43 protein-coding genes and 1 tRNA gene (2 of these 44 running past the window's edge) are annotated in these 57,671 nt (G+C 39.0%); 8 read left to right on the forward strand and 36 right to left on the reverse strand.

The window, feature by feature from the left end; all coding sequences use genetic code 11:
- From J1905_RS12730 to J1905_RS12840, 23 genes are all read right to left on the reverse strand, one after another.
- Positions 1-1,985 carry the 5' portion of a SusC/RagA family TonB-linked outer membrane protein gene (locus tag J1905_RS12730; protein ID WP_214227643.1) on the reverse strand. The gene continues 1,084 nt to the left of window position 1, outside the view, so 1,985 of the gene's 3,069 nt are visible here — the first part of the coding sequence; it begins with the start codon at positions 1,983-1,985; its stop codon lies beyond the left edge, outside the window.
- A 247-nt stretch (positions 1,986-2,232) separates the two neighbouring features.
- Positions 2,233-2,397, reverse strand: coding sequence for a hypothetical protein (locus J1905_RS12735; RefSeq protein WP_214227644.1), 165 nt, complete (start codon positions 2,395-2,397; stop codon positions 2,233-2,235).
- A gap of 132 nt (positions 2,398-2,529) precedes the next feature.
- Entirely contained in the window at positions 2,530-3,969 is a 1,440-nt protein-coding gene (locus J1905_RS12740) for an ATP-binding protein (protein ID WP_214227645.1), read from the reverse strand.
- A gap of 65 nt (positions 3,970-4,034) precedes the next feature.
- Positions 4,035-5,432 (reverse strand): eCIS core domain-containing protein, encoded by a 1,398-nt coding sequence (locus J1905_RS12745; RefSeq protein ID WP_214227647.1) that lies wholly within the window; start codon positions 5,430-5,432, stop codon positions 4,035-4,037.
- Positions 5,433-5,456: 24 nt separating this feature from the next.
- The gene (locus tag J1905_RS12750; RefSeq protein ID WP_214227649.1) at positions 5,457-6,818 is read right to left on the reverse strand and encodes a vanadium-dependent haloperoxidase; all 1,362 of its coding nucleotides are present in this window, start codon (positions 6,816-6,818) and stop codon (positions 5,457-5,459) included.
- A gap of 20 nt (positions 6,819-6,838) precedes the next feature.
- Positions 6,839-10,942 carry an eCIS core domain-containing protein gene (locus tag J1905_RS12755; protein WP_214227651.1) on the reverse strand — a complete coding sequence of 1,368 codons (4,104 nt, stop codon included), beginning with the start codon at positions 10,940-10,942 and terminating at the stop codon, positions 6,839-6,841.
- A 33-nt stretch (positions 10,943-10,975) separates the two neighbouring features.
- The gene (locus J1905_RS12760) at positions 10,976-12,310 is read right to left on the reverse strand and encodes a contractile injection system tape measure protein (protein WP_214227653.1); all 1,335 of its coding nucleotides are present in this window, start codon (positions 12,308-12,310) and stop codon (positions 10,976-10,978) included.
- 1 nt (position 12,311) lies between these two features.
- Positions 12,312-18,749, reverse strand: a complete 6,438-nt coding sequence (locus tag J1905_RS12765; RefSeq protein ID WP_214227654.1) for a hypothetical protein — start codon at positions 18,747-18,749, stop codon at positions 12,312-12,314.
- 26 nt (positions 18,750-18,775) lie between these two features.
- Positions 18,776-23,527, reverse strand: a complete 4,752-nt coding sequence (locus tag J1905_RS12770; RefSeq protein ID WP_214227655.1) for a baseplate J/gp47 family protein — start codon at positions 23,525-23,527, stop codon at positions 18,776-18,778.
- Positions 23,528-23,953: a GPW/gp25 family protein gene (locus J1905_RS12775; RefSeq protein ID WP_214227656.1), complete on the reverse strand. Its 426-nt coding sequence runs from the start codon at positions 23,951-23,953 to the stop codon at positions 23,528-23,530.
- Positions 23,954-23,969: 16 nt separating this feature from the next.
- The gene (locus J1905_RS12780; protein WP_214227657.1) at positions 23,970-24,260 is read right to left on the reverse strand and encodes a PAAR domain-containing protein; all 291 of its coding nucleotides are present in this window, start codon (positions 24,258-24,260) and stop codon (positions 23,970-23,972) included.
- Between the two features lie 18 nt (positions 24,261-24,278).
- Complete coding sequence (vgrG, locus tag J1905_RS12785; protein WP_214227659.1) at positions 24,279-26,054, reverse strand: type VI secretion system tip protein VgrG; 1,776 nt, start codon at positions 26,052-26,054, stop codon at positions 24,279-24,281.
- Positions 26,054-26,776 carry a CIS tube protein gene (locus tag J1905_RS12790; protein ID WP_214227660.1) on the reverse strand — a complete coding sequence of 241 codons (723 nt, stop codon included), beginning with the start codon at positions 26,774-26,776 and terminating at the stop codon, positions 26,054-26,056. Before J1905_RS12790 ends, vgrG begins: the two co-directional genes overlap by 1 nt.
- Positions 26,766-26,939, reverse strand: coding sequence for a DUF5908 family protein (locus J1905_RS12795; protein WP_214227662.1), 174 nt, complete (start codon positions 26,937-26,939; stop codon positions 26,766-26,768). The genes J1905_RS12790 and J1905_RS12795 overlap by 11 nt, the downstream gene beginning before the upstream one ends.
- 2 nt (positions 26,940-26,941) lie before the next feature.
- A complete protein-coding gene (locus J1905_RS12800) occupies positions 26,942-27,400 on the reverse strand; it encodes a phage tail protein (RefSeq protein WP_214227664.1) in 459 nt (152 codons plus the stop codon).
- 11 nt (positions 27,401-27,411) lie between these two features.
- Complete coding sequence (locus J1905_RS12805) at positions 27,412-27,876, reverse strand: phage tail protein (protein ID WP_214227666.1); 465 nt, start codon at positions 27,874-27,876, stop codon at positions 27,412-27,414.
- A gap of 26 nt (positions 27,877-27,902) precedes the next feature.
- Positions 27,903-28,829 (reverse strand): hypothetical protein, encoded by a 927-nt coding sequence (locus J1905_RS12810; RefSeq protein ID WP_214227667.1) that lies wholly within the window; start codon positions 28,827-28,829, stop codon positions 27,903-27,905.
- 48 nt (positions 28,830-28,877) lie between these two features.
- Positions 28,878-29,906, reverse strand: coding sequence for a hypothetical protein (locus tag J1905_RS12815; protein WP_214227668.1), 1,029 nt, complete (start codon positions 29,904-29,906; stop codon positions 28,878-28,880).
- Positions 29,907-29,945: 39 nt separating this feature from the next.
- Positions 29,946-31,376 (reverse strand): phage tail sheath family protein, encoded by a 1,431-nt coding sequence (locus tag J1905_RS12820; protein ID WP_250318090.1) that lies wholly within the window; start codon positions 31,374-31,376, stop codon positions 29,946-29,948.
- 43 nt (positions 31,377-31,419) lie between these two features.
- Positions 31,420-32,736: a hypothetical protein gene (locus tag J1905_RS12825; protein ID WP_214227669.1), complete on the reverse strand. Its 1,317-nt coding sequence runs from the start codon at positions 32,734-32,736 to the stop codon at positions 31,420-31,422.
- Between the two features lie 5 nt (positions 32,737-32,741).
- Positions 32,742-33,347: a Pvc16 family protein gene (locus tag J1905_RS12830; protein WP_214227670.1), complete on the reverse strand. Its 606-nt coding sequence runs from the start codon at positions 33,345-33,347 to the stop codon at positions 32,742-32,744.
- 153 nt (positions 33,348-33,500) lie between these two features.
- Positions 33,501-34,214: a response regulator transcription factor gene (locus tag J1905_RS12835; protein WP_214227671.1), complete on the reverse strand. Its 714-nt coding sequence runs from the start codon at positions 34,212-34,214 to the stop codon at positions 33,501-33,503.
- A 231-nt stretch (positions 34,215-34,445) separates the two neighbouring features.
- Positions 34,446-34,519: transfer RNA gene (locus J1905_RS12840), tRNA-Arg, on the reverse strand.
- 223 nt (positions 34,520-34,742) lie between these two features.
- On the opposite strand from J1905_RS12840, the gene J1905_RS12845 reads away from it, so the two are divergent.
- The 4 genes from J1905_RS12845 to J1905_RS12860 are packed head-to-tail and all read left to right on the forward strand — an operon-like array spanning position 34,743 to position 39,541.
- On the forward strand, positions 34,743-35,168 hold the full coding sequence (locus tag J1905_RS12845) for a lipocalin family protein (protein WP_214227672.1): 426 nt from the start codon (positions 34,743-34,745) through the stop codon (positions 35,166-35,168).
- Between the two features lie 41 nt (positions 35,169-35,209).
- Complete coding sequence (locus tag J1905_RS12850; RefSeq protein ID WP_214227673.1) at positions 35,210-35,905, forward strand: DUF8184 family protein; 696 nt, start codon at positions 35,210-35,212, stop codon at positions 35,903-35,905.
- Positions 35,906-35,923: 18 nt separating this feature from the next.
- Positions 35,924-37,846, forward strand: a complete 1,923-nt coding sequence (locus J1905_RS12855) for a response regulator (RefSeq protein ID WP_214227675.1) — start codon at positions 35,924-35,926, stop codon at positions 37,844-37,846.
- A 15-nt stretch (positions 37,847-37,861) separates the two neighbouring features.
- On the forward strand, positions 37,862-39,541 hold the full coding sequence (locus J1905_RS12860; RefSeq protein ID WP_214227676.1) for a PNGase F N-terminal domain-containing protein: 1,680 nt from the start codon (positions 37,862-37,864) through the stop codon (positions 39,539-39,541).
- 55 nt (positions 39,542-39,596) lie between these two features.
- On the opposite strand, the gene J1905_RS12865 is transcribed toward J1905_RS12860, so the two are convergent.
- The 9 genes from J1905_RS12865 to J1905_RS12905 form a co-directional block, all read right to left on the reverse strand.
- Complete coding sequence (locus J1905_RS12865) at positions 39,597-40,292, reverse strand: hypothetical protein (RefSeq protein ID WP_214227677.1); 696 nt, start codon at positions 40,290-40,292, stop codon at positions 39,597-39,599.
- Positions 40,293-40,477: 185 nt separating this feature from the next.
- Positions 40,478-40,936: a QcrA and Rieske domain-containing protein gene (locus tag J1905_RS12870; RefSeq protein ID WP_214227678.1), complete on the reverse strand. Its 459-nt coding sequence runs from the start codon at positions 40,934-40,936 to the stop codon at positions 40,478-40,480.
- A 17-nt stretch (positions 40,937-40,953) separates the two neighbouring features.
- On the reverse strand, positions 40,954-41,892 hold the full coding sequence (locus J1905_RS12875; protein ID WP_214227679.1) for a DUF5777 family beta-barrel protein: 939 nt from the start codon (positions 41,890-41,892) through the stop codon (positions 40,954-40,956).
- An 8-nt stretch (positions 41,893-41,900) separates the two neighbouring features.
- On the reverse strand, positions 41,901-42,455 hold the full coding sequence (locus J1905_RS12880) for a YceI family protein (protein ID WP_214227680.1): 555 nt from the start codon (positions 42,453-42,455) through the stop codon (positions 41,901-41,903).
- A gap of 170 nt (positions 42,456-42,625) precedes the next feature.
- Positions 42,626-42,802 carry a BF3379 family histone-like protein gene (locus J1905_RS12885; protein ID WP_108205690.1) on the reverse strand — a complete coding sequence of 59 codons (177 nt, stop codon included), beginning with the start codon at positions 42,800-42,802 and terminating at the stop codon, positions 42,626-42,628.
- Positions 42,803-42,938: 136 nt separating this feature from the next.
- Positions 42,939-44,021 (reverse strand): Gfo/Idh/MocA family protein, encoded by a 1,083-nt coding sequence (locus tag J1905_RS12890; RefSeq protein WP_214227681.1) that lies wholly within the window; start codon positions 44,019-44,021, stop codon positions 42,939-42,941.
- Positions 44,003-45,457, reverse strand: coding sequence for a Gfo/Idh/MocA family protein (locus J1905_RS12895; protein ID WP_214227682.1), 1,455 nt, complete (start codon positions 45,455-45,457; stop codon positions 44,003-44,005). Before J1905_RS12895 ends, J1905_RS12890 begins: the two co-directional genes overlap by 19 nt.
- 10 nt (positions 45,458-45,467) lie before the next feature.
- The gene (locus tag J1905_RS12900) at positions 45,468-48,917 is read right to left on the reverse strand and encodes a DUF1080 domain-containing protein (RefSeq protein WP_214227684.1); all 3,450 of its coding nucleotides are present in this window, start codon (positions 48,915-48,917) and stop codon (positions 45,468-45,470) included.
- 48 nt (positions 48,918-48,965) lie between these two features.
- The gene (locus J1905_RS12905; RefSeq protein ID WP_214227686.1) at positions 48,966-50,246 is read right to left on the reverse strand and encodes a Gfo/Idh/MocA family oxidoreductase; all 1,281 of its coding nucleotides are present in this window, start codon (positions 50,244-50,246) and stop codon (positions 48,966-48,968) included.
- A gap of 323 nt (positions 50,247-50,569) precedes the next feature.
- Here J1905_RS12905 and J1905_RS12910 point away from each other — a divergent pair, with 323 nt between their 5' ends.
- The 3 genes from J1905_RS12910 to J1905_RS12920 all read left to right on the forward strand — a co-directional run bounded on the left by J1905_RS12910 (position 50,570) and on the right by J1905_RS12920 (position 53,135).
- A complete protein-coding gene (locus J1905_RS12910; protein WP_214227688.1) occupies positions 50,570-51,706 on the forward strand; it encodes an ROK family protein in 1,137 nt (378 codons plus the stop codon).
- 146 nt (positions 51,707-51,852) lie between these two features.
- A complete protein-coding gene (locus J1905_RS12915) occupies positions 51,853-52,800 on the forward strand; it encodes a DnaJ C-terminal domain-containing protein (RefSeq protein ID WP_214227689.1) in 948 nt (315 codons plus the stop codon).
- A 47-nt stretch (positions 52,801-52,847) separates the two neighbouring features.
- The gene (locus J1905_RS12920) at positions 52,848-53,135 is read left to right on the forward strand and encodes a chaperone modulator CbpM (RefSeq protein WP_214227690.1); all 288 of its coding nucleotides are present in this window, start codon (positions 52,848-52,850) and stop codon (positions 53,133-53,135) included.
- 6 nt (positions 53,136-53,141) lie between these two features.
- On the opposite strand, the gene purU is transcribed toward J1905_RS12920, so the two are convergent.
- The gene (purU, locus tag J1905_RS12925; protein WP_214227692.1) at positions 53,142-53,969 is read right to left on the reverse strand and encodes a formyltetrahydrofolate deformylase; all 828 of its coding nucleotides are present in this window, start codon (positions 53,967-53,969) and stop codon (positions 53,142-53,144) included.
- Between the two features lie 80 nt (positions 53,970-54,049).
- Positions 54,050-55,375 (reverse strand): hypothetical protein, encoded by a 1,326-nt coding sequence (locus J1905_RS12930; RefSeq protein ID WP_214227694.1) that lies wholly within the window; start codon positions 55,373-55,375, stop codon positions 54,050-54,052.
- Positions 55,376-55,516: 141 nt separating this feature from the next.
- Here J1905_RS12930 and J1905_RS12935 point away from each other — a divergent pair, with 141 nt between their 5' ends.
- Complete coding sequence (locus J1905_RS12935; protein WP_214227695.1) at positions 55,517-56,158, forward strand: DUF47 domain-containing protein; 642 nt, start codon at positions 55,517-55,519, stop codon at positions 56,156-56,158.
- A gap of 54 nt (positions 56,159-56,212) precedes the next feature.
- Here J1905_RS12935 and J1905_RS12940 read toward each other — a convergent pair whose 3' ends face one another.
- Together J1905_RS12940 and J1905_RS12945 are read right to left on the reverse strand one after the other, a co-directional pair.
- The gene (locus J1905_RS12940) at positions 56,213-57,385 is read right to left on the reverse strand and encodes an aldose epimerase family protein (RefSeq protein WP_214227696.1); all 1,173 of its coding nucleotides are present in this window, start codon (positions 57,383-57,385) and stop codon (positions 56,213-56,215) included.
- 86 nt (positions 57,386-57,471) lie between these two features.
- Positions 57,472-57,671: the final stretch of an alpha/beta hydrolase family protein gene (locus tag J1905_RS12945; protein WP_214227697.1), read on the reverse strand. The gene runs 694 nt beyond the window's last position; 200 of the gene's 894 nt are visible here — the last part of the coding sequence; its start codon lies beyond the right edge, outside the window — the gene reads right to left on this strand; it ends in the stop codon at positions 57,472-57,474.

Here is a 57,671-nt window from a genome sequence, read left to right on the forward strand (position 1 = left end):
AAAACAGTTGTACTTGGTTGAATTTGTGCCAGAGAACGGCCTTGTCCAATTTCCTGATTACCTGAGGTTCCGTAACTGGCCCTTATTTTTAAATTGGAAATTGATTTGTTATCCTTTAAAAAATCTTCCTGAGAAATGCGCCATGCAGCACCTACAGATGGGAAGAAAGCGTATTTATTATTCTTTCCAAATCTTGAAGACCCATCATAACGGCCGGTTGCTGTAAACAAATACTTATCGTCTATATTATATGTTAAACGACCGTAGAAGGATGCAAGGGATGACTTATCGTCCTGAGATTCATTGGCGCTTTTAACCGAACCGGCCTGTTGATAATGCCATTGAAATATATCATCAATAAATGACTGTGTTTCAGAGCGAACTCTTTCGTATCCTGTTCTTTGAAATGAAACCCCAAGCAATGCAGTTAATTTTTGTCTGTCGTTTATCTGTTTGTTCCAGGTTAAATAATTTTCAGTTTGCCAGTAATAATTCATGAAAGAATTGATATTGGCTACTCCTCCCTGATCTTGTGATAAATGTGGTAAATTTAAAGAGGAATAGAAATTATTCTTCAATCCAGCCAAATTATAACCAAAGTCAGTTTTAAAATCCAGCTCTTTAGAAAGATGTAATACCGCATACACATTTCCGAGCGCTTGCAGCGTATTGTTAATTGTGTATCTCTCATTAGCAATATGAACTGGATTTGGAGCACCTTCTAATCCATCAATATCGAAATTTCCTGCCCATGTTCCATCCGGGTATTTAACCGGAACAATCGGCACTTCTTCTGTTACTGCACGCGGAACATTCAAACTACCATTTCCGTCAGTTACCAAACGTTGTGCACTTCTGATCAGATTTATGTTTCCACCTATTTTAAGCCAATCTTTCACGTCATTATCCATTGTCATTTTTACAGAATAACGTTTAAAGGCTGAGGTTGGAGCCAGACCGTTCTGATCCAGATAGCCTAACGACAAACTGTACACAGATTTTTCGTTACCTCCCTGTATATTCAACTGATGATTCTGTGAAAAAGCAGGTTTATAAGTTTCTTTCTCCCAATTAGTATCATAAATTGGCTTATCATTAGTATCAAAAAGCAGCGGAAAATTAGCATGATTTAAGGCTTTAGGCGGAGCCCAAACTCCCCCAGCCTGATCAAATTTTTGGCCATTTGCGAATGATTCATTGTACACTTTCACAAATTCAGCTGAATTCAGTGTAGGTAAATGTCTATACAGCTCACTTATGTTCATATTGTTTTCATATGATACTGTAGCATCGCCCTTTTTACCTCGTTTGGTGGTAATCATGATTACACCATTTGCACCTCTTGAGCCATAAATAGCCGTTGACGAAGCATCTTTTAACACTTCCAATGAAGCCACATCCAGAGGGTTAACTGTGTTTGGATCTACCCCAACCACTCCATCAATTACATACAAAGGATCTATGTTAGAGTTAATTGACCCAATACCCCTTATCCTTACCTTTGCCGCCGCACCAGGCGCAGTACTATTAATACTAACCTCCACACCAGCAACCTTACCCTGCAAAGCCTGGGATATATTTGCAACGGGCTTATCCATTAGCTGCTCGCCTTTAACGGTAACCACGGCACCTGTAAGGTCAGATTTTTTTGCAGTACCATAACCAATTACCACAACTTCCTCTAAGCCGCTTGAGGATTCCACCAATTGAATATTGATGGTTTTTCGACTGCCTACCTTAATTTCCTGTGTAGTGTAACCAGTATAAGAAAATATCAAAATATCATTTTCTCCCTTTACCTCGATGGCATAATTTCCGCTTGCATCAGCGGAAGTGGCAATTTTGGTTCCTTTTACCTGAATGCTTACGCCCGGTAAGGGAGCATTATCTTTTGCGTCACTAACTTTGCCCATAATTTTGAGCTGAGCCATCGCATGAAAGGACAGCAAAGAGAATATGACCGAATAAAATATTCTTTTCATCATAACATTAGTTTTAAAGTGTTTAGTTTGTAGAATAGCCAGGAAACCTGGAATAGTAGATTAGCTAAAACAATTTAGTTATGGGGGCAAATAAATGAAATCTACAAAGATCAACTTAGACTCAAAATGATTTAAGTAACAGCATAGCACACGCATAGTATAAAGATTTAGGTATATAAAATCATTTACCTGGCTTGAAGGCCAGGTAATACTTACTCGAGAAATGTTTTACCGTATTGACGATTGTCAGTTATTCACTTAAAGGCATTGAGCGCTTTAAGAATTCCATCGTCTTTGAGGGAATTGTTGGATTGCTATTATAAATAATTGATTTTCCTGAGAAGTTCTTTCTTAGTAGTTGAATATGTATACACAAACTCATGTCAGGCAAAATAGGGAAGATTGCTCGTTTCATAATAGGGAGTTAATATTGAACAGTTATATTTGGTTACAACACAATTAACGGATTGATTACTTCACTATAATTGTATCAACAATATAAAAAACATAATATTAAATTCCAAACATTTTAAAGATAAGCCACTTTTTAACTAAATGGTTTTCCTTCTTTAAATAACTCTTTCTTTATTCCATACAAAACATCTGTTAAATATATAGTTTTTTGAGAGGGCATCGCAATTTCACCATTTTCATGAGAAATTTGGTCTAATCCGTTATGCTCATGATATCTCTCCAGGGCTTTAATACTAGAATAATGAACTATATTAACTATGCAACCGCCTGAAATTGCGTAACTCTTTACTACTTCAGGGATATCAACAACCTCGTTTTGTCCATTACAGAATATGACATCCTGAGGAAAGGCTGACCTCCATATTTTTGCACGTTCATCGGCCTCTGGAACTGTGAATTTTAAAATAGAATTAAACCTGCGGATAAAAGCATCATCAATATTATTCTTCATATTGGTAGCCAGAATCACCATCCCATTATAATCTTCTATTCGTTGCAATAGGTAAGACACCTCCTGATTCGCATATTTATCATGGGCATCCCTAACATTCGTTCTCTTGCCAAATAAAGCATCAGCTTCGTCAAAAAACAAAATCCATCCTTTATCTTCAGCTCTGGCAAAAAGAAGCTCCAGGTTCTTTTCAGTTTCACCAATATATTTTGAAACCACCATGGACAGATCAATTTTGTAAACATCCTTTCCCACTTCTTTACCCAATAACCCTGCAGTAAAAGTTTTGCCAGTACCAGATGGGCCATAAAGTAAAGTACGATAACCTTTTCTTAAACGATCGCCCATGCCCCATTCGCCCACGAGCTGGTCGTTGTATTTTAACCAACTTTTCAGTTCATTAATCTGTTCTTTAAGCTCATCATTTATCACCAGATCATCCCAGGTAAGATCAGTATGGATAAGCTTTGCTGGAAAACTTATACTGAACCTTGGTGGAATTGTTTTTCCATAAATGAAAGTATCCAGATATTCAGGTGATAGAATAATTTTTCCACTCATTGCAGGTTCGCCATAGGCTTGATCATCTAACCACAAGACCTTGTTTTTCTCAAATAAATGATCAGCCCAAAATAATTTCTGAATTTCTAAACGTCTGTTAAAATCATCACCTCCCAATAAGAATAATGCCGTTTCCCCCGTTGGCAGGAACCCCCGAAAATCCTTACCTCTAACTCCCCCGATCCTTTGAAAATCTCCTGAGTTTTGAAGCTTAGATCCAATTACACGGTCAAATAAATCTGACTGTAAATGGGGAGTCAGGCCTATAAGTAGTAAACTGGCTTCGTCCGCACTGAGTCTATGCTTTTCTATAAAATCAGATAGGGAACCAGACCATCTGGTTAAATCTAAAACCGGTTTTGCCGTATTTTCATCTGAAGGAAACCAGACGCTTAAACGATATAGTATCAATTGTTCAAGATACCTCAGCTCTTCAGGAGCATTCTGATCCGTAAAAGTTTTAAAAATCGTAACTTCCGGAGTCGTATCATTATAGTTCATATCACTGGAGTTTAGCAATTTCTTAAAATGGAATTTTAGTTTTTCAAGCATCATGGTATCAATGATTACTTACATTTTTTTCTTTCATCCGGGTTTATAAGTTTCACCGTCAGCTCATGGATAGCAATAGTATCCTCCACTTTTGAAGGTTCGGACAATTTTTTCAATTGCTCATTTAGGACGTCCTTTCCAGTAGTTACAGATTTCATTTCTATTTTTTTGTTCGCAAACAGGAAAGAAAGCAAGGCGATTAAGCGATTTCCCAACTCGACCACTTTTTTATTCTGTTTCCCATATTTTGCAAATGTGTCCTCTAAAGCTTTTTTATTGGCATGAAAAGCTTCCTTTGCACTGGCAAAAAATTCATCCACATCCGTAGGGTGTTCTGCTTTTGCACCCGGATCCCATTCCGTGGGATCAACGATAAAATTTGCGGTTATTTGATTGTCTTTATCCTTTTGTAAATTAATATCCCTCAGCTGAAGGAAGATATCCGTCAGATTTAAGATCCAATCTTCAGTCTTTAAACTCTTGTTAATTTTAGCCTCTTTATTGTTATTCAGGTAATGAAAAACAGCATGCCCCATTTCATGGCTTACCGTACCAACGTTAGCATCTGCCGGGTCAATAACAAGCACTGGTTCTCCTTTAAAAAGCGCAAACCTCGTCGTATTGGGTGAAATTATACACGTTTTCACCTTAAATACCTCGTTAGGAATAGTCTTATTATCGGCCTCTATTCTTGCTGCAATATCCTTTACCGGAGCTATTGATTTCCGGTCAGCTTCAGCCATACCAATTAAAATCCGTATCCCACCAATTTTATATTCTTCAAAAAAATAATCTCCCCATTTACAAGGTAACTTTAGGTCTGCAGGTATTGGATCTCTCCGGATTTGTCCGCCTGTATTTTTCCCATCATTCTGCTGCACCACATGAGTAAGCTCATGAGCTAAGAGAAATTTACCCTTAACACTGCCCGGATCAAACTTACCTTCATTAAAATAAATATCATTGCCATGGGTAAATGCCTGTGCATGCAGTTTTTTATTCATGCTCACCGCTTCCCCGTCATTATGTATCCTTACATTACTGAAATCAATACCAAAAGATGTGTTCATCTCATGAAGGACCCCTTTTGGCAGCGGGCTCCCCTTTCCTGCTGAATTTTCTATCCGTGCCGTAACCTGAGGAGATACAGTACCGCCATTTCCTTCCACTTTGGCCTGTACGGCCGAAGAATTACTTTTCTCTTCATCTTTTTTTTCTTCTTCAGCGGCCTGAATTGGCTTTTCCTGAATTTCTTTATCTTTCGCCATTCGGGCATCATTAGTACCCAGCTTTTCATCCTCGGCAGGCGTAGCGAGACGCTGCACACTTTGCCGGGTAAAAAACGGCTTTGGTTTTATCTCATCATGCACATGTGCATTACGCAGACGGTATACTCTTGAATTATAAGACATAACCTTAAAAATTAATTAGTTCTTTTACACAAAATCATTGAAATAAAATTTAGCTTTTTCCCAGGCATTTATGCCAATGGCAAGCCCCAGTTTTAGCCCTTCCTCATTTCCCCTACTAAAATGAATACCTCCATAAATACTTGATAATCCAGCCTGTTCCGCTGCAATGGTAAAAGTAGGCCAGTCTAACACAATATCCATACAAGGTGATGTCCCTGGCTCTATAACAGAACTGCCGGATGCTATCTTAGTACAACCACCAAAATTATCATTACCGGTAAATTGTTTTAATATCGTAGCAGCAGCCTTGCTAAAACTACTGTGCATAGATACATGCTCAGGAAAAGCTGGTGTACCAACATAAGGGATCCATTGCTCTCCTTTGATTGTTTGTGTCCCCTTATGCGGACCAGCCCAGGCTTGTATATCCAGTCCTTTATATAATGCTCTGACCGCGGTTATCGGGCGTACCGAATTATAGTAATATTTACACTCCCAACATGCAATAGAAGTATCAAACAATGCATTAGCCATGGCAAAGAAAAGTTTAATGCATTGAGAGTTTTTATACTGCCCCCTTTCAGCAACAAACTGTGCAATCTCACACCAATGCCCAGGTGTTGTAAAAGTACCTGCTTCATCTGCCCAATATTCAGCAATAGCTTTTTGTTCGTCTGTCAGCGCAGCATTAATATCCAGCACTTCTTCAGCCTGTTGCCTGAATTCAGACTGCTCTTTCCTGAATGGAGGGTCAGGCCTGAATTGCCAATTAAACTGCAACGCAAATGATTTCAGCAGTCCCCAATGGGGTACTAGAAAATTCTGTATTTTAAATTCTCCCTCTGCCGTTTCTTTCCTTAGGGCCTGCCAGTAACTCAAGTCATTAATTTTATCAAAAACATTAACGGATTGATAACCTGTATAATCAGACCAATGTGGCATATGCAAAGTACCTTGCTGATTGGATTCATCCCCATGCCTCAGCTCTATCACTAACCGTGAAACCAGATTTCCTATTCCCTGGGGTTTTGTAATATCCAGTGAAGTGTCATCCGGATCATAATCACATTCGCACATCAAATTGCGAAACATGTCTTTATTTTCTGAGGGCAAATCCAGCCAGAACAGATCCATTAACACCCTATAAGCCGCATAACTGAATGCTGCTCTTATATTCTCTTTTACACATTCATTACCCGGTAATTTTATATACCTGGCAGTTGTTGTGCTTATGGCATATTTATCATATACACTCCATGCGTCATACATGGCGGTATGTACCATCGCCAAAGCCCTCGCTGCAAGCGGTGGCGAAGTTTTAGTTAGTTTAATCGCCTCAAGAAGGAGTTGATTCCATTGGATGGCTAGTGCTTTTTCTGATTGCATGACATCAATAGTTATTACGTTTAAAAATCACCTATCTCTTCAATAACAAACCATTTATCATGAAGATCTAAAGGTGTACTAAGCTGAGGCTTGCCTTCTTTATCTTTATAAGGCACCGTCTGTTTATATACAAAATTCCCCCAATGCTGGTTGAGATCACGATAGAGTGGCCATAAATTAGAAACCCGGTCTTTGCCTTCAAAGCCCAAATCTTTAACATGATCAATATCATAACTCGCTAAATCAACATAATAGTTTTCCACTAAAAGGCTTCTGAAGCGATCTTTCTCTTTAGTGCCATCTGTTTTTTTACGTCTTATTTTAGTTCCGATATCGACAAAATTCTCCGGATCAACCCCTATCATAATAAATCTGATGCCTTCCCCTGTTGCCTTATCCTTTTCCTTATAAGTGAGTTTTTTGGTTGGAGGCAGCTCAAGGCGCGTTTTCTCGTTAACACCTGCAGATTCTATTGGATCCGGAGGGTTCATACCTTTACTTTTCCAAAGAGAATCTTTTGGAATCAGATCATTGATAGCCAGCATATGCCCTCTCTTTGTCCACCTGATAGGGATAGGGTTTTCATAGCTGCCATCCGGAAGATCCTTTTCACTGATCAGCTCAGCAACATAAACAGACAACTGATCAAGCAGATTTTCCAGTTTCTCCTTTTTCTCCTGATAAGCTTTTTTCTTTTCATCATCTGAAAGGTCTTTTTTAGGTGGGAAGCCTCCCTTTGTTTTATCAACCTCCATTGCAATAGGTAGCGCCGCTTTCTGAGCTTCTTCTCTACCTTTATCCTTAGAGACATCCACATTCTTTATGAAAGACTCAAAAGAAGTGCCTTTCTTACTCGCCACCATTAACCGGGCATTACCCTCTTCGCCTTCAAAATACAACTCATGTTCCTTGCCATCTTTGGCATTAAAGGTCTTCATGGACTTCCACCACCCTACAAATGCATCAATTGCTTCTTTACCCGTCTTTACCAGCCAATCACCAGCTTCCAGCAGCTTATCTACCAGCCAATCTATTTTTTCATCTATCCATTCTTCAGCCTTTTTAGCCATCTCCCTTAATTTCTGCCCAAGCTTACCCATGCTTAATTGGTTGGCTAAAAACTCAAGGAAGAGCGGGATTGCCTTTTCCAGATTATTTTCAAATACCAAGGCTGCATTCACTAAAGCACCCGCCATTACCTCCGTAACATTGTCCAGTACGCCCTCCACAAATTCCAGTATCTCCCTGGCCTTTTCAATACCAGTTTCAATAGCATTATAAAAGGCAATCAATGAATTAATAACCGGCATAATACCAGTTGGATCAAGCATGGTAACAATTTTCGCACTAATTTTTTCAATAACCTTGGTTACAATCCAGTCTACAATAGCATCTATGGCCACATCCAGCAATTCAGCCCCCTTTGCTTTAATCACTGCAATGGTTTCGTCCAGACTATTCTCATGGAGTGCTTTCAGCCAAGCCCAGGCCTTCGCAGCACCTTTTGATATATTTGTGATCCATTTCCGCACTTTAGCTGACACCTCTTTTCCTCTTTTCTTTTCAATACTTTTATATACCTTTTCCATGCCTACACTAAACAGGCTGCCCAGCATTTTAAATATTTCCGAAAAAGTAAACTCCTTAGGTATATACACTGGACTTCCTTTAACCGCATCAAACAGCCAGGCGGTAAAACCATCTTTTAGGTGCTTCCATTTCCGGTCAAAAAATCCTATCAGGCCAAGTTTTACCGTTTTCAGCATATTTACAAAGAATACTTTAGGCTGCTCTACAATGCTGTCAAACACATCGAAAGTCTTATTATAAACCTTTACTGCCAGTTCTTTCGGGAATTTCAAAGCATCCAGCAACAGGTTAAAAATTTCCCATAAGGCTCCCAACAGGTTGCCATGAATAAAAAGCATGTCGATAATTTGCATGGCCTTTTTCTCCATTTTCACCCATGCCGCTTCCACATCTTTTATCTCCTTAAGGATAGGGATATGCTTAAACACATACTTGGTCAGGAAAGCGATTATTTTGTCGCGAATGCATTTTGGAATTTTATGGAATAACACATCCATCACCAGGAAGGGTAATTTATAGTAATCAGCTATCGCTTCTCCCACTTTGCTTAAAATATCGGTCACAGGCTGCAGGAATTTCACGATACGACTGAAGGCATCCTGAAGTTTAGTGATGAGTTTTTCAAGCTGCATTTCCGCCCAATCGCTTAAGGCCTCAAACTTTTCGGTCAGCCAGTCTACAATCACATTTACTGCTGCAAGTATTGTTTCACCAATATCTTTCGATATTCCTTGCAAAGCATTGACGGCACCCTTAAGGGCATTGGAAATCATACTTGCTTTCGATTTCAAAAAGCTACCCAAGGTATGTAGCGCATTAAAGAGCCCGGGTATTAGTGCTCCCTGTATAATCCCCCTTTCTTTAATGATGGCCTCCCGGTCATGAAGATAGTGCCGGATTCTAGAGGCGGCATACATAATACCTGTTATTGCAGCAGCAGCAATAATAAAGGGCCCTGCCGGCGACAATAATAGTATAATCCCTCCCAGTACCATCAACTGGGTTTTGTACGGTTCCAGTTTCCTTTTAATAGTCTCCCATAAATCCAGGACCTTCCTCTTTACCTGTTCCCATAAGCTATCCTTATCATCACCCTCAAAACCAATGGCTTTGGCAAACCAATGCCATATATCTGCATAAAACGCTATCACTCTTTTTATATGGGTCCAAATCTTATCCGCAACCCATTTAATCCCATCCCATATGGTACCGAAAATCTTGCTTACAAAATCCCAGATGGGCTTACCGATATCATTCCATACCTTATCAATAAATGCTTTGATTGGTGCCAGAAACTCCTTTAACTTCTCCAGAGCCGGTCCGGTTATCCCTTCGAGAATATTCGTTATAAAAAGAGAAGCCTCAGAAAAAGGCGTACAATCACCTTTTTTTAAGCGCTCTGCCGCCGTACCCAACCAAAGTTTAAATTCATTAAAATTAGCTTTTACCTGACTGATGATACCGGCTCCTAACTTTATGGGGGCACTTAGGGTATTTACTGTTGAAGAAACAAAGGTGGAGACCTTTTCCTTTGCCCAATTCATAAAACCTTTATACCTGAATATATCATGAATTTCTGGTGATGCCTCTTTCAGAACTACCCATAAGCCCTCTTTTGCATTTGAAACCAAAAAACCTTCTTCTTCTTCTTTTTTAGAAATGACCAGATCTGCAGTGCTTAATGCAGGAGACACCGAAACCCCATGACTGCTTTTCTGTTGAACCTGCTTACGCTGAATCCCCCCCTGCTGAATGGTATGGGTTAACTCATGTGCCAGCAAGTGTTTACCGCTGGTACTCTTCGTATCGTATTTTCCGCTATTAAAATAGATGTCATTTCCATGAGCAAAGGCCTGGGCATTCAGCTCCTTGCTCATCTGCACAGCAGCACTGTTATCGTGGATACGTACGCTGGAGAAATCTGCCCCAAAGGAGCTTTCCATTTGTGTACGGGTATTTTCAGGCAGCGCTCTGCCGGCTCCTTTTGTAGCAGACAAACTACTTTCTATTGCTGGAACCACACCTGAAGAAGAGTTTTCAGTTTTCGTCTGTATCTTTTTCTCCTCTTCATGCTCACAATCCTTACATTTCCGCTGAATTGAACTGTCTTGTTCTGTTGGTTCAGCATTACTCTCAAAAATAGGTTTCCTCTGCAAGCCATTACTTTCAGACTCTTTTTCTTCTTCGGTCTCTTTTTTCTGAACCTTTTCTTCTTCGCATGCTTCGCATTTGGTTTGTACAAAAGGCGATATTGAATGATTTACCACAGTATTTTGGTCGCCGTGTACTGCATCGGTATCACCCAACCTTTGTACTACCTTATCTGCAGTGATGTCTGCTTCCTGCTCGTACTTATCATTGGGCTGGCCAATGGTCAGTTTAGTCTGTACAAAAAAAGAATTATTGTTTTGCTTAAGAAAAAAAGGTGTTTGTGCTGCGCTGTCACTAAGCAAAGCCGTATCCGCTCCTTTTTTAAAGAAAGAAGTATTCGCTTTGGCAGGTGTTGCCACTGATTTAGCTTCAGCAGCTTTCATAAGCTATCTTTTTAATTCATCTGTAAATTCAATCTATCTCCACTCAACTTTTAATATTTCATCCAGCCATGGTAACTTTATAATACTTAGATTCCATGGCAAATGATCTAACAACACATCAATTGCACTTTTTTCAACTTGTATACTTATCCTTTCATTATGAACTAAAACCTTTCCGTTACGCTGTAAAAAACTTTCTCTAAGTCCCTGGGGAGAAGTGCTTTTTAAAATATCCCAGGATGCAATTGCAGCCTGTAACATATCTTCAGCTTCTTCCAGCTCTCTACCTGACAGCTTTATACCAGTATTTACAGGCAAGTCAACCGGATAACCGCAAAGTATTTTAGGCAGCACTAATTCATACTCTTCAACATTAGTTTCGGCTGTTGCCACATAATGTAAAAGATAAATGGCCTTTTCCTGCTCCTCAATACCAGCAAATAGTTTTCCGGCTAACAAACCAAGCTGCTTAAACAAAGAATTCAGAAATGGATGGATTAATATCAATCCTGCATATTGCGCATATATCCCTTCATTAACTATCCCTTTATTAACAATAATTCTGTTTTCAGATTTTAAATCCTTCCAGGTTTTAGCATCTATTTCTTTGTCAGCAGTAGGAACCTCATAAGTTTGATATTGCTTAGCCAGCTCTAACAGCTGAGAAGAAGTATTTTTGCTACTTCCTGATGCTGAAATTTTCAAAATTTCCTGCCAGAGCTTTTCATATAACATTAATGGAGATCCTGATACCTCTTCTGCTTTTTTATTAGAAACTTTAGTTATGACAGTTAATAATTTCGTTTGTTTTTCCGCAGTTAATATTTCAACCAGCCTGATCAAAAATGTCGGAGAATGTTGCCGGATAATCCGCGTAACCATTATCAGCTTACCAATAATCTCTTTCCTTAGTTCAGTGACACTGTTATAATTCGTTGCCAGCTCTTCAATAACCCGATCATACCATTCTTTATCAACTGTGGTTGCATTCCATGGTAAATAGCCGTTCCGCATATAAAAAAACCATTGCCTGAAGCTGTTTGCTGCTGAGGACAGTTTAACCAATGGTTGTGTTACCGACCCTATTTCCTGCAGCATCAAATCTTTAACCTGATTCCCTATAGTTTCCAGCAAATCCCCATCCCATCCCATCTTATTAATCTCAGTTTCCTGAATTACACCCAGATCAATTTCTATCTGGTCTAGAGATATTACCTCATCCTCAACAGATAACTTATCAAATTCTCTTTCAAGCAAAGGAACCAGGTATTGCAAAAAATGATCACTTACCTGTTGCTGTATGCTAAAGCTATCCAGTTGCTTATCAACCAGGAGATCTATAGTCTGCTTTTTTATAACATGCTGCATCTCATTTCTTACTAATACCCGTTAACAAAATCTTTACCGCATCTATATTCGTATTTGACTGATGTTTCTTTACATCCAATCCATCCCAATGATTGTAAATAGCAGACATATCTATTTTTGCCTTCCGCATCTTTTCAAAAGCGTTATTCAATAAGTTAATCTGGCCTTTTTCTTTAAAACACAATACGTCCAGTGTATAACAAACAACGCATTCCAATAAATGGAGTATCTGATGCTGATTGAGTGTAATCGCACTTTTTCCGGAAGATTTTTTATTCTGTATAATTGACATCACTATCGTTTCGAACCTTGGTATAGATAACTCTTCCAGATCAAGAAATTTCTGCACATTTGATACAATAGCGTGTCCTTTTATTTTTTTTGCAATATGTGTGGCGGTACTTCTATATGCTTCAATCCGGCTATTTATAAAAGCTGTTTTTACTTCTGCTTTTGTGGCTTTCTGCAATTTCTTCCTAAGTCCCGCTTCTTTTACTTCAGCTAATGCCACTTTATTTGCTAACTTAAGGCCATCATCTTTCAGCTTGTATGCACTTCCACACTCTGTAAACTCATACTGATCACAATCTGTTACCCTCCAGCAGAAAGTTTCATTCACCTGGTTCAAAAACCTGTTTTTATCTCCTTTAACTATTTCCACATCCCTATTAAAACAAGGGTTAACCTCAGGTTGTTCATGTTTACAAGGCTGGCATGTTTCACATTCATCCAAACATTCATAATTTCTTCTAAACAAAAAGTCAAGGAAATCGCAGACAGAAAAATCCGGATTGCAGGTTTTATTTTTTGCCAGCCACCTGTGCCAATCCTTGTACATACTTTCGAAACAACAAAAGTCGTGAGGAGCAAGCCAGAGTATGCGTAACATGACATGAGCGGGTGCAAGCCGATATAGGATATCTTCCATTAATATCCTTCCGCTTGCCGTCCTGAAACGCTCAGGCCATGCCGGTAATACTACTGTAGCTACAAAAGAATAAGGGTCACTTCCCGGAATAAAACAAATATCATGGGCTTCACTACATGGATCATCATCAGAAACGATCCATTGATAATCACAATGACGCTTAAGCGCTCCACAATCCCCCCCTTCCCTGCACTCACAATCCTCAGGACAACGGGGCCTCAACAAAATATGCTCAGCAACATGAAATCCTTCAGCATTGCTGAGCCTTTTTGTACGCTCCACAGCAGCGCATACCAACTGTGCAGATTCATAACACTGCGGATTAAATGCAATCCGCTCACCGCTAAGAAGGCCCTTACTCCGGGACAATAAATCTCTTTTATCAGGATCTGTTAGTTGATTAAAATTGAGTGCAATCCCGAAAACGTTACAAGCACAATCTATCAGGGGCTGATAGTTTTCGAAATCACTTAACAGATAACGTACATAAACTAATGCCTGCATCGCTTCATCGCAGCTGGCATAACAACAGGAAGACTTCCATGCCACAAAACATGTCGGTTCTTTTTCTTCTGTTCCTTCATCACAACTACAAGGGGTTTCGTCATTTTCATTACATGTGCTAAAACCCGGGAATTTCAACTCTATACAATAACTATCTTTTCCTGTTTTTTCATTTCTGCTTTTTATAAGAGGGAAATAACATGCAAATGCCCTTAATGTCTCTTTCCATTTATCCAATCGGTGATCTTTGCCATAAGATTGTAGGATTACCTTTCCTGAACTATCCTTAAGAAATATAGAACCACTCTGTTCCGAGTAAATGTTATTGATACCACTTATCTGATCCATCATATCCAGCAACGATTCACAAGATTTTAATTCCTCCCTTTTACCCAATAATTGCTTTGCAAAGGGCTTTCCTGCTTGATCCATAAAAATCAACTCATCGTTTTCCATCTTCATCCCATAGGAATTCCGCCGGAAATAATCCTTAAACTGTATATAAAGATCATTTAAAACCTCATTCCTCTTTTTAGCGGTGTCATAAACGCAAGGGTGAACAATAAAATCTTCCCCACAATTCAGGTAAAAAGTATAACAACAATCCTCTTTTCTCTGGTAATGATGAAAGCCTGAGCCAGACTGTAGGGCACAGATAAATTTTTCCAATCCCTGCTTACCCCATACAGACTCCTCATTCTCAAACCTATCCACACTTTCGGCCAGCACCTCACGTATATATACCCTGTAAAATAATTCCGACCCGTCATTGCAGTGATTACAATCCACATATAAATTGCCTGGGTATCTTAACAAGGTGATAAAGAAGATAAAATCCTTCCTTGCTGCTTCCACCGTGTCATAGTATTTAAGACTTTGCCATTGTTGGGGATCCTTCAGGTTATGATAAGTTCCAAAATAATAAACATGTTTACGAGCCTTCCCGGTTTTGCAGGGATCAGCATTTGCCGGATCAATACTTTCGCAAAACAGACTATTAAATGCTTCAGAGCCATATTCAACCCGCTTTATAGGATAAGATTTTGCCAATGTAGCCAACACTTCCTCTACAGAACCTTCTCCATCTTCTCTAATCTGGATCAGTGTATCTTCCGGTATAAACACCAGCTCTTCATAATTCCCTCCACCAGCTGCCAATTCCAGTATGTACAGATAGTTTTCTTCAAAGGCCTGAATAGCGAGCTCTTTAGAGGTATAAGCAGTCTTACTTTCAAATAAAATGATTTCCCTGCCAGCCGAATTTCCTGAAATATACAGGTAATTGTGTGCCTTTAACTGGTAACGGTATAATGTCCCCTTAGTGGTCTGAACTTCGTGAATAATATCACCACCTAAACACAGTTGCAGGTATTTTAAATTTCTCTTTAGGGTTCTGGCTACTTTTCTCCGGCTCAAATCAGCCTGTTTCCTGTCCTCGTATTTGTCCAGGTAATAGGCCAATACATTATCCTTATCCACCAGACGGTACACATATCTGCCCGCCCCACCAGATTCGTCAACCTTCACCGCAGTTTTAAATGACTGGGGTCTATTATTTTTTGTCATTTGAGCTATATCCTTTTGCTGCTCCAGCGCCATTGCAACTGATTCCCTGTTCTTTTTCTCTGAAAGCTTAATAGGGCTTACCAAATTAACCACTGGAATTTTACTGTTTTCCTTCAAAGGCACTAAAACTGAGCCCTCCTCATTTATCCGAAGTTGCACAGCAGGAATTCCCTGATGAAATGCCTTTGCTGCTTTCAGGGCCTCTTCCGGTGATGGATAATCCTTTGCACTGTTAAACAGATAATCAGCTGCCGGCTCATACCCCAAACGATAATTGAACTTCCAGCCATCCGCTATGGCCTCCGTTTTCAAGGTAAATTCATGGGCCTTCACGAGCGATGTAATTCGTTGCTGCATGCTCCGTGCTTCATCTTCAGTACTGAATTCAGTGTAGCAGCTGGCTTCAATCTGATCCTTATGCAGAAGGCTGAGCTTAAAATTACCATCAGCATCTTTTCTACCTATCTGATAATTAGCCTCATTACTGGCCAGACTAATTACGAAATAGCAGTGTTGCCTGGCCTCCTTGCTGGTTCCAAATTCCTTTTCCGGGTAAAATTTAAAGGAGTTGGCATTGTCCAGCAGATCGTACGTGAACTTATCCGGCCGACCTACAATGGTATCATTGATGTCTATCTTAAAAGACTTAACATCCACAAATTTCAATAGCTCCGGGCTGGTTTTATTAAAGTACAGTGTTCCAATCTTGTGCTTCAGCTTAGTTTCTATCCGCCAGTTTTTTGAGTCATTAATTTTACCCACCAGGTTCTGTTCCTCTGCATGTGCTTCAGCTTCTGTTTTGAAAGATTCAGCAGAAGTACACACGATATTCCCATCATCACCAATCAATTGCACATCATACTTAAAGCTACTGATAAACACATCTTCCGGATCAGGTGCTCCTGAGAACATTCTGTTAAAGTTATTTCTAACCGTATCCGCTTCCTGCGAGCTCTTGTATTTTCCGGTAAAGGAAACCGCAGCATGATCATTATATAGCACCTGTACTGCGTACAATTTTTCGTGTGCGATGTAAATTGTTTTCAGCCTTTCCGGATCTGATAAAGCCATAAAAACGCTTCTCGCAGCATCTTCGGCCTCGTTTATGGAATCAAATTTTTCCGTAAGTGCAAAAAACGGCTGACCGGCAATTTTAATATCTACCAGGTATTGCTCATCATACTGTTCCACCACGAAATTACAGAGGCTATGCAATTGCTTGTTTTCAATTCCGCTTAAAAATTTAACCTCATTCTCAAAGCCTGATATATTGTTATTATTCCATTTATTTTTTAAATAATCATAAGCCCTTCCACGGTTAGCGCTGATATCATCATAATTGGCAAGAAAGTTCTCTTTAGCGTTGATGGTAGCTGCAGAACCTTCCAGCCCGGAGCGCTCACCAAATGAAAGCAGGGCAAAATCTGTAAACCTTTCCGCAAAACGTGATAACAAGTGATCCAGAAAGCTGTTCCGTCTCACGGCATACAACTCATTATCTTCAATAATCCGCTGCAGGTAGCCTTTGAAGGATGCAATATTAAGTTCCAGAGCAAAGGAAACATTATCCCTATCTTTGATATAAGTACGGTAGTTTTCATCAAACGTACCAATATAGCTTACAGAGCTCAGGTGTAAACCCGCATCCGCTATGGTCTTAAAGCTTGTATTACTGATTAATGCAAAATCATCCGACGAACCGCTGATATAATAATAAACACAAGAGCTGTCCTCGTTCAAAAAACCCTGATCAAATGAGCCGCTATATAAGTCATCTTTTAACTCACTTATTGCAATTTGCTGCTCTTCCAGCGTGCTGAAGGTAAATGAAGGAAGCACAAGCGGATCCACCACTTTTGTTTGGTTTAAGCTAATCAGCACATTCAGTTCATTTTTAGAAACTGCGCGCACTAAAATACTCCCTTCCTTACCTAGTCCATTGCTTTCATCACCATTCATGGTAAAGCGTAACAGCTTATTCAATTCAGGCAGGGATTCCAGCTTATTTAAAAAATAAGTACGCTGTTTATCTTTATCACCCGATGAGGACAAGGCAAACAACGATCTGATATTTTTTAATTGTGCCAGATAGCCGGCAAGCAACTGGTCAAAAAATAAAAGATATCCTTTTAGTTGTAATGCCTGTGCCTTGCGCAGATTAGAAACATTTTCGGGTAAACCTCCTTCAGCAATACCGTACACCCTCGGAAAATCATTTTGCAATAAAAAATACTCGTCTAGGTCATGGTGATAAATACCTTTTGGAATTTCTTTATCCAGATAAGGCGATGGAGACTGATACAAGACTTTACCATTATGTGTAAAATTAATCTTGAACAATCCTTCATATTTTTTAGTATCAAACACAACAGGTAGTCCGTTCCTGGTAAACTGAAAACCGGAACATTCCATAGAAAAATCAGGAACATGGTTTTCCGGCAATTTGAATTTCCAGTCCGAATCCGGTTTAATGTTATTTCCCCCGCAAGTCCTTAGCTCAAAATTGGCTATTTTATCAACTCCCTCCGTTTCCAATATCACATTGTATACATCAGACAGATGTATTTCTTTCTTTAATTTAAGCTGAAGTAATTCATCAGTATCCACAAAACCGTGGCTTTCGGCAAGGTTGTATGGGCGTCCGGAAAAGATTTCATCAATAGGTTTACCTTTATCCAATAACTGCTGCAGAGTATAAAAATGTGGCGAAGGTGAAAAAAAGTCTCTTAATTTTTGTACGATGCTGAGGTAAGTGTTTTCAGGGTCTGCATCCCCTTTCAATTCAATCCCTGCACATAGCCCCACCTGCAGTTGACAGAGGATATGTATATCCACAAAATCTTCGCAAAAATTGCGATGCGCCATCAGGCTCTTTTTTACCCTTTCGGTTAAATCTCCGAGGTATTCTTTTGCAGCAGTTTCGTCCTTAAAATCTTTATCCGGATTTTTCTCCGGTTCGATATAAACATGGTACAACCCATTTAAAAACTCCTCACAATCGCCTGGAGCAGATGTTCTTTTGTAGTGCTCTGAATAAGACTTACAGAAATCTTTCTGATCCGTTGCCACCGTAAGCCAGGCATTTTTTACTCCCTTAATATCAATAAGTAATTTTCTGTAATCAATAATGGTAAGTGGGTTGCAGGTCAATATCTGTGCTGGAGTGAAAAAGTTATCGTCTTTCCCTGTCTCACCAGGATTTGGTGTAAAAATGTCTCTAATTGGCAAATTGGTCCGGTAACCTAAGTCAAGAAGGGCATAACAAAGCACCTCCAGAATAGTAATTCCAGGGTCATGCACATTGTGATCAGTCCAGGTTTTCCCAGAAAGTCTACCAAGATATTCAATACCTTCTGTCCGCAATTTCTCAAAATCAAGATAGTCCGGAAAACCAGAATTGTTCTTATTAATTACTTTGATATTTTCCTCTGCGTTTGTCATAATATTGCTTTCGGCTAAAACTTCATTCAATCGGTACAATAATTCTCAATCGGTATTGCCTTGTTTGTGCAAGGCGGATATTCTTTCTCATTACCCCATCTTTCACAATCCCGTTGCTGAATACATACATCGATATCCCCACCAATAAGAACTGAACGCGGGCTTACAGGGCAAATTTGCTTGCGATCAGATAATCTGATATCAGTGCTCTCTTCCTCATGCTGCATCTTTAATTCAATGATATAATCCAGGTAATCCCTTTTTTCCAGAAAACCTATAATATCCGACTGATCGATGCACTGGCCAAAGGTCAGCTTATCATATTGTCCTATAGCCCAGGGTGCCAGAAACTCTTTTAAATCCTGTTTAAGCTTTTCCTTATAAAAGCTTTCGTCCCTTCCCTGGTAGAGCTTTACTTTTAAACAGAAATTAACCTTTTCATACCTCGGGTTCATTACCCTTAACCTTACAAAGGGAGAAGTACGTTCCTGCAAATATTCTTGCACATCTTCCAATATGCTAACTGGTACCCTGGGTTCAAATTGCTGAGCCGCCTTTAACTGGTTCAGGTCAGGGATTACGGCAAGCAAGACATAGCCGGGCGCCATGGGCATGTCATTGGTATATTGGTGCGCATCCAATGCAAAGCTATGGTTGATACATTTCACCTTAAACAACTGAGGAAAAGCCTCTAAAGTCAATCTTTCATAATCGAATTTTTGTATAGCTCTACCTTTATGCCGTAACAGCTCGCTCACCCGGACATAAAAATGGCCTTCCCCTTCGGGCATCCTTCCGGCAAAAGAATCAAAAGGCTGGCTTACCTTTTTAATTGCCGAATCTGCTTCATTCAGCTTGGCCACAGATCCCGCAGGCAGTGGCTGCGCTAACCGCAGCTTATCATTCACTACTTCATTCGTAAAAGTAGCCCGTATGGCCTGAGTAAAAACGCCCATAGTTTCACTAACAGATTTACTGTTATGGGTAATAGCCACTTTTATCCAATGTAATCCTTTAGGAAGGATCGTGTTTTCATTGGTCATATTGGCTGGCAAGGCGAACTTAATAATACCAGAAGTAGTTAGTCCATCCGTATCATCGTCCAACACCTCAAAGCCTTTTCGCAATAACTTCCAGAGGTTATTTTCGAGATAATACCATTGCACCTCTACCCTTTGTGATTCAGAATCAGCCGTAGCCTCTGCCAATTGGAACAGCATATTCAGATTGCTGTCGACTTGCAAATCTTTCAGTCCGATATATAAACTGCCTTCATCACAAAAAGTCGGAAAAAGTGTTGGTTGCAATTCCAATTCCTCAGATTTAAAGGTGTTCTGATAAGGATATAAATGGATCAGATCAATATCGCTGATGTTAGCTGTGGCCGTATAGTCAATAGAGATGTTTTTAATAATAGGCGTCCAGGGTTCGTTCGGGATAACCACTTGCTTTTCTCCAAACAGGTTTGTAAAAAAACCTCCGGTATTGATCGTATTTAAAATTGCATCGAATTTATTTCTGATCACCAGGGCCAAATCATTCTCAATACCCGATAAGTTGGTATTTAAGAGTGCAAAAAGATCTCCAACAAAATCCTTGACTTTATTATTAACCTGATTAAGGTTCGCTGCAGATAAGGTATTAACATCAAATGCTCCCCCAAATAGTGTAGTTATATTAATTCCGGCAATAGCAACAATATCATTTAATAAGGTTTTGCATCGCCCGATTATTGCATTTAAAAGGACAGGATTTGCCGAAGCAGCAATTTTAGTTTTCAAAATATTTATTAATTCAGTCAGAATTCCAGTAATAGCCGAATTCAAAACATTAGAAGCCACCTCGATGATTTTGGGTCCAATATTCCCAAAGAATATGGAAATATCAAAAACCATTGGAACACCACCCTGAACATAGACCGCCCCGTCAATCAAATCCGGATATCGACCAAACGCCATCATTTGCCTGGCAAGCACATAAGAATAATCCTTATGCAGAAAGTCCTGCCCCTGGAGGTTAATCCTTAAAAAACCCTCACGGGAGTCGGCTCTGTAATTTTCCAGCGGCGCTTTGCTGATATTAAACTGCTGTGATAAATTAAATTGAGGACCATTACCTGGTACAGCCTCATTATGAATAATTTTGATCGTCTGATCAAAGGTCTCCTTAGAAACACAGAAAGAAGATTTTGGATTGGAAATGAAAAGCCGCCTGTTATTATCCAGTGTTATGGTATTTTTTGCTGTATTGGTATGAGGAGGATTTAGTTTCTCCTTAGTCCAGGATCCCCTTTCCAATAGCGCCAGATTAATTTCGAAGTCACAATCATTTAATCCATAAATCTCTTTATTGTTTGCTGGACTTATACAATCATGATAATTCTTCCTTAAAGCATAGCCCTTATAATACTCGTTGAAACTAAATGGTTTATCCTTCCAGTTCAGATTCACATTCACCTCATTCCATTTTTTACAAAAAACCTCTTTGGAGCCTATATAAAAGTTCGGCCCCACCAAATTCGGTTTAGCTAAAGGTGGTTTGGATGGGTTAACTACATCAAAATCAATAATTGAAGGCCTTGTACCAAATGGATAAACCGGTCCGTTTACATTCTGTAAGCTTTCATCATTTTGCACAATGAAATTTTTAAGTCCGCAAACCGAAACCTCGATCTTTGTAAGCTTATCGGCCGAAATCGTTGCATTCCTGAAGAAATGATATAATGAAACCTCCTGGATTCCTTCTTTTGATTTTCTTTCACAGCACTCCTCTCTGGAGCTTGCCGTAACGTCCTGGTTCAATTTAATCTTATCGTCCAGTTCAATTTTTACAACCGGCATGGTGGTATTAAAATCTTCCTTTAATGCCTCCGCATTATAGAAAGTAACTGCCTTTTGTTCTGGTTGCAATTTTGCCGTTATAAAGATCTTAAAAGCACCGCCGGAAGTCAGTGAACTTAGTGTTATACCAGGCACTTCTGCCGGGCTTATCCACTCCTTCTCGCCACTAAAAAGGACATTTAATGCTTTTCGGGGTTTAAAAATTTCCAACAGGACCTTTTTCTCTTCAGGAATCGCAGCAAGCAGGTTAAATTCAGCCTCTGTAATTGTTTTTTCAAACAACTGCTCTTTAACAGGGCAATAGCATAACCTTTCCTTGCCCTCCACCGGTCTTTTTATCAAGATATCGTTCAGACTTTCTTTCAGACTTTTGCTGATTCCCAATTTCAAAGCAGCAGCAATCAGATCACGGTTTATCACATAAAACGTCTGCCCTAAAACTGTTTGTACCTTTCCATATAAATCCCTTGCTTTAAAAAAATCAGGGCGGTTATTTTTTGCTACCTTTAGTCCGGAAAGCAGGTTATTGTTCTCTTCACAACAAGGATCCGCTCTGTTTGAATCATCAGCTATTGTTAAGCCACAGTAATCATCGTTAAGCATACAGGAAAGGGTAATCTTCACCTGCCTGTCTCCTTCATTCAGTAACAATACCGGCGATGCCAGAATAAAACCAATCCGAGCATTAGAATAAGGCTTAACAAATTTATTTTCCGGATCAGTGTATTTGCTGTATTGTGCACCTAAGGTAGGCCAGCTGGCAGGTACATCATCTTTAAACTCCTTATCTATCCCATCAGCTTTGGCAGCATCTGGCGCCATATAAACCCCTTCGGCGTAGGCATATTGACCATGTATCTGATTATTGATAAAAAGCGTGCGTTTATCTGCCACCTGCGCTTTATTAACCACAATTTCATCATCCAGAGAAAACAAAACTTCAGCCTTGTTAATGTCTTTACCATCTTTAACCAGCAGCCCTTTTTCCAGGAGGTGCTTATTCAGCTGGTTCTGAATTTCAAAAACAATATGCGCTTGATCCGGACTGGCTTCCCTGGCCTTCAGGCAGAGCACCTCTTTATAAAAGAAATCAAGGTGTTTTTTGGTGAATGTATTTAAATCCCCCTGTAAATGCTGAAACAGCTTCAAAAAAGAGAAAAGCAGTGCCAGATGCGGTGTATGTTTTTCTTTCAGCTCCTCCTTCAAAGGGAAAATGCTCTGCTCCATACTTAAATCAGCAGTACCTTCAATCAATTGTATGGCATCCAAAAAGGAAGCAAGTAGCTGAACCATTTCATTCCGGAGTACAATTAACCGTTTCCTCTTGCTGGTTCCTTTGGCTTTAAAAGAATCGCTATCAAAGTTTGCATAGATATCAGTCAACTCCAGGCTCCAGGCCTCATTAGCCATTAATTCCTTAAAGCTGATGGGCTTAATATGGTACCATTTTACGGCTGCATTTAAATGGATAATAAACAGTTTAAGTGGATCCGCTAATTTGTCTTTTATCAGTTTATCCAGTAACAGTTCCACAGGCAGACCGCTGTTTTCAAGCTTTAAACTCCAGCCATTAACAGGCTTTATTACAGCGTGGTATATATACCTAAATAATAACTGAAGGCTTGCTTTACCTGGCCTTTTATCAAACAGGGTGTTGTAAAAAGCAAGCTTATCCACTACCTTATTCTTATCGTATTTTAGAATTGCTGTGATCGTAAAGGGCAGGCTTTCCCGAAAAAACGGCTGCCAGTCCGTAACCTTCAGGCTGGCGTCATAATAGTTAATGTGCCTGGATAATTGCACAAAGTAATCCAGCAGATCAGCTAAAGTTCTGCCATCAATTTTTGCAGATCCGGAGTGCAAATCATCCATCACCCGCTGACGCTGGCTTACACCTGGATCGTTCTGAAAAGGATGTATAAGTGACGTGCATTCCATTTAAATCGGCTTTAATGCTTCATTTTTATAATAATCATATACATAGTTAAACCTCGAATTGGTACCCGGTACCGAGTATTCGACACTTATCGTAAATCGGCCTTCAATCAGATCAAAAGAATCACTGGCGGTAACCTCTATCTTTTCAGTTTTTATTCTCGGTTCATAAAAAAGGATCGCGTTGGTTACCCTGTCTTTCAGGTATCCGATTACTGAGCTGTTTAAAGCCTCAAATACATAATCTGTAAGGTCACAACCATACTGCGGCTGCATTACCCGTTCTCCTAAAGAAGTAGAAAGCAGGATATTTAAACTCTGTTCAATATCTTCCGTACCACTTACTATTTCCACTGAGCCCGATTCCGGATTAAACTCCGGAGGGAATGACCAACCTGTTCCTAGAAATGAGTTAAAAGAATTATCCATATCGTTTAAATTTTATTTAACCACCAATTTGTACTGTCGGAAAACCTACTACAATTACACCGCCATGCGAGGTGAGATCGCCCTGCCTTGCTGCCGGCTTGCCTCCTATCATTACTGTTGCCGATCCCTTAACTATCGTATCTGGCGGGCCGGTGCAGACCAACAAATCGCCAACAACGGCAGCAGGCATGCTCCCAATCAATACCGTAGGTACAGAAGGACCGGATATGGGGCCTCCTACATGTGGCACCACACCGGTTACCATCGGACAAACATGCATATCGCTTATTCTTGCTGCTGAAGGCATAATTTCAGGGTTTATTTGTCAATTTATCTTTACCAATGATCCGCTTATTTCTGTAATTCCCGATGAAGAAAGTTTTGTTGCTGCACCTTCCAGTCCCAGACTGGTATCTGCTTTTACAGCAAGGGATGCTCCACCAATGGATAAGCTGGCGCCAGCGCTTAGCGCGAGGTTTACCCCAGCTTTTATTTCAATATTCTTCGGGCTTTCCATGGAAATCCCAGTACTGTTCATTGTTATTTTATTACTGTTCTGGTCTTTAATTTCAATTTTTGTTCCTTGCTCATCCAGCTGGATGCTATTTCCTGCAGGGGTATCAATGGTAATGGTTTTGGAGCTATCATTAAAATGTATTCGCATTTTGCTCCGGGTAAAAAAGCCTTTTTCATCGTTAGCATCCTGAGCACTGAGTGGGGCTTTCTTTGCACTGCTGTTTAGCATGCCCAGCATCACCGCATGACGGGGATCATCATTAATAAAGCCTACAATCACTTCATCATCAATTTCCGGCCTGAAAAATGAGCCCCTATTTGAACCCGCATCCAGGCAAGCCACCCTTACCCAGGTTCCGCTCGAACTATTATCGATAACAGGAATTTTTACCAGGATCCGATCTTCTCCATCCGGATCATTTTCCAGTTGCAGCACCTTACCTATTTGCAGGCCCTGTATAGACCCCAACAGGCCAGCCGCCGCATAATCATTCACGTCTTTTTGTGCGGCTATATAACGCTCCGGATCCAATCCAAACTGGATATGTGTGTACCAGGTTCCATCTCCTATATCTTGTTTTACCGCAGTTACATAAGCCTTGCCGTTAAACCGGTCACCAACCCCCGCCAGTTTCAGCATATTGCCTGGTTTAATCCCCGCAAAACCTGAAACCCTTGCGCGCCCCCTTATTTTAGCTAAACGGCTGCGCATCATCGTTCCCTCCACCCAATCCTGCAATTCCTGCTCCAGGAGATGCCCGCTGTGATGCAGCTGAAACTTATCCAGATCCACCGCTTTAGACAGATCAACACCTGAAACATTTCCATGCTGTGTAAAGGATCTGGCTTCTGAGGCTTCCGCTTTAAACAAAGCCTGATTCGTATAATCCCATGAGGTAGCTTCCACATTGGCCCATTGGTTACGGGCATCCATTTCTGCTTCAAACTCTACAATCGATGATCCGTAAGTTACCTGTAATACCGCATCGGGGCTGGTATCAGGTTTACTGATTTTAATCGTTCCATCATCCACATTTACCAACATACCATTGGCTTCAACCCTGAGCAGCATAAAATCCCAATTGCTCAGATGGTGTTGTACCAGTTCTTTATGCTTCAGATTTGTAGCTTTAATATCGCCTGTCAGCCCTTTATAATCTCCAATCAGGCTATCAAAAACCTCACTATCCTTCATATTTAAAAAATAGCGGCTGTGCCGGCCAATGGTCATACGTGCAGCCAGATCCCGGCATTCCACCAGTAGCTGTGTATTCCCATTCTCCTTTACTTTAATGGTATGTTTAGTAATTATTCCTTTAAAAGCCTGGTTATTATTACTGTCAAAACCAATTTTTATAATGATTTCGTTTCCCGGCACAAAATCTTCCTTATTACTGATTTCAAAATCAGTAAGTGAGGCATCCCCGTCCTTTAACAAAACCCGTGCTGTCGGGATTCTATTGATTTCTTTTTCGATAGAAATGCTCAAAACCTCATAAGACGCATCCATCGCTTTACCATTTAACAGGATATTAAAGCTGGCTACATCATGCGTGGACGGATTGGGGATTATTAGTTCTTCCATCAGACTTCGTTTTTATTAAAAGGTGGAAAATATATTTCATTCCCTGGTTTTAATTTTTTAATGGAGGTCAGGCCGTTGGCTCTACCCACCTGCATAAAATATTTAGGGTCGTTATAGATGGCATACGTTAACAAGTCGATCCGGTCTCCCTGTTTTATTATTCTGTGATGGGTAAGATCCGGAGAAGCCGGCTTATCCTCTGCAATTCTTTCCTCCCGAGATTGATAATCCAGAAAGGTTGCCGTCAGCCTGGCCCTCAGTGGCGTGCCATCCGGTTTAAACAGGGTATAATTCACATCCAGATTCGTTAACACACACCTGAATTTAATCTCTGAGCCCCAGATGATCAGCAGGAAATTTGGCCTGTGAATATCCCCTTTATAGTTATATGCACAGTTCATAAAGATCTTCAGCTGTTCGTATACTGGTTTATCTTTATACGCTGCCCAATAGCCTTCCATAGTACCCGTACCATCAAGAATAAATTCCAGTTTAAGCTCTTCCGGTGCTGTAGATTTAAATTTCACCTCTGCTGCCCCGGTTCCGTGTGGCCGCTGTACATCATGTTCAATTTTAAAGTTCTTAGTAAATGATTCCGGATTTATGGGGGCCACAAATGCAGGTTTATTCTTTTGCTCCGCATCCTTGATCTGGAATTTACGGTCGGTAAAAGAATATATCAGTAATTTCTCTAATTTTCCAGACATGTAATTAGCGCTCATCTCTTTCTTTTAAAATTTCCAATACTTTTTCTATGCATACTTTTATCACTTCCTCCGAAGGGGAAACACCATTATTCTGAACAGAATTGCTGTTACGGCTGGCAGGGTTTCCGTCCTGCACAATCGTTGCTTTAATAATCAGTTCCCGTATTTCAATTGGCATAACTATGATTTTTGAAAAATTAAACGGTTATAATTCAGCTCCAGTGTTTCAATCAGCACCTCACCTCTGCCGGCATTCAACTCACCGATTTTCCAGCTCCGGGGCCATACATTATTGATTTTCCAATGCATTATAGACTGATGTTCTTCATCCAGCAAGCTGATCACCACCATCTCCAGTGTTTCATAAATCTGATCGTCAAATGCTTTTTTCAGCCAGTCTGTAATACCCGATGCATTTGGCGTCACCAAGCCTCTTTTAAGGATCAGAGGCCCATATTTGCGCCTTGTTGGTATCACATGCTCAAAGCGGTTCTCTCCACCCTCCTTTATTGTTTCAATATCAATGGTAGAATCTAACCCGGTTACCGACTGAAACTTAACATCCACAGACTTGACACCTTGCAATGAAAAGTTCACCGCAAAATGAAAATTAACCGTTTCATAAAAACTATCTGCCATGACTGCTCTGTTTATTTTTTCGCTTCAACAATGGAGAGTCCCTCGTGCACCAGCTCAATTGATTCGATTGCCACTTCATTGGCATCGGACTTCAGATTGGTAGATTGTACTTTAGATGGCCAGGCACGTGATAAAGTCCAGGAAATAATTGGCTGATGTTCTTCATCCAGCAAACGAATGGTCACATCCCTCCTGAATTTTTCTTTTCCCTCCTGAAACATCATGGTTTTTTTCCATTGCTCAAAATATTCAAAGTCGCCCAGAAAAGTTCCCCGCTTCAAGGTCACATTAGCATACTTTGTCAAACCAGGTTGTTTGGTTTTATTATAGGTCGGGCTGCTACCTTCCCTGTACTCAATCACCTCAGTTTCAAAATCAAGTCCACTTACTTCTGTAAACCCAATTCTCGTTCCTCCCCAATCCAGTTGAAAATGAAATTTAGGAAGAGGATAGTTCTTTTTAGGATCAGTTGCCATAATGGTAGGTTTTATTTTTCGGGTATTTATTTACATTTATTTGCTGGATTTACCTCTTCAATCGCCTTCTCCAAGCTCTGCTTGCAGGACAATAAGGCATCTCTCTTTTCCTTTGCCGCATCCAGGTCCTTTTTAAGATGATCTACATCCTCCTTCACCTTTTTGTAATCGTTTTCCAATTCGATAAAATACGCGTCTTCATCAATCGGCAAAGAAATACGCGGTTCCAGCCTGCAGGATGCTTTACCATAGCCACTGTGTTCAATTTTAACATGTTGATTATTGCTATCATTCTCACTACCGCAAGTCCCCCCGCAATTAAATTTTTTCTTCCAGTAAAGGATTACTTTTTTCAAACCATAGTCTTCGCAAATATTAATGTGCATTCCGTAGGCGAGCTCCAAAGCTGTTACGATCTGGGCAATTAATACATCCCTTGTTTGTATAACAGCATCCAGTTTTGCCCCATAATTCTCTATGCATTTCATGATGCCGACTCCGGGTGCCAGTTCTGGTCTTTTCAGACACTGGATACATTGCAATAATTTATCATATTGGGTTTTAAGCTTATCCACCCGGATATACAGATCTTCTGTCATGCAGAAAAGTATTTCGATGGCATCGTTGGTCTTTTCAGTCACCATGCATACTTTCCCCAGATGGAGGGCGAATAGTTCAAGCTGACGACACAAGGCATCGGCTTTCTCATCTGTAGCTTCCCAATCGCTCCACCAAGCCTTAAGCCTGTCCCTTTCCTCCAGGGTGAGGCTATATTCCGTTTCCTTATTCTGGGCGTCTGCATTGGCCTGCTTCCAATCGGCCGTAACCTGCATCAGATCCTTTACCCAGGCATCATAACAGCAATCGCCTCCGGGATTTTCATCACCCGGATTTTTATCACAACAATCAAATATATCTCTGTCAATGTTGCATATTTTATCGTAGAGTAGCATAATAATGATTTTAATGATTTAACAAATTAGCATATGTCCTGCATCGCATTAATCGCTGTATGTATTATTTGACGGGCTTTCACAGGAATATATTTCTGTAACCTCTTTACAGATATCGCAGATATCGCATTTACATTTTTTAAGCCTGTTATCATCATCTCCTTTTTCGCCATCACAGCCGCAATCAGCCAGGCATTTACATTCATGGCAACACAGGTAGTCTTTAGTTTTATCAATTGTTCCTACCTCATTACGTTTATTGTACAATGCATAACCGGATTGGGTTAAGCTTTTGACCACCAGAACAAGATCCTCCTGTGCCTTTTTCAGGCTCAGCCCCCCATTAGTCATTTGTGCCTGTACTAAATCATCAAAATCTTTCGCATTAGTTGAGAAGTCCTGTTGAAATTTCTCCAGTGTTTTGATATTGGAGAAAGACTGAATACCCACGATCTCAGCCGCAGCGTTAAAGATGATATCTATGTCCTGGCTAAGGCTGTCCGGTACAGTGATTAAGTCATCCAGTATATGGCAAACATCCCGGCAGGGCTCCGGCCTTTTAGCCGTTTCCTCTTGCTTATGATTATCATTACAGTCATCTCCATCACTGCATCCCAATATTTTTATCTGAACCGAATTACAGCTATCCTTCCTGCAACCATCCAGTTTACCTGCCGCCTCCCGGAGCTCACCAAATTTCAACTTTGCCTCTTTAGCGGTTTTCACAACTGCTTTCAGCGCAGCTACCAATGCATCATTCTGAGTAATATATGTTGCTACATTCTTCTTTATCTCATTTGATGCCTGAATCAATTCCACTCCTATTTTGAGTTCGAGGTTCCTTACCAGCAAATAGTTTTTTTCCGTCTTTACAAAAGTGCATTTCTTCTTTGCATACATCATTACCGCGCCATCGTGAATCACTTCATTTTCATTCAATTCAGTCACTTTAATCTTTAGCTTCTTACAATAATCTTCCTTTATCTGATGTATGTTTTTTTGTGTTGCTGTCTTTGCTTCTGCATCGCTGCAATTCCCATTTTGTGGTTCTTTTGAACCTGAGCTTTCTATAGACATAACAATGGATTTAAATGGTCAATAAATAACAATTCGATTTTAAGATTCAGCAAGCATTTTATGCATAAACCTGAGGATAATAAACTCTGCCGGACGAACCGCTGCCATACCAATCTCCACAATCATTCTGCCTTCCCATATATCCAGCTCGGTCATCGTTTCTCCCAGTCCGATATGCACAAAGAAGGCTTCTTTGGTAGAAGCACCCATCAGTGCGCCAGCCTTCCATTGCTGGGTCAGGTAGTTTTCAATCATTGATTTCACTCTTACCCAGGTATTGCGGTCATTGGGTTCAAATACGAATTGCTCTGTTGCATTTTTAACGGATTCTTCAACCATGCTAAAGAACCTTCTTACCGATACATAACGCCACTCGTTATCGTTTCCGGCTAAGGTACGTGCGCCCCAGACAATTGCAGGTCCCCGACCAGCGAAGGACCGGATCACATTTATGGATTTGCCTGCCTGCGCATCTACATTCAGGCTTTCCTGCTCTTTATCTGTAATTAAATACTGCGGCCGGATGGCATTTATAATATTCACATTGGCAGGAGCCTTCCATACCCCACGGGCATTATCCACCTGAGCATATACCCCCACCATCGCCACTGAAACCGGCAACAACATCTGTATGCCTGCCACCGCACTTCTGGCCTGAAAGTATTGTGCATTTTTAGTAGCCTTTAAATCAGAAAGCTTCTGTACACCTGCTATGCCCTCTATTTTTACCAGATCATCATTATCTTTAGACTGATCACCGGAAACTTTATAACTATAATCAACCCCGGTATATATTTTCGGAAAATATACTGCAGCATATTTCAGCACATCAGTAGTACCGGATAAATTAGTACGCAAGGCCTCTACATCCAGATCCCATACTTCCAGATTTGCCACATCATGATACACATCTAATACTGTAAAACGATCTTGAAGATCAACACATTGCTGAATGGCTTCTGCATGAATATCACGGTAATCTGTCAGTGTTGGCAGATTGATGGAATCCGGAAAAACCAACAAGGTCACTTCATTTATTTTGGCTACCTCTTTAAGACCACCTGACAAATCCTGGAGACTAATCAAACCTCCGCCATCTACATAATTCCCAACTGAAGTAATCCAGCAGGCACCACCCCCGTTAGCAAAATAGAGCTGCAGGGAATAATGCATTAAAAACTTAGACCTCTTGGTTTCATCAACCTTCCCGTTTACTTCATTCTTTCCTCCCGTAGTATCAAAAACAACAGTCAGGCTGTCCTTTTCAGGATCAGGATAACCAAAATACTGTTCATATTGCAGCAGAGATTCTATCCTCCAGGGCTTATTTTTCAGATCATCCTTTTCTTTCCATTGCGCCTTTTCGGTATAGCCAATAAACGCTGGGATAGCTGTTTCTACAGATGCAATAGAGGGTGGGAGATGCGGAATTTCCTCAATATAAACTCCCGGAGTTTTATAATCTTGCATAGCAAATGTTATTTAGTTAATTAAATCTTTAATACATTTTTGATTAAGGTGCCAGAGGAAACAATGCTGATTCCTGCACCATTATATCAGTATACATCTTATTATTTTCAAGGACTACAGTTTGATATGGATCTGGGTTTGGCAAATAATATAAAGTGTTATCGGGTCTGCGAAATAATGTGGCAGCATGGGTTAATGCCCTTGGCATTTTAGAAATGAGGCTGCCATTTTTTGACAACAGAAAATCAGGATGCATGCCAGTCTTCAGATCTTTCCTCCTGTTGTTGATGTACCTCCAAAAGGATAGCTTGCTTTTAAAGTTCAGTTCGAACACTGGCGGCGCAGGGCTAATGGTACCATCAATTTGTTTCCTTGTGATGAGTCTGCCTCCATTGTCCAGAAGGTTATAGGCTGCTACAGGCGTTTTCACTTTCATAACGATTAAACCCAGACTATCTCTGATCTCTTTTTCATCCTGATAAAAGATAATCTTATGCGTTCTATTATATCCCCCGTTACCGGTAACCTGTAAGGTATATATTAATTTATCATTAGCTGTAGCTACAGGCAGATGGAAAACTTTTTTTTCATCTATGGCTAACAAAATTTTACGATATGCCTGATTATTTTTGAATTGAAACTTATCCGCCACATTCCCATCATTATCTTTTATCGTAAAGACAGCACTGGTAATAGAACTACTCTTTGGAAAAGCATAATAAAAGTTCAGGGGTAATAATATCCGGTCATTTTCATTAGCAAAAGCCTTACCAGACAATGAGATCCATTGCACTGTATCCGCCTCGTCCTTATAAAATCCCCGGTAGTCATTGGCTCCAAACTTTAGCAGTTCTCCCTGCTCGTAAGATGCGGTTGCATCAAATGCAGGAATATCTGCCGATAAAAAGGGAAAAAACCGGTTACCACTAATGACATTATCATTAGAGAAATAATAAGTAGCAGGCAAGGCTCTTTCCATTTTGCTATTTGTAAAATTATCCAGATGATTACTTTTTTTAACCGCTAAAACGGGTATACATAAATCATCAGGCAAGGTATTCACTGGTTCATAAGCAGTAATTCCCCCTGGTAACTTTTTGGGTATCACTTTAACAGCCACTTTGAATCCTGCATAAGAAGGCAATAATTTTAAATGGTAATTATTAAAAAGCACTTTAGCATGCCTGGGTATCTCAAAAGTTATTACAGCATCTATATTTTCATCATTATTTTCAAATCTTTCCTTTAAAAAACTCAGACGGCTGCCCTGTGTACCAAATTCAAAAATATTTTTCCCGGCTTTATCTGTCAGATAAAATTCATGCAAGAGCTTTACTTCGAATAATATTTTATATACCATATTCATCAGCTTTGCGCGGATAAGGTTGAAATATTGGTTTCAATTTCTTCAATCAGTGGTACCTCTCTAACAATTGCGTGCTCAGATATTGCTACCAGCCTTAGTTTGTACATGGCAAAAGGAACTTGTCTTCCACCCAGAGATCCCCACAAATGATTAATTTGTTCGAAAGTGAGCGTATATAACTCCATCGTAAATTTCAGCTCCTCTCTGTCTTTAGGATCATTTGACCCACCGCTTACTGTCCCAGCCGAAGAAAATGAGGTTTTACTCTGAAGAAACTGAATAATCAATGCTAACCTTTTTAATGCCAGTAAATACCCCTCTCCAAAGTAATTACAGGTCATTAAAACGTACAGATTTAAATATACCGAGGCATTTTCATAAATAGCAGGTCCGACGGGAAAACGTTTTAAAGAAGATTGATTTTTAAGTGCACTTTCCTCTTCGATATTAACCAGGGTTATTACCACATTATCAATAAGGGCAGTACCATTAGCCGTTTCAGAAAGCCCGATGTTGTCGACTATTACATTAGCTGCATTATCACCTTTGGAAACAAGGTAAGCAGTTAATTCAGTTTTTAACAAAATCAGGGCCTTGTCAATCATTGTCAAAAGGTTAGATGCAGGTTAAAAAATCAATACAATAATCAGGTATTGTATTGATTAAATTTCCGCATGTTTTACAATAACCACAATAGCTACCAGTAGTCATTTGTATTAAAAAAAAATTAACCTTTTATCTGATTTCAGGGAATAGATTTATAAAATGTTAAACAAAATTGCAAATTTCGTAAGCTCGCATAAGTTATTTATTTCGAGCTTCCTGATTATATTTTTCCGGTGATTATTGACTGTATGAATTGATATATAAAGGATTTCCGAAATATCAGAACTGCTTCTCCCTTGAACAATTAGCTTGATAATGTCCTTTTCACGCTTGCTTAACAGCATAACACGGGTGCAATACTTTTGACTATAATCTTCCTCTTGAGTACTTCTATTGCTGTATCCGGATTTGTTGAGTTCAAATGCGTAATGGAACAATATCGAAGTAACATTTTCGTCTTCTTGTAAACAAAGCCTTGAAGTAGAGAAATACCATTTATAATCCGACCTGTTTTTTGGCCTCATACGCTGAAAAAAGAAATGCACCTTACGGGTATCACTTTGTCCTATCGCATGGAATAACTCCGGTTTAATAATGATATTTTCTTCAGGGGGAAAAAAGAATTCAAAATAAGCCAGCCAGAGTTGGTCTGCTTCCTTATCATTTTGATTAAAAATTTCCGCCCCATACCTGTTAACATAGGCATCGACTATGTTATCTTGGTTTTCAACTAAGACATTTCCAATCACATAATCGCCAATCTCATTAACCTGGAATTTCTTTTGCATTATCATCTTGACAACGGTATGCATTTGATTCTGGCAGGTATTTACCTGTTCGATTTGGGTAGATTGTATCAGATTCATAGGGATGACTCTTTAATAGTGCTAAACACCCGATCATTATGAATTGTTTTCTGATTCCATTTTTTTTATTTATTAAAGATAATTTATTTAGCTGGGTAATGAGTAAATGTCTAACTGAATAGAAGTTGTGATCCTTAATCCTCCATTGACCCCTATCTTCGAAATGAGCTAGGACAAAAAAAAGACGACGTCTGGAGCAACGTCGCCTTTAATTAAGAAATAAATTTCTCGTACCCTGGAAGGGATTCGAACCCCTGACCCACGGTTTAGAAAACCGTTGCTCTATCCAACTGAGCTACCAAGGCCTATCCCCTTAAGGAGCGCCAAAGATATGAAAACATACCAATAAGCGCAAATCTATTTTAATAATTTTCTAAAAAAACCTAACTAAAAAAGTATAACCAAGATTACCAGATAGTTAAGAAATACCCAGAATTGGGGATTTTTCCTTAACCCCCATTTGATTCTTTTTGTTTCGCTTTATCAAGGGGATAAAGCAGTATAATTTTATAAACTAACAAATACAACATGATGAAAAAATTTACGCTTTTTATCTTAATTGTCGCGATTTTCACAATTACCGGCTGCAAAAAAGACCAAGAAAACGACAAAGAAAACCCAAATACCATTGTTGCCAGATGGATAGCCTCTAGCATTTTGGAGATTACCTATAAAAATGGAAAAGAAATTCGTCGAGATAATGACACACAGAACAATTTGATGGTAGAATTTAAATCTGATGGTACAGGAACCAGCCAAAGGGATGATGAAAGTGCTAATTTCACTTATACACTTAAAGATGGCAAACTAATATTCAAAACAGAGGGCGAGTTTGATGAGTATAAAATAAAAAGTTTAACAAATTCCGAACTTGAGCTGTACCAGGAAGAATCAGAGACCGAAGATGGAATGGATTATAAATATATAGTTGAGATTAAGCTCAAAAAACAATAACCCATAATATTAAATTTGTGTCTCAATAAAACGAGGCACAAATGTTGCATATTCTAAGCACTATAGCTAAGGATATGACCGACCAAAAAATAGTTAGAACTGAAACAGCCGAAGTGCTGCTATTTGACCTTAATCAAGAGTCCGGTCAAATAAAAATTGGCTTTGGAGTTTCATTTTGTCTTCACGAAGGAAAGCTCTGCGTTAGCGAAATCCCCTTCCTGAGCCTAAATCTTTCTCCTATTGAGAACATTACAATAGACAATGGCACTCTACAGTTTGATGCACTACTCTCTGAAAAAACCATTCACTTTATTATAAAATCCGAATGCCCTGGTGCCGAAGGATTAATGCTTTTCATTAAACAACTAAGTGAAAAACCACTATTACCAGCCCCTACTTTTAATAATTCAATTTATCTTCAGGTAGATAGTGGGGAACTTTTGCTACGATTAGAGGACTGTAAAACCAATAATCGCATTTTAATTACCTATAGCAATACCTATGGAAACCATATTACACAACGTTTCCCTGAGCCATCTAAACGCTATAAAATTGAATCTTGTAATCTTACAAACGATATACTGACCGTACAATGTGATGGCCACAACCTGTATCAGGATCACACGTCGGTTAACCCAGAACTGAACACCACATATCAATGGCATTTGGTATTTCAGTCCGAAGTGCAGAAAATAATCCACGAATTAATCAGCACAAATATTGGTTCCAATTTCTAAATACCAACCTAACGAACTATGGATAATAATGCTCGCAATTTACAACCTCTAATTGAAGCGCTGGATGATGTAATCCTGGAATTAACTGAACTAGCTGTCATTAAACAAGTTTGGGCTAAGGATAAAACTAAACTATTTTTACCTCCTGAATTCTTTATAGGTAAAAGTATTCCTGAAGTATTCGGTGAATTTGGAAACATCTTCATCAAGTGCATTGATGATCTTTTAAATACTGGAGAAAGACAACAATGTGTGTATCCTGATTTTGATGAAAACAAGCATCTGTGGTATTGTGCAAAATTTCAAAAAATTGATTCATCTGAAGAAGAGGTTAGAATAATATGTGTAATTGAAGATATTACGGCTAAAAAAGAGCTAAATGATCAACTTGAGAAAAATAGCTTAGAGTTAAAAAGAATTAATGATTTACTAGAAATAGGGCACGAAATATCTAAAATGGGTGGTTGGGAATACGATACCATAAGGAAAGAACTATTCTTAACCAAACAGATTTATGAAATTAATGAGTCAGACGATCATATTGTAATTAACTGCAACAATATGACGAAGTCGTTTGACAAAGAGAATAAGGTAAAACTATTAAAAGCATTAAGAATTACGCTAAGTCAAAATATTGCCTTTGATTTAGAACTTGAACTAATAACCGCCAAAAGAAACAAAAAATGGGTACGGATATCTGGCCTACCCATAATGAAAAACCAAAAGGTTCGAATATTCAGAGGAATATTAAAAGACATTACTGAGATTAAAAACAACCAACTGGAGCTCATAGAAGCCAAAAACCTAGCTGAACAAGTAGCCAGAAAGCGGACAGAAACGCTGTCAATTATGAGCCACGAGATCAGAACGCCTTTAAATGCTATTATTGGCATAAGCAATCTGTTGGATCAGGACACTTTTTCAAACAACGATATAAAGGAATACGTTGATCATTTAAGATACTCTTCTAACCATTTATTACATCTGATAAATGACATTTTAGATCTAGAAAAAATTGAATGTAAAAAAATGGAGTTAAATGAAATTCCTACAAATTTAGTGTCCCTTGTAAACAATATCTACAAACAATTTGTACCATTTGCTAAAACCAAAAACCTTAGTTTAAACTTCAATCATGATCATCAAATACCCCAGTCGCTATTAATAGACGATCTTAGACTAAGCAGAATATTAAATAATCTGATTGGGAATGCCATTAAATTCACTGAAAAAGGAGAAGTAAACATCATATTAAAAACACTGATCGATCAGCATCATCAAACAAGTATTCTTTTTAAAATATCCGATACCGGAATTGGAATTCCCGAACATCTCCATAACCTGATTTTTGACAAATTCCACCAGGTAAACCAGGATTCTCATAGGCAACAGGAAGGAAGCGGATTAGGGCTAAACATTACCAAAGGATTGGTTAGGCTTTTTGACAGCGAAATTCGCTTAACCAGTAAACCTTATGTTGGCTCAATATTCGAGTTTAAAATTGATTTCAAGAAATGTTTACCCTTACAACCTGAACAAAAAATAGAATCATTAGAATTTGATTTCCCTCCCCTGCCAGACTTTAAACTGTTAATCGTTGATGACAATGCTACCAATCTACTGGTTGCATCCCGTCAATTGCATCAGTTTGGAATTAATGCCGATAAAGCAGACAATGCTTACACTGCTATTGAATACCTAAAAAAAGAGCGGTTTGATGTTGTTTTGGTAGATCTTCATATGCCTGGTATGGATGGTTATCAGTTAGCTAAATATATACAGGACAATTATCCTGAAACCAAAGTCATTATTTTCACAGCAGATGTTCTTGAAGAGGTGAGATTTAGGCTAAAAGAAATGGGCATACAATATATCCTATCCAAACCATTTAAACCCGAAGAAATGTTTGAGCTGTTTTTAGAAGTACTCGAGGTAAAATAATTATCTTTATGCCCTATGAGAGTACTTCTAATAGGATTTGCATTGCTTTTTATCAGTGTGCCATCGTTTTCACAAATAAATTCTAAAGCTACTGAGGCTGTAGTTACTTATGGATTCCGTAATAATGGAAAAGATTCAAAGGCTGAACAAAAAATGTTCATTAAAGGCAATCAGGTACATTTGGTTTCTCAAGGCCGTCAAACTGAACAGCAATACCTGCAAACTGCTCAAAAAGTTAGCTATCAAATACAGAACAGCAATGGTATTAACTACACTCTAAAAAAACCGTTTTCAGAGTACATAAAGGCAGAGCTTCTACCGGGAATTGATACAATACTTGGCATTCCTTGCAAAAAAGCTAAGGTATTTGTTCGTTCAAACACCATTGAGGTTTGGTACACTAATGACCTTAAAATTAAAGGTACTCCAAGCATTTCAATTGCTCCGGGGCTAGGTTTGGTACTTAAAACCATTCGTAATGGAAACTCTGAAACCATCGCTAAAAATATTGAATACCGTACAGTAACATCGGAAGAGCTTGCATGGCCAAAAACATGGGGTACTATGTTGGATGAACCGGCTTATCAGCGACAAGTAATTGAAAGCCGCTACACTACGCTTACCATTTTCAACAATGAGCAAATTAGCTTTGGTAATAAGACAGAGAACCCTGTTGGTGAACAATCCAATCTTACTTATCACTACTCTGGTGGAACCATTATTTTAAAGAAGGTAAAACTTCCGGCTGCAAAAGCTAGTCAACAGCTGTTTGTTGAATTAGCACAACATTCTAATGGGGATGCATATGATCGCACAGGATCAGTTTTTATGATTCCTACCAATAAATCCATCACTTATCTTAATGCTTTGCAAAATGGCATTCAGGCATTACCTATATACTCAGCAAGAAATGGCAAGAAATACCAGGGAGTTACAGCTACAGATAACTATTTACCTCCGCTAGAGCTGATGCGATTCTTCACCTCTTTTGGGGTAAACCATTTTAATGCCCAGGCAAAAGTAAAAGGATACAATTGGGCCGATTCTGTTGTGTATAAACAAGACATCACCTCTCTATTGCCAAGTTTACAGGGAGAAGTATGGATTGGTGTTTTTATAGGCAACTATGATAAAGGCGGACATAAAGCCAGCTTATATTTTAAATACTATCCTGGTTACGAAGGAGAAAGCCAAAAAGAAGAAAAGAAATGGTTGATGCCTGCCTTTAACACCACAAACTTAATGGAGATGTCTGGCCAGGAATACGGTACTATGTTCGATCAGGATTCTCTTACCGTAACCGTTGACATCCCTCAGGGCGTAAAAAACCTTAAACTAAGGTACCTTACAACCGGTCATGGAGGCTGGGGCGGCGGAGATGAATTTGTCCCTAAACAAAATGAGATTTTTGTTGATGGCAAAAGAGTTTACCATTTTATCCCATGGAGAGAGGATTGCGCAACTTACAGATTCTTAAACCCTGCATCGGGTAATTTCGGAAACGGATTATCATCATCTGATCTTAGTCGTTCTAATTGGTGTCCGGGAACAATCACTTTACCTGTTGAAATTCCACTTCCAGACTTAAAGCCCGGTAAACATACGATACAGGTAGCAATACCATTAGGAAAACCTGAAGGCGGAAGCTTTAGTGCTTGGAATGTATCAGGAACATTAATTGGTGATAAAGAATAGCAATAAAAAAGGCATCCAAATTGGATGCCTTTTTTATTAGAAATAAGCTAGATAACTATTCAGCTTCTTTTTTAATATAAGTTTTATTACCGTTCTTGTTGATATAATATTTACCTCCCCGTGGACCGGTATAAACTACCTCAGCATTAGGACCTTTTAAGGTTCTATCGATAGTTGGTTTATAATCTTTATTAGCAGCAGTGGTAACGGCAGTTGTTGTTTGTTTCTTAGCAGTTGTTACGGCAGTCTTAGTCTCCTTTACAGGAGCCTCTACTTTTTCTTTAGCAGCTGTTGCTGAAAAACGTTTGTCAGGTGTACCATCTTTTTTAAGCTTCACATCACTTGCTGCAGGAGCAGTTTTTGCGAATCTCTTATCCGGTGTACCATCCTTTTTCAACTTAGCACCAGCAGCAGCAGTTGTAACTTTAGCCTCAGTTTTTGTAGTAACAACTTCTTTTTTAACCTTGGCAGTCGCATCTGTGGCTGCTTTAGTTTTAACAGTTGCTTCTTTTTTCGCATCAGCCTTAGCTTTGGCCGCTTCTTTCTTTGCCGCTGCAGTCGCTTCTTTTTTAGCGTCGGATTTAGCTTTAGCAGCCTCCTTCTTCGCGTTAGCTGCAGTTTCTTTAGCTTTCGAAGTTTCCTTTTTAACTTTTGCGGTTGTCTTTTTTGCTGTAGCAGTTTCAACAGTTTGAGCCATACCTAAGCTCACACAGAAGCTCAAGATGGCAATTAGTGAAAGTAGTTTTTTCATAACTTTTTTAAATAGCTGATTTAATCTCCTATTACTCTGCTGTTAGTAGCCGAATAACTATATACAATTTACACATATCGTACCAAGAATTAACTAAAAACCTAAATAAATATTTTCATTAAAAGAAATGAGGTCACCAAAATGAAACATCATCCCGGTGACCTCAAATCTCCCTCTCCCATTAACTACGCTATTGTAGCAGTAAGTTTTGTTCCGCTAATGGCAGTGCTATATATTTTTAATGTCCTGGTGTTCCCTGATGATCCTTGTGGCCCCTGAAGTATACTACCACTTGTTGAATATTCAGAAAAATGCAATTGACATTGTATGAAATTATCAGTTTGTTTCCATACTAAATCACCACCTTGGTGAGGACAAATAGCTTCAGTTGCGACAAAAGCAGCAGTAGTATTACCAGCGGCAATTCTGAAAAACAATACGCCGTTTGCTTTTGCCTGATCACCAACAGCCTTTAATTGAGTAGCAAGATCCACAGTAGCTTTGTTATTATCTCCGCCACCTGCCCCAGGGTCTGGTTTATCCTCAGGTCCACCGCCACTTTTCCCACAACCCGAAAAACATGATCCTGTGCAAACCAGTGCAAGGCCCAACCCTAATGATTTGATAAATTCCTCACGTTCCATAATTTTTTGATTTTAGTTTAGTAAATTTTTGATTTCTTATCTGGATCCTCGTTTTTAGACTTAAACAGGGTAAAATTTCTTGATATGGTAAAGCCAAAACGCACCCCACCTTTACTCCATGATTTCTTAGTATTTGGAATAAAATTATTTTCAACTATATATTCTGAATTCATAAAGTTTAAAGAGAAAATGTGTCCACCGGTTTCTATTTCAAGGCCAACACCAAATGGATTATAGTAGGCCTGTGTTAAATCCTTAGGTCTAGATAATCCATTTACCACCGTATAATCAGCAATAAAAGAAAGTCGTTTTGTTATTTTCATTCTTCCTGCAAAGCCAACAGAAAAGAGGTTCTCAGGGTCTCTAGTATCGTCAGGAGCCCTTCTCATTAAAAGAGCAGGCATTACCTGCAATGAAAGTCTTGACGACAACTTACGGGATATAATAGATTGAAAGAAATACGAGAATCTATCACTATATTTTGCAAACTCACTATCATTCAGTGGTTCCCTGGCAACCCAACCCATCTGCGCAAAAAGGGTCATATTAATTGGCATAGACTCATTGGTTTTCTGTCTCAAAAGCCTGTACTTGCCCGAAAAATTATAGAGTTCATCTTGTTTACTTCTTCCCACTGCAACTGTCAACCTATCAGACACACCATAATCCAATCCTATAAATAAATCGGAAGCGACATCTAAACCATATAGTGTATGGGCACTTCCAAAACGACCACCGATATCACCAAAATGGTGACGAATCCTAAGATCAAGATCGTGCTTTTTCTGTGTTTCGCTCGAATGAGACAATACAACGTGGGTTGATTTAAAGGCGGCATCAACTGTGGTAGCCACATCTCCACTATCCAAAGCTTTCAATAATGAGTCCGCTTCCTGAGCCTGGGCGTGCAGTGCAAAAAGCGAAAAGGAAATGAGTAAATATTTAATCTTATTCATGAGTTTGGTTATTTTAATGGATCCAACTTGCCTTCTGCTTTTATCGTAATGAACTCTGCAATCTTGGTAAACACCAGTTTTGGTATTTTAATATCATGATCTACACAAGCAACTTTAAACTGAGTACTGATTTGTACAACCCCATTACTTATTGTTACTTTCCCAGGAATTGTACGTTTTTTATCCACCCCGTGTACAGATAGTACACCTGTTACAGTTACCGTATAATCACCGTTTTTACTAAAATCTACAGGCTGATCTATTACCCCTTTAAATTTTGCATAAGGATATTTATCACTTTCAATGTAATTCTCATTAAAGTGTTCCTGCATCAGCTTACGATCAAACTCAAGAGTCTTAACATTCAATTGAACAGCGATTTCTCTGCTTTTGGCAACCAGCACAGCACTACCATTATCACTTACCGCCCTGATGTCCTCAAGAGGCGTTGATGAGAACAGGCCTATCCTTAAATTCTTGCTTAAAAAATTCTGTGCATTGGCACTTAAGTTTAGTAGCACGAACGCTACCAACAGTCGGATTATTTTTGTTTTGCTGTTCATGACAATTGAGCTACTACCTTGTTTAAGTTTTAATGAACTTATATATCCAGATACGGAGTACGAGGCAACTTGGTTGCCTTGGTAGTAAATAAAAAATGCCAATCTGAAATTAGCATTAAACAAAAAAGGCCTGCAATTTCTTGCAGGCCTTTCATATAATTCAAATAATACTATTTAGCATTTTTCTTCTCAGTAACCTCAGTACGGATATCCTGAGCAAGTCCTTTTAGATCTTGCATTGCTTTACGAACTCTAGTACCAGCTGCGCCGTTACCTGAATTATAAAATTTGTCTGCATCAGCTTCGATTCCAGCAATTAGTTCTTTTAGTTTTGAAAATTTTTCCATGTTTTTCTTAAGTTAAGATTTTAAAATATTTGATATAACGCTCTAAAGGTAATAATTATTGGATTTGCACCAAATCAATGTTTCAGATTCCGTCATCATTTTTTCCACATTCTAGTATGATTGTTAATAAAAATGACTATAAGACTATCATTTGCCCTGTTTTTACTGATTCATCGCACGCAAATGCTATTCTTAGGCTGTTTACAGCATCTTCTGTAGCATCTGTAAGGTCAAGATCATCCTTAATTGCTTTAAGGAAAAAACGCTGCTCGCGGTTGCATAATTCCTGATGATCTGGCTCATCTGTAAGATCAACCCATTCATTAGCCCTGGCAAACTCATCATCCTTATCCAGATCAGCATAATGAACCTTTATAGATTCTGTTTTGGTATGAGAATCTATCGAATCAGAATTACCCGACTTTGATGCCTCTTTAGCAACTATAGATACAGCACCTTTTGGCCCGAAAACATCCTTAATAAAAAAGGCATTATCACTAACCATTGGTCCCCACCCTGCTTCATACCAACCTACAGAGCCATCCTCAAAACGAATTTGAAGCTGTCCGTAATTATAATTCCAATCAGGTATTTCATCCGTTAATCTGGCACCAATAGCGCTTACCTGAACAGGCTTAGACCTTGTCATCTGACACATTACATCAATATAATGTACCGCACAGTCTACTATTGGACTTAAGCTTTTCATTAGATTCCTATGTACTGTCCACTTAGGGCCATGACTTTGCTGATTCAAGTTCATCCGCATTACAAGTGGCTTACCCATTTGCTGTGAAAGCTCAATGAATTTCTCCCACGAAGGGTGATAACGCAATATATAACCAACAACCAATTTCTTGCCTGCTTTTCTAGCCGCCTCTGCAACGCGCTCCGCTCCTTCTACTGAATCAGCCAGGGGTTTCTCTATAAACACATGACACCCGCTCTCTAAGGCTTTAATCGCAAAAGCTTCGTGAGTATCCGGATAAGTAGAAATGCACACAGCATCAGGCTTTGTAGCCTCTAGCGCTTCGTAATAATCACTGAACAATGGATAACCACCACCAAGTTTTTCATTCAAAACATATTTGCTCTCACCTGTAGAAACAATTCCACAAATCTCAAAGCCATCGAGGTTATGATAGGCATCAGCATGAGACTTTCCCATGTTGCCACAGCCAACTACTAAAACACGAAGATTTACACTCCCAGACTCCATCCTGAACGATAATTACGTTTAATAAATTGATTCACTTCATCAAAATTAGTAACCTTAAGGTTTGCCTTATCCCAGATCAACTTAATATCTCTGCCAGGGTAACTAATACCACCATCAGCATTTTTTCTCTGAACATCAGTTCCTCTGATCGCCAAATTTCCTATTAACAAAGTTTCAGTAAGCGGACCAGCTATTTCAAATGGAGAACTTAATTCCATCTTTCCGTAACCTGCAATTGCCGCCTCAGCCCATTGTGTATAATGACCATCTTCGCCACCCGGAACACGAGGAGTTTTCTTTTTAGTATGATCTTCAGCGTTTCTAGATAAAGGCAATAATCTAGGGTTAGAGCCGTAAACATCACAGATCATTTTTCCTTTAGTACCTTCAAATAGAACCCCATTGTCACCAAATGCTTCATTCGGACCTAACTCAACCGGACGTACAGGCTTAATACCGCCATCCATCCAGTGAAGTTGTAAATCACCTTTAGTCTTTTTAGTTTCTTTAAAGGTCATGATTACATGACTTGATGGAGGGCAACTTTCAGGGAAATAACCTCTTTGGAATTCATCAACATAAACACTGCCTACGCTGCACTGAACATCCATAGGAGTATCTAATCCTAAAATTGTAAAAGGTGGTTCCACAAGATGACACCCCATATCGCCAATTGCACCTGTACCATAATCCCACCAACCTCTCCAGTTAAACGGAACCATTTTTTCGATATAAGGTTTATATGGGGCACTGCCTAACCATAAATCCCAATCCAGTTCTTTAGGCACAACTCCGTTAGCTGAAGGCCAAGAAATACCCTGAGGCCATACCGGACGATCAGTCCAGCAATATACTGTATTTACCTTACCTATTAAACCTGCATCACACCAATCTTTCAATTGCCTTACGCCATCACCAGAAGCGCCCTGGTTTCCCATTTGAGTAACAACCTTATAGCGCTTTGCAGCTTCGGTTAATTGACGCGCCTCATAAATATCATGACTCAATGGCTTTTGAACATACACATGCTTACCAAGCTGCATTGCAGCCATAGCAATCATAGCATGGTTATGATCCGGGGTTGATACCACTACACCATCGATATTTTTAGCTTCCTTATCAAGCATCTGACGATAGTCTTTATAATACTTCGCCTTCGGGAATCTTTTAACAGATCCAGCGGCTCTTCTATCATCAACATCACATAAGAATGCGATTTCTGATTTGCCACCTTTATAAATATTCTCTAAATCACTTTCACCTTTTCCACCAACACCTACACCAGCAACCATTAACCTGTCGCTAGGTGCTAAAAATCCTTTTCCACCCAACACGTGTCGAGGTACAATCATAAAACCAGCGGCTGCAAGCGCGCTGGTTTTAATAAAGTTTCGTCTAGAATTATCTGTTGATGAGTTTAACTTATCTTCAGTCATGTTTTTATTGTTATTTCTTTTTAGCTGTTTCTTTTTTAACCGCAGCTTTTTTACTTAAATCTTTAATTCTGATGTTTCTGAATTCTACAGGAGAACCATGTCCTAAGAAACCAATATGGCCACTATCACGTAATAAACCTGGGTGTTTTTGTCCATCAGGAGCACCATTTTTTCTAGCCTCAATAATGTCACCATCAAGAATTACAGTACCATTAAGGATCACTTTAATTTTAGGGCCATTTACTACAACTTCTTCATAGTTCCATTCGCCAACTGGTTTAAGGAAACCTCTTTTTGCAGCTAAAGTACCATATACAGAACCATGATATTGATATACATGAAGATCTTTGTAAATAGGAGCCTCATTATCTAAAATCTGAAGTTCCATTCCTTCATAAGCAGCATCACCTTCTAAAGGTGCTCTAATACCTAATCCGTTGTTAGCACCTGGAGTTAATTTAAATTCAAAACGGTAGATAAAATCACTGAACTCTTCTTTAGTAAACAAGTTACCACCTGAACCTTTACCTGGTTTAGGACGAATAGCAATGCTTCCATCCTCAATTGTATAATCAACAGTGTTACCAGTCCAACTGTGCATATTTGTACCATCAAACAACACTTTGTAACCATCTTTTTTCTCTTGTGCACTTAACTCAAATGCTTTTGCACGAGGAATTTCTTTGATATATAAATCACGGTAAGCAACGGGAGAACCATGTGCCTGTAATTCGATTTGCTCTTCAGCAAAAATCGGAAGATTTCTATCCCAGTAGTTTTCAAGGATCACGTTATCAGTTACCAATTCACCATTTAAATAAACAGTAACACGGTCACCTTTCATGATAATGCGGAAAGTATTCCATTCATCAAGCTTATTATCAGCAACTTTAAGAGGCTTACTTTCATTCGTCTGGTTGTTATATAAACCACCAGAACCAACCTGAGCACCTACATTTGTACGGGCATTATCCCACATTTGAACTTGAGGAGTACCACGTAAATAAATACCGGCATCACCTTCACCTTTTTTATCGTCAATGATTTTCCAGTCAACAAGCATTTCAAAATCACCATACTTTTTAACAGTAGCCAAGTTATTTCCATGACTCATGAACTGAAGCTCACCATTAACCGGCTTCCAGCTCTCTTTTGCTTCAGCATCAGCTTTTTCCTGCTCAGCAGCAAGCGTTTTAGCATCCATTTTAGAACGCTTAATTGGATCAGCAACTAAACCTTTCCAACCAGTTAAGTCAGTACCATTGTACATAGATACAAAACCTTCACCTGCTTTCATTTCAGAAATATACTTACGCATTCCTTCTTTCTGATAGCCACTATCACCACCGGTAATTACCTGAATGGTTTTGTTTAATAAGCCTTTAACAAGATCACCATTATATGAACCTGCAAGTGTAATATTCATTACTGCATTTGCAGCAGCTTGTTGCAAAGCAGCATCATCTAAATATTTACCAGCAAAAACAATTGCATTAAAACATTTAGCTTGTTCAATATCTTTTAAGATTTGTTGTTTTTGCTCATTAGTTTGAGCTACAACCATTGCATTACGTAATAATAGCAACTTCTGCTCTGCGGGATAAGAACCTTCTCTAACCGAACGCAAGTAACCATTAATAGCAGTATTTAAAAACGCTGCATTTTTAGTTTCGCGAGCAATAGCAATTAACTCTGGAGCAGCACCAGCATCAGCCCATGAAGACAAAGCATCTAGTGCGGCTTTTTGAGTTTGCTCATTACCTGTAGCATAAGCATCGGTAACCGCTTTTAAAGCTTTATCACCACCTAAACTTGCAAGTACTTTGTAGTAAAGCAATTTCTTACCTTCAGCTGCCGAAGCCATTTCCTGCAATACCGACTCAACTTGTTGAGTGTTATCACCAGAACCACTTACAGCTGCAATAATAGCTTCCTGTACAGCAGTTTCCTGAGCACCAGAGCTTTCATTAAGTAAAGTAAACAACTGAGGCAAGTTGTTTTTAACAACAACATGACTTAAAGCAGCATAAGCAGCTTGCTGTACTTCAGGGTTTTTACTTTTCAACTGAGTATAAACAGCACTTAACTGTCCGTTTGCAGCACGAGAAGCAAGAAGATTAATTAAAGCAACTTGTACATTAGGTTTTGCAGAAGGAATAACGGCAGCAATCTTTTCAGTTATGCCGGTTCCTTTCATTCTATGGATAGCAGTAGAAACAGCAGTAACATTCGCAGTATCACCTTTAGCGGTTAACTTCAATAAATCACCTAGAACCTGGTCCTGACCAATGTTAACCGCAGCATTTATAGCCGCTAGCTTAACATTCTGATTTTTATTGTTAAGCAATTTCAGTACAGCAGGTAAAGCTTCTTTAGCACCTGCCTGACCAAGCATGCCTAAAATACCAGCTTTAGCATCATCATTAACGCCACCTAATTTTTTAATCCATAATCCTGTTGAAGCAGAGGTTACATAAGGAACAGCAAATTTCAATGCAGCAGCACGATATTCAGCATTTTTATCACCTGCAGCATCTAAAAGAATTTGTTGGTTACTTTCTTTATTTGCATCAACCAATACTTTTAAAGCACCTGTACGTACACCAACCAATTCATCAGTGTTTGTTTTAGCTATAATATTTTTAGCAATCTTTTCAGCAAGTTCTTTATTGCCATTTTTAACTAATTGCTCTGCGTAGATTAAGTAAACCGCTGCAGCGTTAGTGTTTTCATATTTAAAACCACTTTTATCAGCTGCTGTTGCAAATACACTTTCCGACGAAGGATCTGCAATGTAAGCAAGTGCATATAATGCAACTTTAGCTACATTCGCATCACCATTAGCAGCTAAAGCATTAATAGGCTGAGCTGCTTCTTTTAAACGAGCATCACCTAACGATTCAATAATTGAAAGCTGAGCAGCACCTTTTGCCTGAGCCAAACCGCTTAATAAAGCAGCTTTTGAAGCTGGAGTATTAATCTTAACCAATGCTCTCGCAGCAGGATCTGCCAATTGATCATCAGTTAGGTAACCTTGCAGACAAGAAACCGCATCATCCTTACCTACCAGATCAAACTGGCTAATGATGAATGATTTATTTTGTTTATCAGTCAATTTCTGTAAAGCCTTGCAATAAGCACTAACGCTCATTTTTCTCCAGTCCTCTTTTCCGTTCTGGGTAATATAGGCAGAGAATCCACCAACAGTGTATTCAATTAATGAATTATTACCTTTACCAGGAGCCACAAGTCCGCTGATTAAAGTTACGTACCCCTCTTCTCCAAGATTGGCAATGTCGTTTACGTTATTTGTTAATAGTCCGCCGTCATTTGCAGGCATCTGCGCTAATAAATCAGCAATGCGAGTGGCTATGGTGCGTTCGTCTTTTTTTGCCTGTGCGTTTGCCGCGTCTTGCAGCATTACAACCGCCAACAGGATAAAGAATATCTTTTTTATCATTATGATATATGTAAAGGTTAATCTGAATTGTTTAAAAGATTTGTTTAATTAAATAGTGAATGGTGCGCGCATTACAGGATTAATTAACCTGTTAGCTCCTTCATCATCAATAAACTCTTGTTTTACCGGATCAAATTTTAATGAACGGCCAAGTCTCAAAGCAATTAATCCGATGTTAACGATATTACATGAACGGTGTCCGTTTTCTTCATTTAATGCAAACTTCTGTCTTGTCTTAACCGATTCCACAAAGTCAGTCATTTGAGGAGTTGGATCAGGGAAAGCAGCAAGTTTTCTTTCCAAGTCAGGAATATCCGATTTAAAGCCCGGGTATAATTTACCTTTTGGTCCTTCAATATAAGGTACGTTAGTATCCTTTCCTTCACCATCTAAAATGATCTGGCAACCATCAGCATATGTATATGTGATCCTTCTCCAGGTTCCAACCGCATCAGTATGTTGTTGTGGGGCATCGATTTCAACAGAAACCGGACTGGTATCATCTTTACCCAAAAAATATTGGATTGGGTCAATATAGTGTTGTCCCATATCACTTAAACCACCACCATCATAATCCCAGTATCCGCGGAAAGTTTGGTGAACTCTATGTGCGTTATATGGTTTATAAGGTGCAGGGCCTAACCATCTGTCGTAATCCAATTCAGGAGGTACCGGTTGAGGCTCAAGGTTGTCTTTACCTACCCAGTAAAACTTCCAGTCGTAACCAGTATGTTTACCTACAGTAACTTTTAAAGGCCAGCCTAACAATCCACTGTCAACCAATTTCTTAATCGGTTTTACAGTAGTTCCCATTCCATAAAAAGTATCTTTAAAGCGGAACCAGGTGTTTAAACGGAACATACGGCCATGCTTTTGTACAGCTTCCATTACGCGTTTACCTTCGCCAATAGTGTGGGTCATTGGTTTTTCACACCAAACATCTTTACCGGCATTTGCAGCGTCAACAGACATAATACCATGCCAGTGAGGAGGTGTTGCAATGTGCACGATATCAACTTCAGGAAGTTTAATCAGTTCACGATAATCGTTAAATGTTTTAACACCTTTATCCAACATAGATGTTGCAAGATCAAGGTGTCTTTTATCAACATCACAAACAGCAACTACCTGAGTGCCATCATATTCAAAGTGGCCACGTCCCATAGAGCCAACGCCTATTACAGCCTTGGTCAGTTTGTCACTTGGTGCAATAAATCCTGTTCCTCCAAGTACGTATCTTGGAACGATAGTAAATGCGGCCAGTCCTACCGCAGATTTTTTAATAAAATCTCTTCTGGTGTTTTGTTCTTGTGGTTCTTTAGGTTTCATATAAGTGGTTGTATTAAGACTCAACTAATAATACCTACAGTGGCATCACTAAATTGAATACTTGCATTGATAATATTAGGGAGAAATTGTCAAAAACGCAAAACATTGTTTAATTATTTACGTATTAAAAATACTTTTATGATTTTTTAACATAAGTTCTCTATATTTAACGAAATAGAGTAATTAAAGCCATGGATCTTCATCTATTAAATAACATAACCAAATCAACACGCGACAAACAACTGGTTTCTAAATACCAGCTTGTTAAACATCTTTTTAATTTAGGTCCATGTTCGGTCTCTAGCTTATGTCATACTATGAACATGAGTTCACCCAGTGTTTTAAAACTCATCACCAACTTAATTGAGGAAGATTGGATAGAAAAGAAAGGCTACGGCATATCAATGGGTGGCCGAAAGCCAGATTTATATGGATTAAAGGATAAAAAAATTCTGATTATCTGTATCGATATACAATTATTCCATACCAAAATAGCTGTTATGGATAACAACTATAATTATATAGTTGATGCCAAAACGATCGCTCTCCCAATCTCAAAAAGTAGCAGGTCAGATTTCTTTAGTATCTTAAATACACATGTGCAGGATATCCTTCAGGCTAATGAAATAAGCACCAACCAATTAATTGGCTGTAGTGTGGGGATGCCTGGCCTAATTGATTCCGAGAAAGGTAAAAGCTACAGTTATTTCCTGAGCGATCTCGAAAACACCTCTTTAACCGAAGCATTTGAGAAAATGCTGAAACTTCCTGTCGTGATACAGAATGATGTAAATGGATCATCAATGGCAGAGTTTACCCATGGAATGGCAAAGGGCAAGCAAAATGCTTTGATATTGCTAATGGACTGGGGTGTTGGATTAGGAATTATAATGGATGGCAAATTGCGAAAAGGTGCCTGTGGTTTTTCAGGAGAATTAGGCCATATACCCTTTGTAGAGAATGGTGCATTGTGTTATTGCGGCAAACATGGTTGTTTGGAAACTGTTGCCTCAGGCAATGCTTTATCAGAAATGGCAAAGGAAGGTATCTTATCAGGCAAAAACTCTATGCTCAACAAACTCTCTAATGAGGAACTGCAAAGAATTGAACCTCCGGTTATTATTGATGCAGCAAATAAAGGCGATCAATATGCCATCCAGTTGTTATCTAACATTGGCACCTATATGGGAAAAGGGATCGCTGTGTTAATTCAGCTCTTTAATCCCGAACTCATTATTTTAAGTGGAAAAGTTGCTGAAGCAAAGCAATACATCACCCTACCGATGCAACAAGCTATCAACACCTATTGTATGACCCAAATCAGAGAGAAAACAACAATTGTATCTTCTGAGCTTGGCGAAAATTCGAGACTGTTGGGCTACGCCACAACTGGCATTGATCATTTTTTAGATACCAGTCTTAAGAAAGCAGGAAGGTCAAAGTCCAGGATTCACGTTTAGCACCAAACGGACGGTCTGCCTCATCTCTACGCTTAACTTTCTTATAAGTACACACATCACTCATTAAATAACTATCAAAAAAAACTAAATAACTAAAACAAAATCAACAATTAGTATCTTAGGATAAATGACAAAACAGTTTAATTATGGCATTTATAGATTACTACAAAACCCTTGGACTCAAGAAAAGTGCTACGCAGGATGATATTAAAAAGGCCTACAGAAAACTGGCCAGAAAATACCATCCTGATTTAAACCCCAATGATAAAGATGCCAACAAGCTATTTCAGCAAATTAATGAGGCTAACGAAGCATTAAGTGACCCTGAGAAACGCAAGAAATACGATGAATATGGGGAACACTGGAAAAATGCAGATCAGTTTGAACAGGCAAAACAATCGCAACAACAAAACAGAAATGCGTATTCAGGAGCTGGTCAACAAGGTGGAAGTTTCAATGGTGCCGATTTTAACAGCGATGATTTTGGTTCTGGTGGCAGTTTTACCGGTGGTGGCGACTATTCGGATTTCTTTGAATCCTTATTTGGAAATGCCGGAGGACAATCAAGACGAGGAAGTCGTAAATTTAAAGGGCACGACTATCAGGCCGAAATTAATATATCGCTTCGCGATGCTTACAATACACACAAGCAAACACTGTCAGTAAATAGCAAAAACATAAGGATAACCATTCCTGCAGGTATTGCCGATGGACAAATCATCAAACTGCCAGATCAGGGTGCACCGGGTGCCAACGGCGGTCCTAATGGCGATTTATACATCACCTTTAACATTAGCGACGATCCTCATTTTAAAAGACTTAAAGACGATCTGTACACCCATACAGAAATAGATTTGTATACAGCAGTACTTGGTGGTGAAGCAACAATAACGACATTGGATAGTAAAGTGAAACTAAAAGTAGCTCCCGGAACTCAAAATGGCACTAAAGTAAGGCTAAAAGGCAAAGGTTTCCCCGTGTATAAAAAAGATGGTGAATTTGGAAACCTCTTTGTAACGTATACTGTTAAAATACCCACAGATCTTACCGAGAAACAGAAGGAACTTTTTAATGAACTAAAAAACATCGGCTAAAGCTAATCTCTAAAATTGCTAAAGCAATTCCCTAAAATTAATTAACTATGGAAACAGAATTAATAACCATAACAGAATATTGCTTCAAATATGATATCGAACCTTCATTTATTATATCACTTGAAGACTCTGGAATCATTTCATTAACAATTGTTAATTCAGAGAAATACATACATATTCAACAGTTTGGTGAACTGGACAAGTATATCCACCTGCATTACGATTTACAAATCAATATAGAAGGTATAGATGCGATAAGGCACCTGCTACAAAAAGTAGATCATATGCAACAAGAAATCCAGGAACTTAAGAACCAATTACACCTGCATCAGTAAAAGCTCCTAATTGTCGAACACCACGGTTTTGTTCTTATAAACAAATACCCTATCGCTCAATACAAGCCTCATTGCTTTTGCCAAAACAGCGGTTTCAATCTCCTTACCAGATTTTACCATATCAGCGGCAGTAAACGAATGGTTTACCGGAATAATCTGCTGGGCAATTATCGGTCCTTCATCCAAGTCATTGGTAACAAAGTGTGCTGTAGCACCAATCAGCTTCACCCCTCTTTCAAAAGCTTGCCTATACGGATTTGCGCCCGCAAATGCAGGTAAAAACGAATGATGAATATTAATGATCCTATCGGCAAAACTAGCGACAAAGCGAGGCGAAAGAATCCGCATAAACTTAGCCAGAATCACATAATCAGGACTATAACTATTGATCTTGTCAATCATTTCCAGCTCCGGATCACCACTAACATCAGTATATGAAATTAAAGAGAAAGGAATATCAAAACGATCACAAATCTTTTGCAGGATATCATGATTACCTATAACACCAACAACGGTAGCGCCCAAAGTACCAAAGTTATTGCGCACTAAAATGTCGGCAAGACAATGATACTCTTTGGTAACCAATACCACTATCCTCTTTTCAGAAACAGGATTAACATGAATAAGAGCGCCCTCAGGTAAAATCCGACGCATACTTTCAGTAAGTACAACTTCATCAGAATAACCATCTACATCCAGGCGCATAAAAAACATACTCTCGGCCTTATCTACGTGTTCCCTCATGGAAACGATATTGAGTTTTGCTTCAGATAATATCTGCGAAATATCGGCAACCAGCCCAATCTGATCCTTACACTGTATTATTATTATCATCGATTGTTAAAATAGGAAAGCAAGATAATAATATTTATCACAAGCAAAACATGCAGAACAGCCAAAACAAGCAAAACACTTTAAAACATCTTCCTAAATGCAATCAACGGACAGGCCACAGTAGTAAGATACAGCGGATTTTGTCTATAATCTAATTTATCAAAACACTCATAAGGTGCCGAAAATAAACCCTGTTTCCTGTAATCATTCTCTTTCAAATCAGAAATAAACTCATTAGCTAGATTCAATGCCGATTGCTTATCAACTTGGCTAATCGCATAACAAACCCAACCAGTGGGCGTACCCCAATAGGCCCCATTCTGATAAACATATATTTGAGCCATAGATATTTCCCAGGCAGTGCGCTCATTAAAGTCATCAGTTGTTAGGATATGGCGGATATTACCTTTATAACTTAAAGTCCCTGCTTTATAAGCAGCAGTCAAAAAAACACAGGCCTTTTCCAAATCCTTCCCTTCCAGCACCCCAAAATAAACAGCCAAAGCAGTTGCCCACACATCAGGTTGATTGCTTTTGCAGGTTGAGGCAAGTAACATCCCCCTACTATCCATAAAAATACCGGGCAGGCTTTTCTTTATTGCAGTGGCAACTTCCGTATACTGCCCAGCATCCTTAGCCCCTAGTAGTTGTAGTAGCTCTGCCAGTTCATTTGCAGCACGATACTTCAAAATAGAAGCAAAACTCAGCTTACCGGTAATCTTAATTGCATCCCTAAAGCCAAAATCAACTCCTCTAATGGCCTCAGTTGCATATACCATACGACTATCTTTATCCTCAGGAGGCACACTAAGCGCAGCTTTTAACCTGTCAATCAGCCGAGTTCCGTTTATCTCTTTTTGCAATATTTTCTTATCGCCCGTGCTTTTAACATAGTAATAAGCCATATGAACAAAAAAGAACTGATCACAATAAGGCGGAAGCGTTCCCCATTCAGCTGTACCCTGATCTTCATAGTTGTAAGTACCAGGAAAATAAATAGGCTTGCTATTATCAATCCTGATATGGTCGGCAATAGCACCAAAAGGCACAAGACTACCTCCTTTCGTAATCCACGACTGGTCGCATTGTGTTGATGCAGTCAACAGTAACATATGCACTTGTTCCTTTTTGGAGATGAGCCCAGTTTCAAGTGACATGGCGTAATCCCTAATCCAAAAAGATGGATAAGCATCTCTGCCACCGGGTCTAATCAACATTCCACCGGTATTATTTGTACCAAACTCTTTCGAGATAAACTGTTCCGGATAAATACGCGACGCCTCAAGAACATCCTTGGTCATGCCTTCCAGGAAAGAAAGATGCTCTTGAGGAATAAGCGATTTCTTTTGCGAATACACAGCAGAAGCAACCAGTTGACAAATTATCAATACTTTAATAAATCTCATTATTGCGTTAATCTATTTCTACTAAAATAGGTAACAATCCATTATAAACTGCATTTTTCAAAAGTAAAACACTGTTAAATAGGCACTAAACTTTATAGTGGCTTAACATTGCAATGATATTTTTGTTAAAAGCAAAATGCCATGAACTCAGTATTCAATTTTTTTAGCCCTAAAGACAAAACATTTCAACCCTTGTTTGAGCAGGCAAGCACCAATCTTGTACTAATCGCCGAAACGCTGTTAGTTGCCGTAAACACTCCCGATCAGGAAAAAAGAAAGCAACATATTAAGGAAGTTGAACGGCTGGAACAAGTAGGTGATGATATTACACATACCATATTTCTGGGTCTGAGCAAAACATTCATCACCCCTTTTGATCGTGAAGACATACATGCACTGGTAAGTGCTTTAGATGATATTGCCGATTATATCTATGCTTCGGCCATGAACATGGATTTGTTCAACATTAAGATCATCTCAAAGCCTATGAAAGAACTGGCTGCTTTACTTGTAGATATGTGCAAGGACTTGAACACTGCAATTTTAGAGCTTAGAAACTTTAAAAACACTAGGTTAATTGCAGAGATCTGCCTTAAAATAAACAAAGGTGAAAGTACTGCAGATCTTATATGTAACACTGCGTTAGCTTCACTATTTGATGATGAATTTGATGCGATTGAGTTGATTAAACAGAAAGAGGTATTGCAAACTATGGAGATCGCTTCGGATAAATGTGATGATGTAGCGAATGTATTGGAGAGTATACTGATTAAGAACGCTTAGTATTAATAAGCTCGTCATCTTGAATGAATTAAAGATGACGAGCCTTACCTACCCTTACTTATTAAACTTGTAAATAGAATTAGTCTTATAAACTTGTCCCGGGTTCAAAACCGTGCTAGGAAATGCCGGCTGATTTGGAGAATCAGGGAAATGCTGAGTTTCCAAAGCGATTGCCGTTCTAAAATCATCCTTTGCACCACCTTTAAACACATTTTTACTTTGCATAAAGTTACCGCTATAAAACTGTAGTCCTGGCTCCTGAGTATAAATATCCATTACAATACCCGATTTATCACCTTTTACAGTAGCCGCATGAGTCATACCTAAAGCTTTAGTACCATTCAACACAAAGTTATGATCGTAACCTTTACCCGCTTTTAGCTGATCATTTGCCTCTTCAATACGTTTACCAATAGTAGTTGCAGTAGTAAAATCAAATGGAGTACCTTTTACAGTTACATTTTTACCCAAAGGGATCAAGGTAGTATCAACAGGAGTATAAAGATCTGCAAACACCTGAAGATCATGATTTAAAATATCACCACTACCCTCACCATTCAAGTTAAAGAAAGCATGATTAGTTAAGTTAACCACAGTTTTTTTATCAGTAGTAGCCTCATAATCCATTTTCAACTCATTCTCATCATTCAGACTGTAAGTTACCTTTACTTTCAAATTTCCAGGATAGCCCTCTTCCATATCTTTCGACAAATAAGTAAGTTCCAGTGTTTGCGAATTAGGCATTGCTGCATCCCAAACTACTGCCTGAAACCCTTTTTTACCACCATGCAACGTATTCTGACCATTGTTGGTAGCCAAAGTATACGGTTTACCATCAAGGCTAAATTTACCTTTTGCAATCCTGTTACCATAACGACCAATTGTAGCACCAAAATAAGGTTCCGTAGAATTCACAAAACCATCAACGCTATCAAAACCAACTACTACATCTACCAGCTTGCCATTTTTATCCGGCACTAGTAAGCTCACCAATCTGCCACCGTAATTGGTAAAAGCAGCCTGCATGTTGTTTTTGTTTTTTAGCACATATAGATTGGTCTTTTTACCATCAATTTCTTTCTGAAATTTAGTACTATCCAACTGAACAGTAGTAGTGGTAACACTATCAGTCACAGTTGCCGATAAATTAACTTTTTTTGGTTCATTACATGCCGTAATTGCAAGTAAAAGCATTGCAGCTAAGCCTGGTTTTAATGTTTGCTTCATTTAATATTTGGTTTAATTAGATTGTGTTATATTAGTTTTATAAGCCTAAATTAATGTATTATTTCAAAAGCGTCCCCATAACCACCTTATTTTTCAATTAAATCTACCCAAATAATAGTTTTAATCCATCTAATAGCAGTGTTAAAAGGTTCTTGTGATTTCGAGAAGGCTGTATTATGTCCCAATTCTGGAAACAACTTGTACTCGTAAGCCTTACCTTGTGCTCTAAGCGCATTGAGATTTTCTATTGATAAAACTACTGGAATTTGTAAGTCTTTACCACCAA

It is taken from the genome of Pedobacter sp. B4-66 (assembly GCF_018492665.1).
In the GTDB taxonomy this organism is placed as follows: Bacteria; Bacteroidota; Bacteroidia; order Sphingobacteriales; family Sphingobacteriaceae; genus Pedobacter.

Coding starts and splice junctions, on each gene's coding strand:
- J1905_RS12735 (WP_214227644.1), bottom strand. CDS start 2,397: ATGAAACGAGCAATCTTCCCTATTTTGCCTGACATGAGTTTGTGTATA.
- J1905_RS12740 (WP_214227645.1), bottom strand. CDS start 3,969: ATGAACTATAATGATACGACTCCGGAAGTTACGATTTTTAAAACTTTT.
- J1905_RS12745 (WP_214227647.1), bottom strand. CDS start 5,432: ATGTCTTATAATTCAAGAGTATACCGTCTGCGTAATGCACATGTGCAT.
- J1905_RS12750 (WP_214227649.1), bottom strand. CDS start 6,818: ATGCAATCAGAAAAAGCACTAGCCATCCAATGGAATCAACTCCTTCTT.
- J1905_RS12755 (WP_214227651.1), bottom strand. CDS start 10,942: ATGAAAGCTGCTGAAGCTAAATCAGTGGCAACACCTGCCAAAGCGAAT.
- J1905_RS12760 (WP_214227653.1), bottom strand. CDS start 12,310: ATGCAGCATGTTATAAAAAAGCAGACTATAGATCTCCTGGTTGATAAG.
- J1905_RS12765 (WP_214227654.1), bottom strand. CDS start 18,749: ATGACAAACGCAGAGGAAAATATCAAAGTAATTAATAAGAACAATTCT.
- J1905_RS12770 (WP_214227655.1), bottom strand. CDS start 23,527: ATGGAATGCACGTCACTTATACATCCTTTTCAGAACGATCCAGGTGTA.
- J1905_RS12775 (WP_214227656.1), bottom strand. CDS start 23,953: ATGGATAATTCTTTTAACTCATTTCTAGGAACAGGTTGGTCATTCCCT.
- J1905_RS12780 (WP_214227657.1), bottom strand. CDS start 24,260: ATGCCTTCAGCAGCAAGAATAAGCGATATGCATGTTTGTCCGATGGTA.
- vgrG (WP_214227659.1), bottom strand. CDS start 26,054: ATGGAAGAACTAATAATCCCCAATCCGTCCACGCATGATGTAGCCAGC.
- J1905_RS12790 (WP_214227660.1), bottom strand. CDS start 26,776: ATGAGCGCTAATTACATGTCTGGAAAATTAGAGAAATTACTGATATAT.
- J1905_RS12795 (WP_214227662.1), bottom strand. CDS start 26,939: ATGCCAATTGAAATACGGGAACTGATTATTAAAGCAACGATTGTGCAG.
- J1905_RS12800 (WP_214227664.1), bottom strand. CDS start 27,400: ATGGCAGATAGTTTTTATGAAACGGTTAATTTTCATTTTGCGGTGAAC.
- J1905_RS12805 (WP_214227666.1), bottom strand. CDS start 27,876: ATGGCAACTGATCCTAAAAAGAACTATCCTCTTCCTAAATTTCATTTT.
- J1905_RS12810 (WP_214227667.1), bottom strand. CDS start 28,829: ATGCTACTCTACGATAAAATATGCAACATTGACAGAGATATATTTGAT.
- J1905_RS12815 (WP_214227668.1), bottom strand. CDS start 29,906: ATGTCTATAGAAAGCTCAGGTTCAAAAGAACCACAAAATGGGAATTGC.
- J1905_RS12820 (WP_250318090.1), bottom strand. CDS start 31,376: ATGCAAGATTATAAAACTCCGGGAGTTTATATTGAGGAAATTCCGCAT.
- J1905_RS12825 (WP_214227669.1), bottom strand. CDS start 32,736: ATGGTATATAAAATATTATTCGAAGTAAAGCTCTTGCATGAATTTTAT.
- J1905_RS12830 (WP_214227670.1), bottom strand. CDS start 33,347: ATGATTGACAAGGCCCTGATTTTGTTAAAAACTGAATTAACTGCTTAC.
- J1905_RS12835 (WP_214227671.1), bottom strand. CDS start 34,214: ATGAATCTGATACAATCTACCCAAATCGAACAGGTAAATACCTGCCAG.
- J1905_RS12845 (WP_214227672.1), top strand. CDS start 34,743: ATGATGAAAAAATTTACGCTTTTTATCTTAATTGTCGCGATTTTCACA.
- J1905_RS12850 (WP_214227673.1), top strand. CDS start 35,210: ATGTTGCATATTCTAAGCACTATAGCTAAGGATATGACCGACCAAAAA.
- J1905_RS12855 (WP_214227675.1), top strand. CDS start 35,924: ATGGATAATAATGCTCGCAATTTACAACCTCTAATTGAAGCGCTGGAT.
- J1905_RS12860 (WP_214227676.1), top strand. CDS start 37,862: ATGAGAGTACTTCTAATAGGATTTGCATTGCTTTTTATCAGTGTGCCA.
- J1905_RS12865 (WP_214227677.1), bottom strand. CDS start 40,292: ATGAAAAAACTACTTTCACTAATTGCCATCTTGAGCTTCTGTGTGAGC.
- J1905_RS12870 (WP_214227678.1), bottom strand. CDS start 40,936: ATGGAACGTGAGGAATTTATCAAATCATTAGGGTTGGGCCTTGCACTG.
- J1905_RS12875 (WP_214227679.1), bottom strand. CDS start 41,892: ATGAATAAGATTAAATATTTACTCATTTCCTTTTCGCTTTTTGCACTG.
- J1905_RS12880 (WP_214227680.1), bottom strand. CDS start 42,455: ATGAACAGCAAAACAAAAATAATCCGACTGTTGGTAGCGTTCGTGCTA.
- J1905_RS12885 (WP_108205690.1), bottom strand. CDS start 42,802: ATGGAAAAATTTTCAAAACTAAAAGAACTAATTGCTGGAATCGAAGCT.
- J1905_RS12890 (WP_214227681.1), bottom strand. CDS start 44,021: ATGGAGTCTGGGAGTGTAAATCTTCGTGTTTTAGTAGTTGGCTGTGGC.
- J1905_RS12895 (WP_214227682.1), bottom strand. CDS start 45,457: ATGACTGAAGATAAGTTAAACTCATCAACAGATAATTCTAGACGAAAC.
- J1905_RS12900 (WP_214227684.1), bottom strand. CDS start 48,917: ATGATAAAAAAGATATTCTTTATCCTGTTGGCGGTTGTAATGCTGCAA.
- J1905_RS12905 (WP_214227686.1), bottom strand. CDS start 50,246: ATGAAACCTAAAGAACCACAAGAACAAAACACCAGAAGAGATTTTATT.
- J1905_RS12910 (WP_214227688.1), top strand. CDS start 50,570: ATGAGTTCACCCAGTGTTTTAAAACTCATCACCAACTTAATTGAGGAA.
- J1905_RS12915 (WP_214227689.1), top strand. CDS start 51,853: ATGGCATTTATAGATTACTACAAAACCCTTGGACTCAAGAAAAGTGCT.
- J1905_RS12920 (WP_214227690.1), top strand. CDS start 52,848: ATGGAAACAGAATTAATAACCATAACAGAATATTGCTTCAAATATGAT.
- purU (WP_214227692.1), bottom strand. CDS start 53,969: ATGATAATAATAATACAGTGTAAGGATCAGATTGGGCTGGTTGCCGAT.
- J1905_RS12930 (WP_214227694.1), bottom strand. CDS start 55,375: ATGAGATTTATTAAAGTATTGATAATTTGTCAACTGGTTGCTTCTGCT.
- J1905_RS12935 (WP_214227695.1), top strand. CDS start 55,517: ATGAACTCAGTATTCAATTTTTTTAGCCCTAAAGACAAAACATTTCAA.
- J1905_RS12940 (WP_214227696.1), bottom strand. CDS start 57,385: ATGAAGCAAACATTAAAACCAGGCTTAGCTGCAATGCTTTTACTTGCA.